Origin of the sequence: Corynebacterium canis, from assembly GCF_030408595.1 — a bacterium.
In the GTDB taxonomy this organism is placed as follows: Bacteria; Actinomycetota; Actinomycetes; order Mycobacteriales; family Mycobacteriaceae; genus Corynebacterium; species Corynebacterium canis.
The window spans coordinates 576,717-634,387 of sequence record NZ_CP047080.1 but is presented as its reverse complement, the minus strand read 5'-3'; the positions used below and the strand labels follow the sequence as shown (position 1 = coordinate 634,387).

At 60.8% G+C, this 57,671-nt stretch carries 42 protein-coding genes (2 of these 42 cut by a window edge); 18 read left to right on the top strand and 24 right to left on the bottom strand.

Annotated elements, in window-relative coordinates; genetic code table 11:
* On the bottom strand, positions 1-5,123 hold the 5' portion of the coding sequence (locus CCANI_RS02800) for a non-ribosomal peptide synthetase (RefSeq protein WP_186750153.1). 1,399 nt of this gene lie to the left of the window's left edge; the window shows 5,123 of its 6,522 coding nt (coding positions 1-5,123); it begins with the start codon at positions 5,121-5,123; the stop codon falls past the left edge of the window.
* Positions 5,124-5,177: 54 nt separating this feature from the next.
* On the opposite strand from CCANI_RS02800, the gene CCANI_RS02795 reads away from it, so the two are divergent.
* Positions 5,178-5,834 carry a GNAT family N-acetyltransferase gene (locus tag CCANI_RS02795; protein WP_146323919.1) on the top strand — a complete coding sequence of 219 codons (657 nt, stop codon included), beginning with the start codon at positions 5,178-5,180 and terminating at the stop codon, positions 5,832-5,834.
* On the top strand, positions 5,831-6,817 hold the full coding sequence (locus CCANI_RS02790) for an ABC transporter substrate-binding protein (protein ID WP_186750155.1): 987 nt from the start codon (positions 5,831-5,833) through the stop codon (positions 6,815-6,817). Before CCANI_RS02795 ends, CCANI_RS02790 begins: the two co-directional genes overlap by 4 nt.
* A 2-nt stretch (positions 6,818-6,819) precedes the next feature.
* Here CCANI_RS02790 and CCANI_RS02785 read toward each other — a convergent pair whose 3' ends face one another.
* From CCANI_RS02785 to CCANI_RS02760, 6 genes are all read right to left on the bottom strand, one after another.
* Positions 6,820-8,382, bottom strand: coding sequence for an HNH endonuclease signature motif containing protein (locus tag CCANI_RS02785; RefSeq protein WP_290211534.1), 1,563 nt, complete (start codon positions 8,380-8,382; stop codon positions 6,820-6,822).
* A gap of 468 nt (positions 8,383-8,850) precedes the next feature.
* Positions 8,851-9,654 (bottom strand): ABC transporter permease, encoded by an 804-nt coding sequence (locus tag CCANI_RS02780; RefSeq protein ID WP_146324699.1) that lies wholly within the window; start codon positions 9,652-9,654, stop codon positions 8,851-8,853.
* Positions 9,651-10,391 (bottom strand): ABC transporter permease, encoded by a 741-nt coding sequence (locus CCANI_RS02775; RefSeq protein ID WP_146324700.1) that lies wholly within the window; start codon positions 10,389-10,391, stop codon positions 9,651-9,653. The genes CCANI_RS02780 and CCANI_RS02775 overlap by 4 nt, the downstream gene beginning before the upstream one ends.
* Positions 10,388-11,362 carry an ATP-binding cassette domain-containing protein gene (locus CCANI_RS02770; protein WP_146324701.1) on the bottom strand — a complete coding sequence of 325 codons (975 nt, stop codon included), beginning with the start codon at positions 11,360-11,362 and terminating at the stop codon, positions 10,388-10,390. The genes CCANI_RS02775 and CCANI_RS02770 overlap by 4 nt, the downstream gene beginning before the upstream one ends.
* 16 nt (positions 11,363-11,378) lie before the next feature.
* Positions 11,379-12,689: a lysine N(6)-hydroxylase/L-ornithine N(5)-oxygenase family protein gene (locus CCANI_RS02765; RefSeq protein WP_146324702.1), complete on the bottom strand. Its 1,311-nt coding sequence runs from the start codon at positions 12,687-12,689 to the stop codon at positions 11,379-11,381.
* Positions 12,690-12,740: 51 nt separating this feature from the next.
* Complete coding sequence (locus tag CCANI_RS02760) at positions 12,741-16,289, bottom strand: non-ribosomal peptide synthetase (protein WP_186750290.1); 3,549 nt, start codon at positions 16,287-16,289, stop codon at positions 12,741-12,743.
* A gap of 164 nt (positions 16,290-16,453) precedes the next feature.
* On the opposite strand from CCANI_RS02760, the gene CCANI_RS02755 reads away from it, so the two are divergent.
* On the top strand, positions 16,454-17,269 hold the full coding sequence (locus CCANI_RS02755; protein WP_146324704.1) for an alpha/beta fold hydrolase: 816 nt from the start codon (positions 16,454-16,456) through the stop codon (positions 17,267-17,269).
* A 14-nt stretch (positions 17,270-17,283) separates the two neighbouring features.
* Positions 17,284-18,981 carry a (2,3-dihydroxybenzoyl)adenylate synthase gene (locus tag CCANI_RS02750; protein ID WP_146324705.1) on the top strand — a complete coding sequence of 566 codons (1,698 nt, stop codon included), beginning with the start codon at positions 17,284-17,286 and terminating at the stop codon, positions 18,979-18,981.
* Between the two features lie 443 nt (positions 18,982-19,424).
* On the opposite strand, the gene CCANI_RS02745 is transcribed toward CCANI_RS02750, so the two are convergent.
* From CCANI_RS02745 to CCANI_RS02730, 4 genes are all read right to left on the bottom strand, one after another.
* Positions 19,425-22,850 carry a DUF5979 domain-containing protein gene (locus tag CCANI_RS02745; protein ID WP_290211533.1) on the bottom strand — a complete coding sequence of 1,142 codons (3,426 nt, stop codon included), beginning with the start codon at positions 22,848-22,850 and terminating at the stop codon, positions 19,425-19,427.
* A gap of 547 nt (positions 22,851-23,397) precedes the next feature.
* Positions 23,398-24,123 carry an MTB12 C-terminal domain-containing protein gene (locus CCANI_RS02740; protein WP_146324707.1) on the bottom strand — a complete coding sequence of 242 codons (726 nt, stop codon included), beginning with the start codon at positions 24,121-24,123 and terminating at the stop codon, positions 23,398-23,400.
* Positions 24,124-24,377: 254 nt separating this feature from the next.
* Positions 24,378-24,944 carry a hypothetical protein gene (locus tag CCANI_RS02735; protein ID WP_146324708.1) on the bottom strand — a complete coding sequence of 189 codons (567 nt, stop codon included), beginning with the start codon at positions 24,942-24,944 and terminating at the stop codon, positions 24,378-24,380.
* Between the two features lie 432 nt (positions 24,945-25,376).
* Positions 25,377-26,060: a TetR/AcrR family transcriptional regulator gene (locus CCANI_RS02730; RefSeq protein WP_186750292.1), complete on the bottom strand. Its 684-nt coding sequence runs from the start codon at positions 26,058-26,060 to the stop codon at positions 25,377-25,379.
* 154 nt (positions 26,061-26,214) lie between these two features.
* Here CCANI_RS02730 and CCANI_RS02725 point away from each other — a divergent pair, with 154 nt between their 5' ends.
* The 6 genes from CCANI_RS02725 (at position 26,215) to CCANI_RS02700 (ending at position 31,076) form a co-directional block, all read left to right on the top strand.
* Complete coding sequence (locus tag CCANI_RS02725) at positions 26,215-27,105, top strand: NAD-dependent epimerase/dehydratase family protein (protein WP_146324710.1); 891 nt, start codon at positions 26,215-26,217, stop codon at positions 27,103-27,105.
* A gap of 116 nt (positions 27,106-27,221) precedes the next feature.
* Positions 27,222-28,649, top strand: coding sequence for a VWA domain-containing protein (locus CCANI_RS02720; RefSeq protein ID WP_186750294.1), 1,428 nt, complete (start codon positions 27,222-27,224; stop codon positions 28,647-28,649).
* 37 nt (positions 28,650-28,686) lie between these two features.
* Positions 28,687-29,286 (top strand): Maf family protein, encoded by a 600-nt coding sequence (locus CCANI_RS02715; RefSeq protein WP_146324712.1) that lies wholly within the window; start codon positions 28,687-28,689, stop codon positions 29,284-29,286.
* 10 nt (positions 29,287-29,296) lie between these two features.
* A complete protein-coding gene (locus CCANI_RS02710) occupies positions 29,297-29,935 on the top strand; it encodes a peptidylprolyl isomerase (protein ID WP_146324713.1) in 639 nt (212 codons plus the stop codon).
* Positions 29,932-30,309, top strand: a complete 378-nt coding sequence (locus CCANI_RS02705) for a DUF3151 domain-containing protein (protein ID WP_146324714.1) — start codon at positions 29,932-29,934, stop codon at positions 30,307-30,309. The genes CCANI_RS02710 and CCANI_RS02705 overlap by 4 nt, the downstream gene beginning before the upstream one ends.
* A gap of 17 nt (positions 30,310-30,326) precedes the next feature.
* The gene (locus tag CCANI_RS02700) at positions 30,327-31,076 is read left to right on the top strand and encodes a DUF6891 domain-containing protein (protein WP_186750296.1); all 750 of its coding nucleotides are present in this window, start codon (positions 30,327-30,329) and stop codon (positions 31,074-31,076) included.
* A 1,079-nt stretch (positions 31,077-32,155) separates the two neighbouring features.
* On the opposite strand, the gene CCANI_RS02695 is transcribed toward CCANI_RS02700, so the two are convergent.
* A complete protein-coding gene (locus CCANI_RS02695) occupies positions 32,156-33,217 on the bottom strand; it encodes a Cj0069 family protein (protein ID WP_146324716.1) in 1,062 nt (353 codons plus the stop codon).
* Between the two features lie 158 nt (positions 33,218-33,375).
* Here CCANI_RS02695 and CCANI_RS02690 point away from each other — a divergent pair, with 158 nt between their 5' ends.
* From CCANI_RS02690 to CCANI_RS02680, 3 genes are all read left to right on the top strand, one after another.
* Positions 33,376-34,263 carry a sulfurtransferase gene (locus CCANI_RS02690; RefSeq protein WP_146324717.1) on the top strand — a complete coding sequence of 296 codons (888 nt, stop codon included), beginning with the start codon at positions 33,376-33,378 and terminating at the stop codon, positions 34,261-34,263.
* A 225-nt stretch (positions 34,264-34,488) separates the two neighbouring features.
* Entirely contained in the window at positions 34,489-36,267 is a 1,779-nt protein-coding gene (locus tag CCANI_RS02685; protein ID WP_146324718.1) for an acetyl/propionyl/methylcrotonyl-CoA carboxylase subunit alpha, read from the top strand.
* 90 nt (positions 36,268-36,357) lie between these two features.
* The gene (locus CCANI_RS02680; RefSeq protein WP_146324719.1) at positions 36,358-36,708 is read left to right on the top strand and encodes a hypothetical protein; all 351 of its coding nucleotides are present in this window, start codon (positions 36,358-36,360) and stop codon (positions 36,706-36,708) included.
* Here the strand turns inward: CCANI_RS02680 and CCANI_RS02675 are convergent.
* The 3 genes from CCANI_RS02675 to prpD are packed head-to-tail and all read right to left on the bottom strand — an operon-like array spanning position 36,705 to position 40,228.
* A complete protein-coding gene (locus tag CCANI_RS02675) occupies positions 36,705-37,826 on the bottom strand; it encodes a bifunctional 2-methylcitrate synthase/citrate synthase (RefSeq protein WP_146324720.1) in 1,122 nt (373 codons plus the stop codon). The genes CCANI_RS02680 and CCANI_RS02675 overlap by 4 nt on opposite strands.
* Entirely contained in the window at positions 37,827-38,732 is a 906-nt protein-coding gene (prpB, locus tag CCANI_RS02670) for a methylisocitrate lyase (protein ID WP_186750298.1), read from the bottom strand. It lies immediately after the preceding gene.
* On the bottom strand, positions 38,729-40,228 hold the full coding sequence (gene prpD, locus CCANI_RS02665) for a 2-methylcitrate dehydratase PrpD (RefSeq protein WP_146324721.1): 1,500 nt from the start codon (positions 40,226-40,228) through the stop codon (positions 38,729-38,731). The genes prpB and prpD overlap by 4 nt, the downstream gene beginning before the upstream one ends.
* 192 nt (positions 40,229-40,420) lie before the next feature.
* On the opposite strand from prpD, the gene CCANI_RS02660 reads away from it, so the two are divergent.
* A complete protein-coding gene (locus CCANI_RS02660; RefSeq protein ID WP_146324722.1) occupies positions 40,421-41,866 on the top strand; it encodes a short-chain fatty acyl-CoA regulator family protein in 1,446 nt (481 codons plus the stop codon).
* A gap of 82 nt (positions 41,867-41,948) precedes the next feature.
* Here CCANI_RS02660 and CCANI_RS02655 read toward each other — a convergent pair whose 3' ends face one another.
* From CCANI_RS02655 to CCANI_RS02645, 3 genes are all read right to left on the bottom strand, one after another.
* Positions 41,949-45,350 carry a pyruvate carboxylase gene (locus CCANI_RS02655; RefSeq protein ID WP_146324723.1) on the bottom strand — a complete coding sequence of 1,134 codons (3,402 nt, stop codon included), beginning with the start codon at positions 45,348-45,350 and terminating at the stop codon, positions 41,949-41,951.
* Positions 45,351-45,553: 203 nt separating this feature from the next.
* The gene (locus CCANI_RS02650) at positions 45,554-46,960 is read right to left on the bottom strand and encodes an NAD(P)H-quinone dehydrogenase (protein ID WP_146324724.1); all 1,407 of its coding nucleotides are present in this window, start codon (positions 46,958-46,960) and stop codon (positions 45,554-45,556) included.
* A gap of 45 nt (positions 46,961-47,005) precedes the next feature.
* On the bottom strand, positions 47,006-48,139 hold the full coding sequence (locus tag CCANI_RS02645; protein WP_246118242.1) for an amidohydrolase: 1,134 nt from the start codon (positions 48,137-48,139) through the stop codon (positions 47,006-47,008).
* A 50-nt stretch (positions 48,140-48,189) separates the two neighbouring features.
* On the opposite strand from CCANI_RS02645, the gene CCANI_RS02640 reads away from it, so the two are divergent.
* Positions 48,190-49,710, top strand: a complete 1,521-nt coding sequence (locus CCANI_RS02640; protein WP_146324726.1) for a phospho-sugar mutase — start codon at positions 48,190-48,192, stop codon at positions 49,708-49,710.
* On the opposite strand, the gene upp is transcribed toward CCANI_RS02640, so the two are convergent.
* Complete coding sequence (upp, locus tag CCANI_RS02635) at positions 49,707-50,342, bottom strand: uracil phosphoribosyltransferase (RefSeq protein WP_146324727.1); 636 nt, start codon at positions 50,340-50,342, stop codon at positions 49,707-49,709. The two genes, CCANI_RS02640 and upp, sit on opposite strands and share 4 nt — an antisense overlap.
* Before the next feature lie 55 nt (positions 50,343-50,397).
* Here upp and CCANI_RS02630 point away from each other — a divergent pair, with 55 nt between their 5' ends.
* Genes CCANI_RS02630 through CCANI_RS02620 form a run of 3 tightly spaced genes read left to right on the top strand, consistent with a single transcriptional unit; the run spans position 50,398 to position 52,669 of the window.
* Entirely contained in the window at positions 50,398-50,661 is a 264-nt protein-coding gene (locus CCANI_RS02630; protein ID WP_146324728.1) for a hypothetical protein, read from the top strand.
* The gene (locus tag CCANI_RS02625) at positions 50,658-51,452 is read left to right on the top strand and encodes a C40 family peptidase (protein ID WP_146324729.1); all 795 of its coding nucleotides are present in this window, start codon (positions 50,658-50,660) and stop codon (positions 51,450-51,452) included. The genes CCANI_RS02630 and CCANI_RS02625 overlap by 4 nt, the downstream gene beginning before the upstream one ends.
* An 11-nt stretch (positions 51,453-51,463) precedes the next feature.
* Positions 51,464-52,669: a SatS C-terminal domain-containing protein gene (locus CCANI_RS02620; protein ID WP_146324730.1), complete on the top strand. Its 1,206-nt coding sequence runs from the start codon at positions 51,464-51,466 to the stop codon at positions 52,667-52,669.
* 625 nt (positions 52,670-53,294) lie between these two features.
* Here the strand turns inward: CCANI_RS02620 and CCANI_RS02615 are convergent.
* The 5 genes in view from CCANI_RS02615 to CCANI_RS02595 are tightly spaced (at most 39 nt apart) and all read right to left on the bottom strand, a layout consistent with a single transcriptional unit that may run on beyond the window.
* Positions 53,295-54,704 (bottom strand): adenosine deaminase, encoded by a 1,410-nt coding sequence (locus CCANI_RS02615; protein WP_146324731.1) that lies wholly within the window; start codon positions 54,702-54,704, stop codon positions 53,295-53,297.
* Positions 54,694-55,779: an inner membrane protein YhjD gene (gene yhjD, locus CCANI_RS02610; protein ID WP_146324732.1), complete on the bottom strand. Its 1,086-nt coding sequence runs from the start codon at positions 55,777-55,779 to the stop codon at positions 54,694-54,696. Before yhjD ends, CCANI_RS02615 begins: the two co-directional genes overlap by 11 nt.
* Before the next feature lie 39 nt (positions 55,780-55,818).
* Positions 55,819-56,835, bottom strand: a complete 1,017-nt coding sequence (gene trpS, locus CCANI_RS02605) for a tryptophan--tRNA ligase (protein WP_146324733.1) — start codon at positions 56,833-56,835, stop codon at positions 55,819-55,821.
* 11 nt (positions 56,836-56,846) lie between these two features.
* Entirely contained in the window at positions 56,847-57,629 is a 783-nt protein-coding gene (locus CCANI_RS02600; protein WP_146324734.1) for an LGFP repeat-containing protein, read from the bottom strand.
* Positions 57,630-57,642: 13 nt separating this feature from the next.
* A protein-coding gene (locus tag CCANI_RS02595; RefSeq protein WP_146324735.1) for an exodeoxyribonuclease III crosses the window boundary here: on the bottom strand, positions 57,643-57,671 show its end. The gene runs 862 nt beyond the window's last position; 29 of the gene's 891 nt are visible here — the last part of the coding sequence; its start codon lies off the right edge, out of view — the gene reads right to left on this strand; the stop codon is at positions 57,643-57,645.

Below are 57,671 nucleotides of genomic sequence, written 5' to 3'. Positions count from 1 at the left end.
GCGGGGTCCTCGGCTGTGGGCAGTGGCGCATGCTTAACGACGTCGCGAAGCCTCGACGCCCCAGCCGGGTTCGCCGTGCGCAACGCCTCCGCGACCTTGGAGTCCGCGCAATTGACCAGCGGTATTGATGCGGGAATCAGCCCAGCGAGGGCGGCTGCTGCCCGCTCGTGCCCCAGCACCACATCGGGGGTCGCGTCGGCCAAAATCTGGTGCAGACGGTGCTCCGGCAGGCGCAGATCAATGGGCAGGTACGCCGCGCCCAAGTCCATCACGGCGATCAGCGCTGCCACGGCATCCACGCCGCGATCGGTCGCCACCGCCACGCAGCTGCCGGGACCGATTCCCAAGTTGGACAAATACACGGCGATCGCCGTGGCCCGCGCATGCAGCGATGCGTACGTTGTGGTCTCACCGCGGCACGTCACCGCCGGCATCGCGGGGTGTTCACAGGCGGTAAGCAGCTCACACACCGTACCGGGGGCATGTTCGAATGGCTGGCCGTGGCTAAAGCGTTCGATCTCGGCCGATTCCTGCGCGCTGAGGACGCTGCGCTGATCGTCCCTGAGGTCGGGATCATGCGCCCACTTTTCCAGCAGCAGGACCAACCGACGCACCAATGTTTCCGCGGTTTCCCGATCGTACAACGCCTTCGCGTAGTTCAGCGTGCCCTGCCAGCCTGCGTCGGTATCGCGGGCGTCGAGAAGCAGATCAAATTTCGCGGAGGTATCGTGATGCTCGCGCGGGATCACCTCAATATCATCGCTGAGCGCAAATCGTTCAGGTTGGCGCGGGTGCAGGTCCACAAAGGCTTGGAACAGCGGCTGATACAGTGGCGAGCGCGCCACGCCCGCCACATCCACGATCGTCTCGTACGGCACATCGTCGTGCTCATAGGCGGCGGTAGCAATGCCGACCAGCTGCCGCAGACGCTGGCGGAACGATAGCGGATCGGACATATCGGTGCGCAACACGATCGTATTGACAAACAACCCCACGCAATCGTGCGAATCTAGGTGGCGTCGCCCCGACACCGGGGCCCCCACGGTCACGTCCGCACCCGCCCCATGATCGCGCAGGAGCGTGGACAATGCGCAGGCCAACACCATAAACCCAGTCGCGCCGACCTCCTTCGCCGTGGCCAGCAGCGCATCACGGGTGTCGGCCGAAATCGCCCAGGGCACCGTCGCGCCCCGCTGATCCGGGGATGCGCTGCGCGGACGATCGGCGAACACTGGGACCGAAGCGTCCACCCCCGCCAGCTGTTGGCGCCAAAATTCCGTGGCCGATTCATCCGGCGGTGCCGCTTGCGCGATCACCTCGCGGTAGTCGGGCCCCTGCGGCAGCGAAGTGGCCGAATCACGGTGCGCCAATCGGTGCTGGTAGGCCGCGCGCAGGTCACGCCAGATCACCTGCACCGACCACTCATCAACGCAAATATGGTGCATGACCACCAGCAGCAACCACCGGCCCTCGCCGCGCTGATACAAGGTGGCGGCTATCGGTGCGGCGGCCGCGAGATCGAATTCCCGCGCCGACCCACGCGCCACCGCCCGCTCTACAGCCGCATCGTCCCAGCTGCGGGCATCGACATAACGCACGGCCTCTTCGGCACGCGGCGGGTCTAGGACCTCCAGCCACGGCTGCCCATCAGCCCCCACTGGGTAGCGGATGCGCAGCGACTCGTGGCGTGCGATCACATCGCGCAACGCCAACGCCAGCACGCCGGGATCCACGGGCCCTTGCAATTCAACGCTTAAGGGAATGGCGTAGCTGGAATCCGCCACCCCGGAACTGTGCAAGAACCACAAGCGCCGCTGCGCCGGCGATAACGCCGCGTGTTCCGCAGCCGGTTCCGGTGTTTCCTCCCGGCGCGTGGCGGTGGCGCGCTGGCTGTCTATCCATTGGGCAAGGCCCTGGATCGTTGGGCTTTCAAAGGCCACCTTAACCGGAACATCCACGCCTGTTTCCCTGCGAACCCGGCTGATCAGGCGCGTTGCCAGCAGCGAATGCCCGCCGAGATCAAAAAACGATGCGTGCGCGTCTTCCACGCGTTCGCGCCCCAAGACATCGGCGAACACCCCGGCCACGTAGACCTCGGTGTCCCCCTGCGGCGGCCTGCCTACCGTGATCCGATCCAGATCCGGTTGCGGCAGGCGGTCCCGATCGATCTTCCCGCTGACCATCAGCGGAATTTCCGGCACCCACATCACGGCAACCGGAACCATATGATCCGGCAGCTGCATGGCCACGGTGTGCCGCACCCGATCAGAATCTTGGTCGGCTTCGGGCTCTGCCACCAGCCACGCCACGGGAACCGTGCCGCGTTGCGGATGCTCCACCACGCCCGCCGCGGCTTGCGCCACGCCGGCGACGGCTCGCAATGCGGCCGAAATCTCGCCCAGCTCCACCCGCAGGCCGCGGATTTTCACCTGTTCATCCATGCGGCCCAAAAATTCCATGTCCCCGTGCGCGTTTCTGCGCCCCAGGTCACCCGTGGCATAAACCCGCTCACCGTCCGCAAAGGGATGGGCAATAAACGCCTGTTGCGTCGCCTCCGGTCGATTCAAATACCCGTTTGCTAATTGCGGCCCGCCGATAAAGATCTGGCCCGGCGCCCCCGGCGGCACCCTGCGCAAACGCTCGTCTAACACCAGGATCGTGGTATTGCCCATGGGACGACCGATAGGCAGCGTGCCCGAGGTTTGCGAACCATCCACGCGGTGGCGCATCGCGGCCAATGTCGTTTCCGTGGGCCCGTAGAAGTTATACAGCTCCACATCGATCGTCGCCAGCAGCTTGCGGGCAACCTCGGCCGGAAACGCCTCACCGCCCACGGGTAGCCGACGCACACTTGTCCAGGACGCCACCGCCGGAGTCATCAACAAGGCTGCCAGCAGCGAGGGCACGGCGTGCACCGAGGTGACTTGGTGCTGGTGAATCAGCCCAGTCAGGTACGCAATATCTTTCAGCCCCTCGCGCCGCGGAACAATAAGCGTGGCCCCATTGGTCAGCGTGCCAAAGAACTCGCCGATGCTCACATCGAAGGAGGGCGATGCTAATTGCAATAGCCTTTCCCCAGCAACATTGTGGTCGCGGTCCAGCCACACGAGATAATCCACCACCGCGCGATGCGGCACCACCACGCCCTTGGGTAAACCGGTGGAACCAGAGGTGTAGATAACATAGGCGGGATCGTCCGGGCGCAGCGGGCGGCTACGCTCATCATCAGCGATCGGCCCCGCATCTTCCCCAGCCCGCCGCTCGATGATCCGCTCGCGAACCCAGACGGTGCGCTCCCCCGCGAGGGCCACAAGGCGCTGCTCAAGGGCGCTATCGGTGAGGATAAGCGCGGGATCGCTATCGCCAAGAAGATAAGCCAAGCGCTCATCGGGCACCGCCGGGTCAAGCGGCACATACACCCCACCGGCCATCATGATGGCGGTCGCGGCCGCGAAAAAGTCCGCCGGTGAGCTATACACCGCGGCCACCAAATCCCCCGTTTTCACGCCCGCGCGCAGAAGTTCCCTGGCAAGCTCGCGCGTGACCCGGCCGAAGTCCGTATAGCTAACATGCAACTGTTCGGAAACCACGGCGGTGGTATCGGGCCACCGGCTTATCGCGCGTTCGATCTGCTCCGGCAGCGTCGTTTCGGAAACGGGCTCTTCCGGCCCGCGTTCCAGCTCACCGATGGCGGCACTTTGCTGCTGGGTCAGCACCTCGACCGCGCCGAGCGGATCCTGCGCGCCCGCACCGCCGAGAACCTGGACCAGGGAACGCGCTAGGTTTTCCACGGCAGCATCGCCGACAACGCTGGAGCGGTAGCGAAGGATCACGGCGGGGGTATCACCTTCGTCGGCGAGCACGGCGTCGATAAGCAAATCAGCGTTCGAACTCGCCGTATTCGCCTGGAGCAGCGTCGCATGGCCCGGCAGCGGGCAACGGCGCAGGTCACCGCGGGTGGAAGCCCCCACGGTAAGCACCTCGCGGGCCGTCACCACGCTCGCAAGGCCGGACTCCACCAGGTACGCAATAATGCTCTCCAAACCGTTTTCGCCGTGCGCAAGATCGGCGATAAAGCCCGCAGCCACGCCGCGCACAAACGCCGCGCAAGGAGCGTCCTCATCCACGGCGACGCGCACCGGCAACACGGTGCCCCGATAGCCGATCGCGCCGTGCTGTCCCGCGCCCGCCGGGTCAATGATGGGACACGCCAACACAATGTCGCGGCTGCCCGTGTAGCGGGAAAGCACATAGCCCCACAACGCCAAGAAAGCCTGGAAGCGGGACGCCTGCGCCGCCTGCGCGAGGCGATCGAGATTTTCCAGCACCGCGCCGGACACGGGAAGGTGGAATTCGCGGGCATCACGCGGGTGGGCCGGCTCACCTGTCAATCCGGGCAATTCGAGCGGTTCCGGCAGGGGCAGGAGCCGGCCGCGCCAATAATCGCGTGCGCGTTCGTTATATTCCTGGGTCGCGCCGCGGCCAGCGGGGACAAACAGCATGTCCGGTCTCACGCCCGCCTCGCTCAGCGCCTGTGCCCCTTGGTCGTAGGCGGTGGCGAGGTCGGTGAGGAAGATCGTCCACGCATCATCGTCCCAGGCGATGTGGTGCGTGCAGATAACTAGGTCGCAGCCCTGCCCATCCCCGCCGTGGATAAGCATGACGCGCAGCGGCGCCTGGGCACTGAGATCGAACGGAGTATCGGATAGCCTGCGGGCCAGCACCTCGCGGCGACGATTCCGCGCCTCTGGGTCCGCGTATTCGGCCAATGTGTGCTCTTCCACCAGCGGCAGGAGGCTGGCATCGGTGCGGACGCTAAGCTCGCCTTGCTCATCAAGGTGGTACGTGCTGTGCAGCGCCGGATGTATGCGGGCGACCGCGTGGACTGCCTTTGTGAGCTTTTCGCCATTAAGATCGATATCAAGATGCAGGATTACCCCAACATTGAGGTGGGTTGCATCGAGGTTGCGCTGTTGCTCCTGCCACATGCGCCGAACAGCCGGGTTTAGCTGTATTGAGGTGGGTTTTTGCCCGTCTAATTCTGCCTGTGCGCGCAGCGCTTTGACGCGTTGTGTCAAAAGCTTATGACGAAGTTGCTCATTGTTTGTGTGCTGCAAATCCATACCTACCATTAATGTAGGCTAGGCTAACCTTCGTCAAGACCGTGGAAAGATCTCATGAGCAACGAAATGAATAACACCCCTTCTCTCCCCCGCGAAGTCCTCGATATACCCAAAAAATTCATTGACGCCGGCGCTCCCCCCATTCCCCAGCTCGCCCCGCCTTATTCCTGCGAGAGAATCGCGGAAAATTCCCCCGAGGCGGCGCTTGTAGCAGAGTGGATGAATCGCCCGCACCTAGCCACAACGTGGGAATTTGCGGAAACTGAACAGTGGTGGCGCGAACGCATCGCCGCCCAAAACGCCGGCACCTATTCCATACCGCTGCTTTTGCGTATCGACGGCGCGCCTGCCGCCTACGTTGAGCTATACCGCCCCGGGCGCGACGTAATTGGCGCCACCTACGATGCCCGCCCGGATGATATTGGCATCCACATCGGCTTTGGCGACCCAGCTCATAGCGGCCACGGGCATGCCCGGGCCACGCTGATGCACTTCTTTAGCCAATTAGCCAATGATTATCCGCAGTGCTGCCGGATCGTGTTTGACCCGGACCACCGCAATACCGCCGCCCGCGCCACGGCATTAAAGGCGGGTGCAGTTGATTGCGGCATACATAAGTTTCCGAATCGCACGTTTAACCTGCTGGTTTTATGCCGCAGCGAGGCCGACACCCCGGTGGTGAATCCGGAACGTTTGGTGGTGAACTCATGAGCGCCACACCGCAGGCTTCGCGGGCGATCAATCGGCGCGGGTTTTTAACCGCCGCGGGTCTTTTGGGTGTTAGCATGCTTGCGGGCTGCGCGAAAAGCGAACCCGCCGCCGATTCCAGCACCGTACTTATTCACCATTCGATGGGTGATACCACCATCAAGGGCGTTCCGCAGCGCATTGTCACCTTGGGTAACCAATGGACAGATGCGCTCCTAACCTTAGGCGGAAAGCCCGTTGGTTTCTTCGACAACGTGCACGACGCCGGCGGGGGTTTAGCGCCGTGGACCCGAGGCCAGCTGGAAGGCGCTACCGAGATCACGGTCGAGGACGGCAAGAAGGTTGTAGACCACGTTCGCCGCCTAAAACCCGATCTGATTTTCGCCCCGGGTTTTGCCGCTGACACGCAGACCTATGAGAGCTTTGCCGCGATCGCCCCCACCATCCCCGATGTGAGTACGGCACAGATCGGCCGCTGGCAGGATCCGCTCACCGTTGTGGGCCAAATTTTGCGGATACCGGACGCCGCTAACCGCGCAATCGCCGACCTCGAAGGCAGGCTTGCCGACGATGCGGCCGCCTTGAAGAACCTAAAGGGCAAAACGCTTTCGATGGTGTACTTCTATAAGGAAACCTCGATCGCCGTTCAGGCCGACCCTTCGGATGGCGCGAGCGAAATCTTCCTCGATTTCGGCATGGCATTCCCCGAGAATCAGGTCACGCGCGCAGGCGGGAGCGGGCGCTTTGAAATCCCCGTAGCCGATATCGCAGAGCTGGATTCCGACGCTCTGATCATTGTGCTGCAGGAGGAAAAGCTCCGCGAGACCTTTGAAGCCATCCCCGGTTTCTCCGAGCTCACCTCCGTACGCAAGGACCAGGTGCAATTCATCGACCTCGCCACCGGCACGGCGCTCAATGTACCCACCGTATTGAGCATCCCCTACGCACTCGACCACATCATGCCGCTGCTCAAGAAGGTGCGCTAAGCTTATCGACGCCGCGGCTGTGTTCGGCGGTTGCGTTTGGCTTGGCGGGCGCGTTTCTGCAGTTTCGCCAGTTGGCAGGGTGGTTTCGCCCATCGTGGCCTGGGTGGTGTGTAGTCTGTGGGTGGTTCTTGGGGCCATTGGTCATCTGGTGGGGGTTCGGGGTGTGGGGCTTCGGGCAGGGGCGGCAGCTCGGTGGGAGTATTGGCAACCAGCCTGTGGCGGGCGAGGTAGCGGGCGCGTTGCCGGTTGCGGTAGTTGATTAAGGTGGTGCCCCACCGGCCGAAATCCTCCCGGATCGGCGGCTGCTGATACTCCTCCTCGGTTTTCGTCGGCTGGCCATGGCGGGTGGTGATGCCTTCAGGGCAGCCCACCACATGGCCGGCAAGCACCCCCTGCGGAATCGTGGTAATCGTCGCACCCGTGGCAAACCGCCACGTGACATTACCGTAAGCATCGGTGGAAGCGGTGGCGTGCCGGTCGGTTTTGAAATTATGGTGATGCCGACACAAACACTGCAGATTCGACGCGGTGGTCCACCCACCGACCTCATGGTTGATCACATGATCAATCTCACAAAAAGTCGCGTCCATGGTGCAGTCCGGGAACCGGCAGGTCCCATCCCGGCCCATGATCAACAAGCGTTGCTCCTCGGTGGGATCATGCGCAGCCCGCAACACCTCCGCCACATCGCCAATATTGGTGTAGGCAATATCCCGGCCACTAATCCGCCTGCGTTGCTCCCCGGTGAGTAATCCCACCCCATGCAGCCGCTCCGGGATTACCTTCGTGGCCTCGGTGAGGGTACCTAGGCCAAACAGGTGGACCGTACACCCGGCATCCCGCTGCTCCCCACTCCCGCAAGTACGATTCGTGATGATCTCATCTTCCCGCAGGTTCAGCTTTTTCGCCCCCGCGGCCAGGCGTTGTTTAATCTCATGGGCTTCATCACTAGGTAGGGTCACATTGAGCACACTGACCCCAGCATGCGGGCTTTCCCACAATTCCACCCCACACATCGCCGTAATCCGGGCGGCCATCGCCTCCTCGGTTAACTCCTCCTCCGGCGGGGTTTCCTCCACAATTCGTAACCGGATTAAGGTATCGCGCAGCACCTGCCGGATCCGCCGCGTACTCGGCAACGGTTGATTCGCCCTCGTTGGGGTAAACAACCCCACCAACACGGTATCGATATCACGCCACACATAGCCCGGGGCATCCAAAGACACCGTCACCAGGGCAAACCAAATCGTCCGCAACCGCTCATAATTCAAATAATTATGCTCCAGCGCGTGCGCCTTCAACCCGGGAAGGCGCTCATGCAGCAGGAAACACCCACCCACAATGTTATACATCCGCGCTTCAGAATACGTGCCACTGTGCACCGCGAATTCCTTCACCAACGCGCGGATATTCAACCGGTGCACATCCAACCCATAGGTGGCCAACAACCAATTGTGTAGAAACACCCGATTGGCCTCCAACTCGGCGGCACCAATGAAATTCTGCGGATCATCCACCACAAACCCCGCCACCGGATCCACCGGATCCACCTGTTGCGTCGTCATTGCCCCGTGTCACCTCCCGAAACCCTTCCCGAACATGTACTGTATAGCCCTCATTCTACCCATCGAGCACACCCGCTACCAGCACCGCAACCACGCACAACACCTTGGACACAACCGGAAAACCACCCCCACCACACCCCTTTTGACCAGGTAAAACAACACCCGAACCCGTGGCGGGCAACACAACACTTGCCCACACCCAAACCATGGTGTAGCACACCCACCACACCCACCAGCGTCCGCCACACGCCCACACGCCCACGAACAATGCACCCGGGACCAAAAACCATCAAACAACACGCTGAAGCCCGCAGCAGAAAACACTATGAGCTTGCCCACAATCCCAAATACACCAGCAGGGGTGAATGAAACCACCCCCACCAGCGCAAAAGCCGGCAAACCACCGTAACGCTGGGCAGGTTGGGTGCCGGTCGGGGCGTCGAAAAGCGGCGGAGCTTTGGTGCCTGCTTAGGAAGTCGCGGCGTCGCGCAGCGCCCGCACCATCGCAGGGCCTACGACAACAACGCCAAGCAACACCCAGCCAAACAACCACCACGCGTAATGCGAGGACATATCCCCCTCAATCCACGCCCGAGCGGTGGCGACGGCTACCGACAACGGTTGATATTCAACAACCTCGTGAAGCCACGACGGATACGCCGACACCGGCACCAAACCGGGGTTGAAGAACATCATCAACATGACCAGGCCCGTCAAATTCTCCACCCCGGCGCGGCCCCCAGCCCGCAGCGACACCACATAGGCCACGGGGGCGAAACCCACCACAAACAGCGGGCCGACCAGCATAGCCAGCAAGAAGCTTGTGGGCGACTCAATATCCACGCCCATAATTATCCCTGCAGTGAGGACAATGATGGAGCCCACGAGGGTGCGGGCGACCTCCGCGCACAGGCGCCCCGCAACCACCGCCCACCGCGGCGTGGGCAATACCCAAAAGCGTGACAATAGCCCGTCGCGGCGCTCCTCATCGCAACTGATCGCCGCGCTCATCGACCCATATGCTGCGGAAATGACCATGGCCAGCGCAACGGTGGAGGGAAGCTGGTCCTGTCCGCCACGCAACGCCGTGGCCGTATCGCCCAAGGTGAGATCGAGCGTAAACAGCAACCCCAGCGGCAACAGCACGGTTTGCACGATCATGCCCGGCTGGCGCAGCCACGAACGCAACAAGCGGCGCGCGTGCGCCCAGGCCACCGACCAGCCGCTCGGGCCAGACTCTAACTTAAGAGCGGTTGAACGTGGATTACTCATGACCTTCTCCTTGAAGCAAACGTTGCGCACGCCGCGCCAGCAACGAACAACACCGCAACCCACGCCCACGCCGCGCCCCCGCCGTCGCGGCCGGAAATCAACTCCCGAAGCGCATCGCTGAGCACCGACACCGGCTGATTACGCACGAAACCTTGCACCCATTCGGGGAACGCCGACTCTGGGACTAGGCCGGTGGATAGCATCACCAGCAGAATCTGGGGCACGATCATCGCCTGTTGCACGCTATCGACCCTGGCCACCCTAGTACCCAACGCATCAGAAAGCATGGACAGTGCCACGCCCAATGCAACCACCAGCACGACGGCGAGCGCCAACTTCCCCACGTGCTCAAACTTGGGGCGGAACCCAAAAATCACGGCGACCAGCACCGCGGCGCACATCGATGTGAACGTCACGGTCATGCTCACCGTTGCGCGGGCGGCGACCGGCAACCACGCTGGCATAGGTAACGAGCGCAACCGCTGCCCCATGCCCGCCGCCGAAACCTCAGCAGCCATCCCCGCCGCCGAAATGGCAACGAAAATCGCCGCCTGTACCGCAACGAGCGGCAGCACATAGGTGGCGTAGCCATCGTCGGGAACCGTGTCCCGCAGCGGGGTGTAGAAGCACAAGAAAAACAGCATCGGCAAAAACACAGCGCTGCGGTAGGTGCCGGTGCGGGCAGCATCCCGTATCGACTGCCCCACCAGCGCCGACAACTGACCCGCACTACTCATTGGTTCACCGCCTTCGGGGACTTTTCTGACACCAATGCGAGGAACACATCGTCCAAGGAGGGGCGGCGAATCCCAATATCCGTCACCGCCACACCTGCGGCCTCAACGGTGGCGATAACCTCGGGCAATACCCGCGCCGGATCGGGGGCGGGAAGCACCACGCAAGAATGATCTTCATCGATGCTCACCTCCTGCCAGCTGGCCTTGCGAAGGACAGCCATGACCGTGTCCAGTTCATCGGGATCGGCGGGGCGCACTTCGCACACGCTGGGGCCGGAGCGCTTCTTTAGCTCGTCGGCGGTACCCGTTGCAATCACGCTGCCCTTTTTAATCACCGTGATCTGATCACTGAGCACATCGACTTCATCCAGATACTGGCTGGTGAGCAAAATGGTGATGCCGCGATCACGCAGTCCGCGAAGCAAATGCCACACCTCGCGGCGGCTGCGCGGATCCAATCCCGTGGTTGGCTCATCCAAAATAATCAGCGCAGGCTCCGTGACCAAGCTGCAGGCAATATCCAACCGGCGACGCATACCACCGGAATAGTCCCCGGCCCTGCGCGAGGCCGCCTCGGTGAGGCTAAAGTCCTCCAATAATTCCTGTGCCCGGTCCCGCGCCTGCGCTTTGGTCAAACCGCGCAGCCGGCCGAAAAACTCCAGGTTCTCCCTGCCAGTTAAGTGGGTATCCACAGACGCATACTGGCCGGTCAGCGAGATCAATTGGCGGACCTCGCTGGCGTCATGGACCACGTCCTTGCCACACACCGACACCGCACCCGAATCCGGGGACAATAGCGTGGACACAATCGAAACCAGCGTGGTCTTACCGGAACCGTTCGGGCCCAAAAGGCCGTGAATCGTCCCCGGCGCGACGTGCAGGTCGACGCCACACAATACATGGAAGTCGCCGTAGCTTTTGTGGAGGCCGGTGATCTGCAGCGTTGGGGTGTCAGCGGTGTGTGTGCTCATAAAATATTCGCCTTTCTCACGGAGAAACAGCCGGTTCGTCCGGGTGTGTGGAATGATGCCCGGCGCGGTGTTCAATGATGGAATTAAGGATGTCGGCTGCCCTGATCGCAACATTGGAAAGCAGCGAAGAGGATAAACCGTGGGTGCGCTCCACCCCACCATTGAGGTACACGCCTACATTAGTAGTGGTGGGCAGACGGTAATCACGCCCCACGCTCACATGATCGGTGGTGATCACCGAGGCGCTCGCCGGATCGATGAAATCGGCGATGGGGGTTTCTTCAAAGCCGGTGGCAAAAACAACCAGATCGGGCTGCATGGTTGTTTCCTCCCCCGTCATGGCGTTGCGCAGCCGCACCGTGACGCCGTGAGAATCCTCCGCGCAATGTTCCAGGCGGGTGGTTCGGTGCAGGTGCAAGCGGGTGTTGCCTGTGACCTTTTCGCCGTATTCGAGGCGGAAAAGTTCTTCGATGAGCTCAGCATCAACCGCCGAATAGTTGGTTTGGCGGTGGTAGGCCATTTGGCGTTCCCGTTCCTTCGGATCAGCGGCAAACCAATCATCAACGGCAGCGGGATCGAAAACTCGGTTGGCAAAGGGGGTGTCGTCTGAAGGGCTTATGCCGTAGCGGCCGAACACCCCATGCACGTGAGCGTGCGGCATGGTGGCATGGAAATAAAGGAGTACTTCGGCGGCGGATTGGCCCGAACCGATCACCACAACCTCACGGATTCCCTGCGGATCAATGCCTTCGAGCCGATCAAGGATATGAATGTTATGGAACACGCGCGGGCCTTCTACGATTCCCTCCGGCAAGACTGGGCGAAGCCCTGGGGCAAAAACCACCACCGGTGCATGGAGGGTTTCAGGTTCGTTCACGGCGTGCGCGTCAGGGCCAAGGTGGACCGTTGCGCGGGTGGAATCGAGGCCAATGCTACGAACTTCCCGCCCGTAACTAATGGTGGAATCCACGCGGTCTGCTGCCCAGCGCAGGTAATCGCGGAATTCCAGGCGGGAAGGGAAGAAGGTTTTCATATTGACAAAATCCACCAGCCGCCCGCTATCAAAAAGATAATTGATAAAAGTGAAGGGGCTTTGCGGGTTGCGGAATGTGGCTAGATCCTTCAACCAGGAAATCTGCATCTGGGCATCGGGCAGCATCATGCCCGGGTGCCAATCAAAAAACTCGCGCTTTTCCACAAAGTGGGCTCGGATCGGCGCTTCGGGGTGATGCTGATTATGCTCCGTAACGGCGGTGGCTAAGGCCAGGTTGGAGGGGCCGAAGCCCACCCCGATGATGTCGAATTCGGTGGGGGTGTGAATGCTCATGGTCAGCTTTCGATCACTCAGAAGGTCAGGGTTTGGTGGGGGTTTAAGCGATTAGTTAGCCCCGGGATTATCCAGCTGGGCTTTGAGTTCGTCCTCCCCCATGGCGGCGACTTCGGCGGCGATGTCCGCCACTTGCGCGGAGTAGCCGGGGTAGGGATCCAGGCGAACGATTGCGGCGGCCAGCCCGCGCGCGCTTCGGTGGCTAAACAGCTCTGTGATGCCCAATTGGGGTTGGGCGAACACCTCGCGGACTGCGCCCACCGCGCGGATGGCGGTCACAGAATCGCCGCCGCTGGCGAAGAAATCGGCATCGGGATCAAGATCGCTGATACCGGCGCTATCGGCGAGCACTTGTGCCACGAGTTCCACCACCTTTGGCTCAACCTGCGCGGCTTCGGCGTGAACTCCCGCAGCGTGCCGGGCGCTCATGTGTTCATCGATGAGCGCATGGGCTCCGCGGCGATCCAATTTGCCGTTGCTGGTCACGGGAAGCGCAGCGGCGATCGCGATAAACTCGGGCACCATATAGCTGGGCAGGAATTGCTGGCAGTGGGCAATAAGTTCGTCGTGGGTGGGCGCAGAACCATCCTCGACAAGACCGACGGCGGCAACAAGGTGCGCGCCTGGATCATTGATCACGTGCGCGACCGCCCTGTGGACAAGCGGATGCTGGCGCAGGCAGGCTTCCACTTCGCCTAGTTCCACGCGGTAGCCGCGCAATTGGACCTGGTGGTCCATGCGACCGAGGAATTCGATGGTTCCGTCGGGGAGATACCGGGCTAAGTCGCCGGTGGCAAACCATCGGATTCCGTCTTCTTCAAAGAAGCGTCGCGCGCGTTCGTCGCTAAGGCCACGGTAGCCGCGGCCCACCCCGGGCCCGCCGATTAGCAATTGGCCGATCACTCCGGTGGGCCGGTCGCGGCCGGCCGCGTCGACGATGCGGCAGTGCATATTAGGCAAGGGCACCCCGTAGGGGACCACTTTCCACTCGGGGTTGATGTCCGTGGCCTCGCAAATAGTGGAGTGAACACTGGTTTCGGTGGTGCCGCCCAGCCCGAAGAACCGGCATTCGGGAGCGCGTTGGTTCAGCCGTGCGGGAAGGTCCACGGGTACCCAGTCCCCGCCGGACATCACGGTGCGGAGGCTACCAAGATCGAAGGAGCTATCGGTAGCCAGCAGCATGTCCAGCAATGACGGCGCAACGCACAGGTGGGTAATCCCGCACCGTTCGATGGCGTGCGCCCACTGATCCGGGTTTTCGCGCACCGTTGCATCGGGGACAACAACAGTTCCGCCGGCGGCGAGCATGGAAAACATGTCTTGAACAGAGAGATCGAACTCGAGCGCGGACAGGGCAAACATAGAATCCTCGGGGCCCGTGCCCATGATGGCGTTAAGCCCATCGAGGGTATTCATCGCCGCCCGGTGGGGTATTTCCACACCCTTGGGTTTGCCGGTTGAACCGGAGGTAAAGAGCAGGTAGGCAATATCTTCGGCGCTCCCGTCCACGGGGGCGGCAAGCGGTGCGCGATGGCTGCGCGCGGCATCGATATCGATAAACCGCGGGAATTGTTCGTCCGCGAATGCCGCAGCCGATGCGGCCGTGCCGATAATGGCGCGTGCCCCAGATTCGGCGGCAATGGTGCGTCGCCGCGCAAGCGGGTGATCGGGGTTCACGGGCACATAGGTGGCCCCGGCGGCAAGCGCGCCAACCACGGCTACGATTTGGTCGCAGCCTTTCGGCATGCTGACGATGACGCAATCGCCTGGTTGCACCGCGGCGTCGATAAGCGTAGCGGCGGTGGCGAGCGCGGCGTCGGCAAGTTCCCTATACGTCCAGCTGCGGGTTGCAATTCCCCCGCTATCGTCGGCATCGATGGACACCATCGCCAGCGCGTCCGGAGTGGTCTCCGCGTGGCTAAACAGCCCATCGTGCAGCTTTGCGCCGCTGACCGGCAGCGTTGTTTCACGGGCCTTTCGGGCTTGCACCTCCGCTTTATCGGCGGCGGGCGGGAAGGGCTGCGACCACGCGTGCTCGCCCGCCACGAGTGCGCCGATGTTTCGGGTATAGGCGGCGAACATGGCATCGATGATTCCGGGGCGGAACGCTTCCTCGCGCAGGTCCCAATTCAGCAGCAAGCCCCCATCAAGTTCGGTGACTTGGGCATCAAGAAGCACTTGCGGGCCTTGGGAAATAATCCACACCGGGTCGCCGAAGCGCGCCCTGGCGCGGGCGGAAAACAGCTCGCCCAAATTCACCGCGCTGGTGTACACCACGGGCGCGAGCATCGTCGTTGCCCTGGCACGCCCAATATCGCGCAACACATCGAGTGCGCCGTAGCTCTGATGGGCAACGTTCGCGGCGAAACGGGCACTGATATCTTTCACGCGATCGTGAATGCTGCCCGGCGCGCTGAGGTCTACATCAATAAGGATGGAGGAACTGAAATCCCCAACAAGATCGTTGACTTCCTTATCCACCTGTTCCCGGTTAAAAAGCGGCAGGTTAAGCAGGAATTTCGGGCTCGTGGCAAAGGCCCCGATTGCCTCGGCGAACGCGGCGGCGAGCGCCATCGCCGGGGTGACACCAGCCGTGCGGGCGTGGGCGTAGAGCGCCTCGCGTTGGTCCGGCCCGATAAAGAAATTGCGGCGGGTTGCGGCACGCGCGCGGGCGACGGTGGCGGAATCGACCAGCGGGAGTTCAGGGGCTCCCGGCATATCGGCGGCTTTTTCCCACCACCAGAGTTTGTCGCGTTCGCGGTGCGGCGGATTGGCCACGGTGGGGTTCGCAAGGTAATCCTTGTAGCGGTAGCGCAGCGGCGCGCGTTGCTCACCGTCGAGGTACCCGGCTAATTCATCGACGATGATGCGATAACTCATGGCGTCGGCGGCGATCATGTCCACGTCGAGGTGCAGGCGGGCGCGATTGCCGGGCAAAAGGGTGTACACCACGTCGATCATCCGCCCGAGATCTTGGCTTAACCGCTGGTGGGTACCGGTTTCGCGGGTGCGCGCCAGCACCTGATCGCGGGTACCGGCGTCGACCTCCCGCAGGTCTTGGTGTTTTACAATTCCATCTGGCACAGCCGGTGACACCTGCTGGAGTCCGTCGCCCGTCGGGTTGGCGCGGAGCATCGGGTGGCGGCGCACGAGGGCAACCACCGCGGCGTCGATAAGCGCGGGGTCTTGCGCCGGCCCGTCGAGCTCAACGTACAGGTGGGCGCTCACCCCGCCGAGCGTGGGCCCGTCGCCGGTATCGTAGCCGTCCAAACCGCCGATCCAATAGGCGTGCTGCATCGGGGCAAGGGGGAACGGCTCATCGTCGTCTTCGGCTGTGATGTTCTCGGCCTGTGCTTGGTTGTTGTCTTGCGCTTGGTTGGCGGCCTGTGCCTCCTCCATGAGCTTCGCCCAGTGCCCGAGCGTGGGTGCGGCCACGAGGTCGGCGAATCCTATATCGAGCCCTTGGCTGCGCCAGCGTCCGGCGATTGTCATCATCCTGATGGAATCCAGACCGTGGGTGATCAGATCGTCCTCGGGCCCAATGTTGGTGTCCGCCGCAAGCCCGAGTTGTTCGACCACTGCCTGATGAACAATCGACATCGCCGTTCGCTGCATAGTTTTCCAACCTCTCTCAGTGTTGCCTTCCCCCAGCGCCTGCGTTCCCTGTATTGCGGTGGGGAGGGTAACAAAAGCCCTAAACAAGCCACAGTTTACGATAGGCTAACCTAACTTGTACAGAGTTTGTCGTGAGAAAGGAACAACCAATGCCCGCATCACGTGACCAATCCGCCGTCCACGTCGAAGGCAGCGGCCCCCTCGTTGTCCTGGTCATGGGCCGTGGCAGCCCCGGACGCGTCTGGCACCCGCACCAAGTCCCCGCGCTGACTGCCGCCGGCTACCGCGTCCTCACTTACGACGCCCGCGGCACCGGGGCAACCGCCAACGATCCAGGTCCGCTCACACTAGAGGTGCTTATCGACGACCTGGCACACATCGTCGCCGATCACGGCAACCGTGCGTTCGTGGTAGGCACCTCCCTCGGTGCCCGCATCGCCCTCCACCTTGCCGCGACGCACCCCGAAAAAGTCTTAGGGGTTGTTGCCGCAGCCGCGCACGCCGACCTCACGCCCATCCAAATCGCCATGAGCCAACACGCGGCAGATGTTTACGAACTTTTACTTCCCGAGCACCGGGAATTTCTCGCCGCGATGGAAGCGCTGCGCAACCTCTCCCCCAGCACGCTGGCCGACCCCCGTGCCGCCCGCGACTGGTTGGACCTGCTCAACCTTTCACTTTCTCCACCCACGCCTGGCATACGCGCACAAAACAACCTTGACCAGGTCGCGGAAACGCACGGATCGCAGCAGCTTGCCACCTACGCCACGATCACAGCACCCACCCTAGCCATCGCCTACAGCGACGATAGCGTGATCCCGCCGGCCCAAGTCGCCGAAGTCGCCGCCGCCATCCCCGGGTGCACGCTGATCACCATCCCCAACGCTGGGCACTACGGCTACCTGGAACAACCTCAGGCCTTTAACAGCGCCGTGATCGACTTCCTGAACCAGCACAGAGATTAAGGACCTTTTACACCATGAACACGCCTTCCCCGCACGCCGCGAACCAGGCCGGAATCGACGACCTGACCACGGGATTTATCCCCCGCCCCGCACATCAAACCAGCGCCTACGCAACGCTCTACGACGCTTACCCCTTGAGCGATATCGCCTACGCCCAAGGCCAGCGCAACCCCGAAAACCTGGCCATCATCGATGGCGAGCGGCGCATCAGCTACCGCACCCTGTGCCACGCCGCGGACCAATTCGCCCAGCACCTCATCACCACCGGAACCACAAGCGGCGATCGAATCCTGCTCCACCTGCCCAATAGCGCAGCCACCCTGACCGCCTTCCTCGGCTGCCTGCGCGCCGGTGCTGTTCCCATCATGGCGATTCCCGCGCACGGGCTGCGCGAACTCACCCACTTCATCACAACCGGGACGCCCACGCAGCTCTACACGGACACAAGCCTGCTGAGCCAAACCGATATCACTTCTTTGACCGCCACCAACTGCCGAGTTCACGAAACCACCGTGGACTTATGCAATAACCTGCTGGATGAAGCAAGCCACAATACCCAGCCGGTGCTCACGCACGCCGATGCCCACGCCGCCGGGCACCTCGTCGCACCGGTCCCGGACCCCAGCCTCCCAGCGCTTATGCTCGTCTCCGGCGGGACTACCGGGCTACCCAAACTCATCGCCCGCACCCACCAGGACTACCGGCTCAACGCCGCCCTTGCCGCAGCCGCCACCAAACTCCAACCCGGTGACGTTTACCTCGCAGTACTGCCGCTCTCCCACAACTTCCCCCTCTCAAGCCCCGGTGCACTCGGAATCTTCCAGGTAGGCGGGACCATCGTGTGCACCACCAACCCCAGCCCCGAAGCCTGCTTCCCCCTCATTGACACCCACCAGGTGACCATCACCTCCCTCGTGCCCGCGCTCGCCCAACTTTGGACCGCCGCCACGGCCTGGGAAAAAGCCGACCTCACCAGCCTGCGGACCCTTCAGGTCGGCGGGGCGCGGCTTGCCCCCGAAACCGCGCGCAGCATCGACACCGCCTTCAACCACAGCCTGCAACAAGTATTCGGCATGGCCGAAGGCCTCCTATGCTTCACCGACCCCGAAGACCCCGACCGCGAACGCGTGTGCACCACCCAAGGTGCACCCATGTGTGGCCACGACGAAATCCGCGTCGTCGACAACCATAACCACGACGTACCCTGCGGCGAGGACGGCGAACTACTCACACGCGGCCCCTACACCATCGCCGGATACTACCGCGCGGCCGAACACAACCGCCACGCCTTCACCGCCGACGGCTACTACCGCACCGGGGACCGAGTCCACCGCACTGAAGACGGGTATTTGGTTGTTAGCGGCCGCTTCAAAGATGTGATCATTCGCGCCGGAGAAAACGTCACCTGCTCCGAGGTGGAAGATGTGTTGCTCTCCCATCCGGCAATCTACGATGTCGGGCTTGTTGGGCTTCCCGACGACCTTCTCGGCGAACGCATCGTAGCCGCCGTGGTTCCCTCCCAAGGACACACCCCAACCCTGGCCGAGCTGCGCGGCTTTGTCATCGACGCCGGCCTCGCGGCGTTTAAAGCACCCGATGCGCTCGTCCTACGTTCCCATTTGCCCACCACGAGTGTGGGCAAACTCGACCGCAAGAAACTCCGCGAACTCCTATCCGAAGATGCCGCAAGCGTAACGGAAAGCGAACAATAGCGCGCCCAGCACGCGAGTCCGGCAGAAATCGCCTCACTGAAACCTGGAAACTGGTATTCACGGGGCTTATTTGGGTGAACCAGAATCCAACCCGCTGCACATCTGCTGCTAAACATGTGCAGATGTGCCTGAGGCAGATCCTGCACTGCCGCGTTTCCCCAGGATAATTCTGCCCGAAAGCAAGGCAGATCCTGCACAGCGAGGCAAATCGTACATGGGTGTTTGGCGCGAACTCCGGTGTGTTCCAAGCGGCCGTTACCGATGGTGCGCACCGACGACTCGGCCTGGGGCATTTTTTTGCAGCGTTCTTGCTCACTCAAACAAGGACTGTGAATAAACCCCGCCGAGGATCGACCAATTGGGTGCCAATGTATGAAGTGGCAAACAACCCGGCGCACCGAAAAACGGTGAACCGGGTTGCGTGTTACGCAATATCGAGCTGGTTAGCTGTTGTTACGTCCGCGGCGCACGAGGAAGACACCGGCCGCAACGGCCAGGCCTGCGAGCGCCACCACTCCAAGCACGGAGGCACCGGTACGTGCCAGCGATGCCGGAGCATTGCTGCTCTTTACTTGGGCGGGTGCCTGCGGGGTGGTGCTGTGTGGGGTGGTGGGGTTGGTTCCGGCGGTGGTAGTGGTGCTGGATCCGTTGTTGCTGAGGATTGCTAGCGGTACCAGTGCCCACCACCATGGTGGGTTGCCGGTATTGGTCAGGGTGACCAACTGCGGCTTATCTGCCGGGCTATCGGCCACGATGGTCAGCTCCGCGGTGCCATCATGGTGATCAACGATGGCACCGGCACGGTCGCTGGTGAAACCAGGGGTGTGCCACTGAACGAACACACCATTGCCTGGGTGACGTTCCTTGAGCGTGACTTTGGTGCCTACGGGCAGCTCTGGGAACTCTTTGTAGACCTGGCCTGCGCGGATGGTGAATTCCTTGGTGGTTTCCACGCCGTTGTCGGTCCAGATTGCAATCATGTGGAATTCGTGGTCTTTCCCGGCCGCCTCGCCGGTTAACCCGCCGAGTTTTTTGGTGATCGCGAAGTGACCCAACTCGATGTAGGAGTTCAGCAGCTTGGCTTTGGTGGAGCCACCATCAACGGTGATTTTGTCGGCGGTGGTCTTGGTGGTGGATAACTCTGGTTGGAAGCGCAGGCCGCTGACCTTGGTGGAATCAACCTTTTCGGTCACGGTACACACGGAGTTGGCCACGATGTTATCCACCGTCACAGTTTCCCCGGCCCTGACCTTGATGCTGCCCTCGTTGGTGGTCTTGTCGTTTTTCACGCACTTGAATGCGGCTTCGAATTCATGGTCTTTTAGCAGTTTCGAATCCGCCTTGATACCGAGGACGCCTTTTGAGACTTCCAGGGTGCCTTTCCATTGGGAGTAGGTGTTGGTGACTTCCATGGTGGTTTCGCCGTGGGCTACTACCAGGGTGGTGTCCAATCCGGTGGTAACCAGGTTGGAATCCACGATCTCCGCGCCGACTTCTTTGATCTCGCAGTTGTAGCCGGTGGGAATGGTCGGTGAGGTAGCGCTTGCCCCAGCGGCGACGGTGAGCACACCCTCAATGGCGGGTTGCCCAGCCTGGTCTGCAGGTGGGGTGCACACATATTTGAAGTCGAAGGTTTTGCCAGCGGCGATACCATCGGGATCAACCAGCTTCTTGGTGATGGTGAATTCCCCAACAGTGGTGTAGATGTTATCTACCTTGATCACCGGCAGCGGGGTCGCCTCGCTTGCGTTGGCAGGGATGGTTACACTGTCGCCGATTTCGGTGACTAGTGTGGTGCCAGCAACCTTGGCGTCGCGTTCGGTGACCGTACAGACGTAGTTGGTGGGGATTTCTGCTGATTCGCCGGAACCATTAGCCGGCACATCAAGGATTTCGCCGGTGATGGTGTCCTCGCCCAGCACGCACATGTAGTCGAAATCGAAGGTGTCGGGTGCCACCGCATCACCGATGACTTTCACGGTTTTTTCCACCTTGAACTTGTTGGTCTGGCGTTTGTAGGTGTTGACAAACTCAGCAACAGAGGTTTCATCATCACGCACCATGACGGTTTTGGTCAGCTGATCATCCGGCGTAAGGAACTCGTAGCCGTTGATGTCAACAGCTTCCTTGCGTTCGGTCACGGTGCATTCCGTGCCCACAGGAAGCTTAACCGGGGCCTCGATCACCAGGCCGTTGCCGCGGGCGCGGATCTGGCCGGTTTCGGCACCACAGGTGTAGTCGAACACGAATTCGTGTTCCGCGGCGTTGCCGTTTTCCCCATGGGCTTTCTTCGCGACACCGAAGGTGCCTTTCCGCACGGTGTAGGTATTGGTGAATTTCGCACCTTCATCCTGACCAATCACCACCTGCTGCGAGGCCCGAGGGGTCACCGCCAAAACATGGTTGTCGATCTGGGCGGTACCGCCTTCTTCTACCCCAAGCTCGGTAACGGTGCACTCGGTACCAGCAGGAAACGTTGTTTCGGTCTCGGCAACCCCATTGCCTGTAATCTTCAACACGCCGGTCTCACGGCCACAGACATACTCGAAGCTGAACTCCTTACCCTCTGCCTCAGCGCCAGCATCACCCGAGACAGCCTTCGCCACAGACAACTTCGCCTCATCCCCTGCTTCGTTCTTGGTGAAGATGTTGGTCACCACCATCGTTCTTGCTGCAGCATCATCAGCAACGGTGATCTCGCCACCAAGCTCAGGGGTAAAGCTATAGCCTTCAAACTTTGGTTCGTCTGGTTTTTCGGCAACAACCTTGCACTTCGTGCCAGTCGGGAATTCCGGCCCCGCCACCGGATCCCCCTTGGCCTTCAGCTTCACCTCAGCTGGCGTATTCGCCGTGACCGTCCCGTCCGCGCTGTCCCTATCGCACCGATACTGCACCGTAAACTCAGTATCATCATTCAAGCCCGCAGGATACTCACCAGTGACAACCTTTTTCACAAAAACCGGCTGAGGCGCTGAGGCCTCAGGCTCATACGTATTTGTAATCGTTACAAGATTACTACCATTGTCGCCCTGACCTTCCTTGATCGTCACCTTACCGCCAGCAGCACCTGCAGGTGAATAAGCCGTTTTAAGAGTGTATCCATCCGGGATGGAGTAACCATTCGGGGTTGGGATAGCGTATTCCACTACATGGCAGTCGTGCCCAACAGGTATGCCCGTAATCTCTTTGACAGCTCCGCTAGTGGGTACGTCAACGGATCGCCACGTCGCGAGCTCCGGCGACTGACCAGCAGGTACGCAAACATAGCCGCCCTCAATTACGTCGCCGATTAAACTCAAGTCATGGAGGCCTTGAACATCTTTTTTAATCAGTAGGCTGCCGGTCGGCCCATGGTAGTAGAAGGTGTTGGTCACCACGATCGTGCTTGACGCCTCATCCTTGGAAACAGTGATTTCTTCACCGAACCGAGGGGTAAATGTATAGTCCGTAAACGTCGGTGCCTCTAGGAATTCCGTAACAACCTTACACTTCGTACCCACCGGGAAATTCGGTCCAGTGACAGGAAAACCCGATGCCTTGAGTTTCACCTCAGTCCGCTTATTCGCTCCCACCGTGCCATCGGCGCTATCTTTGTCGCACTGATACTCTACCGTAAATTCAGTATTATCATTCAGCCCTGCGGGACGCTCACCAGAGATAGCTTTCTTGATGAAAATCGGCGCAGTGTCGGGGGTAGGTGCGGGAGTGTTGGTCGGTGAAGGTGTTGCATTTCCACCGTCGGCATTGTCCCCATCCGCGGTTGTTTCACCCGCTGCGGGAGCCGTAGCGGTGGTGGTGTTGGGGGCTGCGGATTCCGGTTCCGCGAGTGCGATTGGCGTGGCCGTCAGCATAGATAAAACAACCACCATTACCGCCATTAGGGCGGCCATTATGGTTGCTGGCCGTCGCATGATGGCGGCCAAGCGCGATTCACCCCCCTGATTCCAAAACGTGTGATGCATGAGTTTCCCTTTCCTCGCCAAGAAACCATCCCATAAAGCTTATTGGCGACTAAGTTCAATACGACAAAAGAATGAAAAGCGTTTTCAGTGCATTTATATGCATCACAGACTTTACTTACACAACGCATATGGCACACGCCTTTTTTGTTGCCACTCCCCACCCCGTTTTCCCTGTATAAATGCTACCTTTAGGCAAAATTGATCAAAGGCGAAATCGAAACGTTTGCCTTTTTGTAAAACCGTGGAACCACCACGCATTTCTCAAAACAATCCCATAAGTAATGCGTTTTCCCTACAAATACGCATTTTCCCACCCCCACCCCCGATTCACCCCCGATCAGCAGCATTCCGCCCACAAACTTGCTCTATTTAACTTTCAGTGCGTACACAGCTGCGCGCATTGCTTGCATGCTGGTTTCTATCGGGCGACTCCGACAAACCACCTGCCCGCTTATTACTTTGCGGTGCTTACGGCGCAGGTTGTTTGTGCCATTTCGGCAAGCTCACACACGCTGGCGTTGCTGAGTTTCCACTGCCCGTGCTCTCGGATAAAACTCACCGGCTGTTCTTTGCTGCCCATCCCCACCAAGGTGAGCGTCAGCGTTGCATTCATCGTTTCCCCACTGACCGCAACCGAACCTTCGGTGACCCGCCACTTGTACACCAAATTGTATTTATCTAATACTTTGCCCACTTCACGCACGGTAGGCACTGCGGCTTCACCTCCCTCAAGTCCCACCGCCACCGCATGGTCTTTAGCTTTAGGATCAAGCATCGATTGAAGGATTTCTTGCACCTCCACAGCTGTAGGTGCGTCACTTGAGCGCTGTTTTTTCTCCCCCGCTGCCGGTGTCGAGCCAATGCGCGTGGCCTGCTGCGCGTTTTCTGGCAATCCAACCATTGCGATAGTCACCCCGTAATTAAGCATGCTAAAAGCCCCCATCATGACCACGAGCGCCGAGGCTAAGGCCATCGCCCCAGTTGCGGCGATTACCACCGGCCATGCGATAGTTCGATCTTTCGGATAAGCATGTTCTTTCCTGCTACGGCGGCGTAGAAAACGGGCCCGCCGTTTTCGTGTCACAGCAGTCGCTTCCGCTTCTTCTTGCACACCTACGTCGTCAGGAACGGCGAGGTCAAAGTGCATGATTTCGGTGTCTGCGATTTCTTTTTTTGACATGATTCCCCACAGATCAGCGTAGTTTTTTAGGTTAGTCTAGCCTAAATTCATACGATACAACTACCACCCCTCAAGCAAGCATTCGCTTATACATTCGCTTCACTAGCCCCCTGCCGCCACTCCCCCGCCGAGAGATCTCCCACCAGCCACCTAGGCAAAGTATCAGCGCCCAGCAATAAACGTGCAAGCGCGCCCGCCGGAGAAATCCAGTCGGGCGCGCAATCTCGCTCTGGGGGCTTTATCCAGCTGGCCCACTACACGATGTACACCACAGCGTTGTACCCGCCGGTGCACGTCACGTGGGTGCCTTGATCCACACACCTCATTTCATAGTTGTAGCCGGTTGCTGGCGAGGGCGCCTTGAATACCACGAAACCATCGTCGAAATCATCCAGGTTGGCCAAGAAGTAGTTGTACACTTCCTGGGTAAAACCGCTGCTGGTGTTGTCATTGCCAGCATAGTAGCGGCTGTACTTCCACGAATCGGGGAACACCTGCACGGGTTTCTCATTGATTAACCGCGCGGTGGGAGGCAGGAAGCTCGGCACTACTGCGGGTGGCGGATTGTTGGGATCGAAGGTCCCTACGGTCTCGCCCGTTTGGACGGCTAGGTTGTTGCTAGGGTTTGTGGCTTGCTGGGCGGTGTCTGCCGTGGCCGTCACATTGGCCACGGACTTTGCATTACCTCCGGCGTTGGTGTTTTCGGTTCCACTGCTCCAGAAGAAATACATGCAGGCGATCGCGACAACGGCGAAAATGACTATAGCTACCGCCCAGAAGGCGCCTTTGCCTCTGGTGCTGGTCTGATATTGCTGTGACATCGGAAGGCCTCGTTTCTGCTCTTGAAGGGACTCGAGGAAATCTGTCTTTCACTTGTAAAATCGCTACGTCCATTAGATGCATTACTGCTACCGATAGTTACCAGTTATAAATAACGCGGCGTAGCTCACAGTTTCCTGAGCAAGGAGTAAGAGTCACCTAATCCGTCCTCGCAGAACCCCCACGGCATATCGCCACAACTCGATCCGCCCTTCGCCGTTCCGCACCCCTCCGCAACACCGGGCAACGAGCTGCCACGATTCCACCCACCACACCCGTTTCCAGAAAAGATCGAGCCAACAAGCATACCGGTTTATCCCTCCGAAAGTTGACCGAAAGCACCCGCAATCCACCCCAAAAACATAGATCTACTAGGATTTTATTCTCATCTGATTCCAAGCTTGCTCACGCCCCCATGTGGGGGCATTTCACGCCTATTTGAGCGCATCTAGCTCCCGCCTCAGCGCCGCCAGAGCGTTGCGCACGCCGCGTTCGTAGAACCCATCGACATCTTCCAACACGCCCACGAAGTGCCCAAAGAGTTCGAAGCTGATCATGCCGTACATGGCGGCCCAGAACGCGGCGACCGGCTCGGGGATTTCTCCCGAGGTAGCCGCCACGGGGCGTTCCAACCAACCGAGGGCGATCTGCCCTACCTCGGCAGCCGGCGCGATGGTTGCCTCCGGCGCCTGATATCCGGGCACTGGGGAGCCGTATACCAGCGAATAGAAGTGCGGATTCGCTTTCGCCCACCCGCGCACCGCCCGCGCCAGCACCATGATGTTTTCGGCTCGTTCCTCCCAGGTAGTGGGCGTTTTTAGCCCCTCCACCGCGGCCCGCACATAGGCGCTCTGGTCCTCGAATGCACGCACGATCAGCGCGGTGTATAGCTCGTCGATGCCATTGAAATATCGGTAGATCGCGGAAGGCACCATTCCCACATCCCGCGCAACCTGCCGCAGGCTGAGCGCAGCCGCGCCGCGTTCGGCAAGGTGACGCTCGGCGGCGCGCAGGATCGCCCGCTCGGTGGCCTCGCGATTTTTGGCGCGCACCCCGCCTTCCCGACCAGCAGCCTCCCGACGAACACCACCGCGGCGTTCAAGCTTCTCAGACATCATGCCGCCATTATCGCAAACCCAAATCGAGAACATTGTTCTTGATTTCCCGCCACCGGCAAGCTACCATCAAAAACGAGAACACCGTTCACACATCCACCAGTCCCACCAACTCGCACCCCACCCCACCAACCCACCAACCACAAAGGCACATCCCATGTCCGCTTTCCTGGTCCTCGGCGCCGGCCCTATTGGTCGCGCCGCAGCGGCGGCCCTCCTCGACCTTGGCCATGAGGTCTCGGTGGGCACCCGTTCCGGCACCCGCGTGCCCGGCACCACCGCGCTGACCATCGATGCCGCCGACACCCCAGCCCTGACCAGCGCGGCGCAGGGCATGGACGCGATGATCATTTGCACCAGCCCGCCGTATCACCGCTGGCCAGTTGAGTGGCCCCCAATTATCCGGTCCGCAATCTCGGCAGCCAAGGCCTCCGGCGCGCGCATCGTACTGATGAGCAATTTGTATTCCTATGGCAAACCCGCCGGGCGCATCACCGACGCGACTCCGACGGCACCCACCGAATCCAAGGGGCGAACCCGCGCGGAGCTATGGGACCTGCTGCTCGCCGCGCACCGGGCGGCTGGCATCGGCGTCACAGAGCTGCGGGCCAGCGATTATTTCGGGCCGGACGCCGGGCCGAATGTGCACCTCGGTTCGCGGTTTTTAGCCCCCGTGCGCAAGGGCAAGACCGCCAGCATTATCGGCGATCCGGATGCCCCGCATTCGTGGTCCTACCTGCCGGATATTGGGCGTTGCCTGGCCATCCTGGCCACCCGCCCGGAGCTTTCGGGCCGCCCGTGGATCGGCCCCAATTCCGGGGACGCCTCCCTGCGTGAGATCGCCCGCCGCATCAACCCGCAGGCAAAAGTGAGGCAGATCCCCGGCGCGCTGCTCGCGGTGATCGGGCTGTTTTCGCCGATGGCGCGGGAGGTCAGGGCCATCCGCTATCAATTCACCGAGCCGTTCCTTCTTAGCGATTCCGAGCTCCGCGCGGCCTTCGATTTCACCCCCACGCCGCTCGAACAAGCCCTCGAAAAGGCCTCCTGAGCTGGGCACCTGACCCCACCACCCCCAGGGATAGATCACTCCCAATTGGGTAGTACCCTTGCTATCCTATGTGCAGCATTTCCACTGCTGTTGATAACCTTCCCTGGGGGTTGACCATGCACACACGCACAGCCATGCTTCTGTGCTCCACGATCGTTTTCCTCTCCGGATGTTCCGCGTTCCAGTCGGATCCGCCCACCATGTTGGTGTTCGACGCCTCCTCCAGCATGCTGATCAATGACGCCGACGGCCTGCGCATTAACGCGGCGAAGGCGGCGGCGCGCAACCTTATCGAGTCCTTGCCCGAAGACTCCGAGCTGGGCATTGTGGCATACGGGCAAAGTGTCGGGGATAGCCCCAACGAGAAGGGCTTGAGCTGCGAGGACGTATCCCTGGTTCGCACACTTCAGCCAATCGATAACGCCGCCGTCACCTATAACACCATCGGCGGCATCACCCCCCGCGGCTGGACCCCACTAGCCAAGGCGATCGAAAAGGCCGCCAACCAGCTCCCCACCGACAGCGCAGCCAGCATCATCGTGCTTTCCGACGGCGTGGACACCTGCGACGGGGATTTCGCCGCGCTCACCAATTCCATTACCCATTCGCACCCCCAATTGCGTATCGACGCCGTGACATTCAAGGAAGACGCGCAACACCTGGAGGCCATCACCGCGGCGACCGGTGGGATTTCCGTGACGGCCGAAAACCAACAGCAGCTCACCCAGCGCCTCAAGGCCTTCCGGGACGAGGAACTCCACAAATCCCTCAATGGCAATGGCATCGACGGCATCAACCTCGGCGACAATATCGACGAGATCCAACAAAACAACCCGGATTTCCCTGACCTGACCTGCAACGAAACCACCTGCACCGTCACCTTTAAAAAGAGCGACTTTATCTTCCAGGACGGCTCCCTGCAGGCCATCGAACCCAACGACCCCACCACCATCGACGGCATTGTCATCGGCGATTCCATAGACAAAGCCATCGAGGCCTGGGGCGAACCGATGGAACAACGCGAGCTTGACGACGGCACCACCGAATACCTCTTCCCCGTCGGCGATGAAAACGCCTGGAAGGTCATAGCCAGCGACAAGAAAATCACCAGCATCACCCTCTGCCGCTGCCAGCCGCAACACGCCTTTAACGCCGCCCAGGAAACCAATGGCATCGCCGTAGGCACCACCCTCAAAGACCTCCCCTCCGGCCTCGACGCCAAAAACGCCACCACCATGGGCAACTACTACGCCGTCAACCACTCCAATGGCGTCCTTATCTTCGCCGAAAACACCGATAACGACCCCCTGAACACCAAGGTCTCCTACCTGCTGCCCTTCAACAAAGACGGCGAACTCCGGTTCAATAACCGCCAGGAAGCCGACGCCTACTTCGGCCAACCCGAAAAATACGGCGTCAATGCGGACAAAGAATTCGCCGTCTACCCCACCAACAACCCCGAACTCTTCTACGCCGTCCAATGGGCCCCCGGGCAGGAAGGGCAACAAGAAATCCTTCCGTTGAAATCAGCGTCAGATTACTAGCTGGGGTGGGGTGGCGCGGCGTCGATAAGCTAGGTGCATGCGTATCGTCCTAGCCTCAGCCTCCCCCTCCCGCCTTGCCATCCTGCAGGCGGCGGGGGTAACGCCCATTGTCCACCCCGCGGACCTCGACGAAGACGCACTATTAGCCACCGTGTGCGACGCGCCGGCCGAAACCCAAATACTCACCCTCAGCCAAGCCAAAGCCGAAACCGTAGCCGCTGAGCACCCCACAGATGTGGTCATCGGCTGCGACTCCATGCTCCACCTCGACGGCCAACTCCAGGGCAAACCCCTCACCATCGACAACACCATCGCACGCTGGAAACAACAACGCGGACGCACCGCCGAACTCGTCACCGGGCATTGCATCATCGCACCCCACAACAGCCAACGCGTACTCCAAGCCGCCACCACCACCGTCACATTCGGACAGGTCAGCGACGCCGATATCGAAGCCTACGCCCGCACCGGCGAACCCCTCCACTGCGCCGGGGCCTTTACGCTCGAAGCCCTCGGCGGGTGGTTTATCGACAGCATCCACGGCGACCCATCCAACGTAATCGGCCTCAGCCTGCCGCTCGTAAGAAAAGCCCTATATCAATTTGGGCACAACGTTTCAGAATGTTGGATCCGTTAACATATGACATATGAAATACGTGCCTTATCTTGCCGTCGTTGCGCTACTCCTCGGCGCCTGTTCAACGAATGAACCCGGCGAAACAACACCCGACGACAATAAGTGCCACTTTACCGAAACCGGATCCGCATCCCGGGAAGTTTCCCTGCCAAGCGGACCGAGCGACGGCAACGCCACCGTAAAACTCGCCACCAATCAAGGCGAAATAGCCATGAACCTCGACGGCTCCAAAGCGCCCTGCGCCGCCGCCACCATCGAACACCTTGCCGAGCAGGGGTTTTACGATAACACCCTGTGCCACCGCGTGACCACGCAAAACATCTTTATCCTGCAATGCGGGGACCCCACCGCCACCGGGTCCGGCGGGCCCGGCTTCACCTTTAAAGACGAATACCCCGTGGGCACCGACGAACAAGGCCTATACACCGCCGGCGTCATCGCCATGGCGAATTCCGGGCCCGACACCAATGGCTCCCAATTCTTCTTTACCTATAAGGACTCGCCGCTGCCGCCGAACTACACCATCGTCGGACGCGTCGCCGAAGAAAGCATGCCCATCCTGCAAAGCATCGGTGAACGCGGCGCCGCCGAAGGTGCCCGCGACGCTGCCCCCGCCCAAGCCGTCCACATCGAAAAGGCAACGCTATGAACAGCAAAGATTTCCTAGCCCCTCCCCCCGTACTACTCCCCGCCGAACTCGCGCATATCGACGCCCGGCAACACCCCGAAAGCCCCCTCGCCTGGGCCATCCTCGCCGAAGACACCAACGACGATCTAGTCCGATACGCCTTCGCCCGGACCGGATACCACCGAGGCTTAGACGCGCTACGCGCCAACGGTTGGAAAGGTTTCGGTTCCGTGCCGTGGTCGCACGAGCCGAACCAAGGCGTCCTGCGATCCATTGCGCAGCTCGCCTTGGCGGCGCAGGCGATCGGTGAACAGAATGAATACGACCGCTGCCGCGCCCTACTTTCCGATTGCGATCCCGCCTGCGTGGCCTCCTTGCTGGACGGCGTCCAATGAGCGACGGAGGTTTCCAGGTGGAAGGTGCTGGAGCGGTGGTTGGTGCCGGGCCGGTGAATGGTGCTGGGTCGGTGGATGGTGCCGGGCCGGTGGATTACAACGCCCAACCGGCGGGGCTGCGGATCCCGCCGCAGTACCTGCCAAAAGGTGTCGGCGACGCGCAAGCGCAAGAATTCCTCGACATACTTTGGAACAATCTTTTGATGGGCGGGGATCCGGATTTCGACTATTTGGTCGATTACATCTGCGACTACCCCTTCTTTAGCGAATCCGAAAAATCCCGCGAACTCGACAGCATCCCTTTGGACGCCGCCGAGGCGCTTGCCGAATTCCTGATCGCCCAGCGCCTCGCCCAACAGGAAACGTTTGGCCAGGTCCCGCCCATGCCAATCACCCTCGCCTTCGCCGAATTGGAGCGCAACGGGATTATCGCGCGGGAGAACTTCGCCTGCTGCCAGACCTGCGGGCACGACGAAATCCTCGGCCAGGTTGCGGATCCTAGCCAATGGAACGCATATGTGTTTTTCCACCAGCAGGATGCTGAATCCATATTCGAATGTGGCGCAGGCGCGCTAGCCTTCGGACTGGCCCCCGGCGGGAGGGCAGCAGGCCTCAACATGTCGGATCTGATCCGCTCCACCATTCTGCCCACCCTGGAAAAACACGGCGTCACCGCAAAATGGGATGGCGACGAGCGCACCCGAATCCTCCTCGAAAACGTCAACCTCTACTACCCCCTCGAGTCGCTCACCCCACACCCCTCCTAGGTTGGCTCCGCCCCGCGGCCGGCGTCACTTTACAGCCGGCATATCTCGCATCGGTGGGTACCCGCTTGGCCGGCTTCGCTTCGAGGCCGGCTGGGCATCCCCCATCGCTCGGGTTGCGCGCAATAGATAAAGCCCGATAGACGGCCCGAAATCCTCTACCCTTAGTGGGCTATGGGCGAATTACGTAAAAGGCCTCAGTTCAGCCGGTATATCGCCAGCAACCTATTTCCACAACCGGAGTTGAACGTTGTCTACCGATATTTTTTACATCAAAATCCGGAAATCTGTGTAAAAAATATCGCGACGGGGCCTCCGGGCGGCCCAGGATGATGAAAATTACACCAAATCGGCGTTTCGTGTGTAAAAAACTTCATGCGGAGCCCACAACCTATCCTCCAAGGCCTTGCCACCTCCCACAAGGCCCTTCCACCAGCCACCCTATGCTACTTTCCCCAATGATCCGCCACGGCACACCCCAAAATGAAGAGCATCCAGACGAAAGCTTCCGAAGTTCCACTGCTGCAAACCGGTTAACTTCAAGCGGGCAGCCCCAATAGCTATAACTCCATAACTGCCGGAGGGTTCTCGCGATTTTGCGACACGCGATGGCAACACCATGACCGCCCAGCACCCGCCAAGGCCTGGACCCACCACACATCACTCACCGATAAGCCGCCTATAATTTTATCAACTTTTATCATATGGGACACAACCTCCACAGCAGGCCCTCTAAGCCATCGGAACCCTCTACCCTTAATGGACCATGGCCGAATTATGTAAAATGCCTCAGTTCAGCCGGTATATTGCCAGCAACCTATTTCCACAACCGGAGTTGAACGTTGTCTACCGATATTTTTTACATCAAAATCCCGGAATCTGTGTAAAAAATATCGCGGCGGGACCTCCAGGCCGCCCCGGATGATGAAAATTACACCAAATCGGCGTTTCGTGTGTAAAAAACTTCATGCGGAGCCCACAACCTATCCCCCAGGGCCCTGCCACCGCCCCCAACCCGGCAACAGCGAATAACCCCCGCCCGAAAGCGGGGGTTATCCGTGTAACTTCAAGGAACCAAACCCTTAGGCGAACTTCTTTTCCACGCGGGAAATCGCCTCGTCGGCAACCATTTCCTGGATGCCCATGTCCAGTTCCGATGTGAAACCGACACAGGAGCAGTTGATTTCGCCGAGGACGTAGGTGTCGCCGCCATCTGGGGCGTCGTCAAGCATGAAGTCGGCGGTCCAGATAAGCGGAATGTTATCGCCTCCGAGCTTCTCTGCAATCACTGGGCGAACCTCAGCAAACATGTCCACGAGCTCTTGCCACTTTTCGGGCGAGTCGTAGGTGTACTTTGCGCCAGAGAACAGGGTGGCGGAGAAGTTATCGCCGCCGGCAGCCGGCTTCTTGTGCACAACGAACACCGGGTGGGGGCCCACAAGGAGGATGCGGATCTCACCTTCGACGATGCGCGGCATGAAGCGCATATCCACGAGCATGCCGTTATCGCCGATGATGTACTGGTCACAGAAGTCCATGAACTCGCCGAGCTCACGAATTTCGGTGTGGTTATCCACAGCCTCGGTGCAGCGCAGCTTGGTGTCCAACGGCAGGTCAGTGCCCTCTTCGACAGAAGCTGCGAGTTCCTTGTCTTCCAGCTGGACGCGCCAGATGCCTTCGCCGGTGGAGCCGCGGTTCTGCTTGAGCACGCGCTCTCCGTAGGAAAGGGAGCTGGGGAACGTCTTGTGGAAGGTCTCTACATCGTAGTAAGCGTAGGTATCGGATGGGACTAGATCGGTATCGGCGAGCTTGACCAGCGCATCTTTCGCGCCGTAGGACATCATCTCGTCGGGGCGAGACATGCCTACGAGGCCAGCTTCATCGGAGAGTCGAGTGAGGAGATCAAAGTACCCCTTCTCACCACCGAGAATGTTGCCTGGGTTCACACGGGAGATGTAGGCATCAAAATTCTTGGAGATGTACTCGAACAGAGCTTCGGACCATTCGGGACGGTAGTACACAACTTCCGCATGCCAACCCTTCGCCTTGATGGCATCCACGATCGGCATTGTGTCCTTGCGATGGCCATTGAATTGCTTGTCGCTGCCGCCTTCAACCTCGAACACGACAATAGCCTTATGCATAAATTCTCCTTGTATGTGGGGGATCAGACAACCAAGGTCAGAATAAGACATAAGACCACACTGCCGCTGGTGACGTAACCGACGCCACACCCACAGCCGCGACACTGGGTTACCGTAGGAATAAGCTGGATTAGGCACCACCGACGAGAGGAACCTCAATGACAGCCCCCTTTGACCCGAATCCGCAGTTCGCTGAATATGCCCACCCGGAACGGCTCGTCTCAGCTTCGTGGCTGAGCGCGCGCCTTGGCACACCCGGGTTGCGTGTCGTGGAGTCGGACGAAGACACTTTGTTGTATGACATCGGTCATATCCCGGGGGCGGTTCGCATTGATTGGCGCAGGGACCTCAATGACGCGGTTGTCCGTGACTATATTTCGGGCGAGGCGTTTGCCGAGCTCATGAGATCAAAGGGCATTTCACGGGACGATACCGTGGTGATTTATGGCGATAAGTCCAACTGGTGGGCGTCGTTTACATTGTGGGTGTTCGAACTCTTTGGCCATGAGGATGTGCGCCTGCTTAACGGCGGCCGTGATGCTTGGATGGCGGAGGAGCGCGACACCTCTTTCGTCGTGCCCGAGTACCCGCGTTCCGAGTACCCGGTGATTGAGCGTGACGACGCCCCGTTCCGCGCATTCGCCGCCGAGGTTAAGCAAAATATTGGTATTACTCCCTTGTTGGATGTTCGGACATTGGAAGAGTACACGGGTGAGCGTTCCAATATGGAGGGCTACCCCGAAGAGGGGGTGATGCGGGGCGGGCATATCCCGACGGCGATGCACATCCCGTGGAATTTGGCGGTGCATCCTAATTCGCGTTTCCGGTCTCGCGCGGAGTTGGAAGACATCTACGCGGAGGTTGCGGACGATTCGATCGTGTACTGCCGGGTGGGCGATCGGAGCGCCCACACATGGTTTGTGCTGAAGTATCTGCTGGGCCGGGAGAATATCCGTAACTATGACGGTTCGTGGGTGGAGTGGGGCAATATGGTCCGGATGCCTATCGCCGTCGGCCCCACCCCCGGTACGCTATCATCGAATTAAACATTATTCAGGCACGCAGGTCGGAGCCATAGCCACCCCTGTACAGGGGACTATCGCTACCCCCTAGCGTGCATTTTCGCTGCAATCCGGCCTTGGTTTCACAAGTTTGTGTGTAAGAATGAGTGGTGTTCTACTGCTCCTCATACCCCACGTGAGGAGCGGCACATTCGGTTACAGAGGCGGCGCCCGTCGCGTCGCGGTGCACAATCTTCAGGAGGGGTTCTCGTGACAGTCGAGACCAAGAAAATCACTAAGGTACTGGTTGCCAATCGCGGCGAAATCGCCATTCGCGTTATCCGCGCCGCTCGTGATGCGGGCATTGCAAGTGTTGCTGTCTACGCAGAACCGGACGCAGATGCACCTTTCGTCACCATGGCAGATGAGGCTTTTGCCCTCGGCGGTCAGAACTCCGCAGAATCGTACCTGGTGTTTGACAAGATTCTCGATGCTGCCAAGAAGTCCGGTGCGGATGCCATCCACCCCGGTTATGGCTTCCTTTCGGAAAACGGAGACTTTGCTGAAGCCGTGATTAACGCGGGCCTTATTTGGATTGGCCCGTCGCCGCAGTCCATTCGTGATCTTGGTGACAAAGTCACCGCACGCCACATCGCTTTGAAGGCAAATGCCCCCATGGCCCCCGGCACCAAGGAGCCGGTGAAGGATGCCGATGAGGTTGTGGAGTTTGCCAAGGAGCATGGCCTTCCCATCGCCATTAAGGCTGCCTTCGGTGGCGGCGGCCGCGGCATGAAGGTTGCCTACAAGATGGAAGAGGTCAAGGATCTTTACGAGTCCGCAACTCGCGAAGCCCTTGCCGCCTTCGGCCGTGGCGAGTGCTTCGTGGAGCGCTACCTGGACAAGGCCCGCCACGTGGAGTGCCAGGTGCTGGCCGACCAGCACGGCAATGTTGTGGTTGCCGGTACTCGTGACTGCTCCTTGCAGCGTCGTTTCCAGAAGCTGGTCGAGGAAGCCCCCGCCCCGTTCCTGACCGATGATCAGCGCAAGCGGCTGCACGAATCCGCCAAGGCGATCTGTAAGGAAGCCCACTACTACGGCGCTGGCACCGTCGAATACTTGGTCGGTTCCGACGGCCTGATCTCCTTCCTCGAGGTGAACACCCGTCTGCAGGTGGAGCACCCCGTGACCGAGGCCACGACCGGCCTCGACTTGGTGCGCGAGCAGTTCCGCATCGCCGAAGGCCGCGAATTGCACATCAAGGAAGATCCGTCGCCGCGCGGCCACGCCATCGAGTTCCGTATCAATGGTGAGGATGCGGGCACCAACTTCATGCCCGCCCCCGGCAAGATCACCAAGTACGCGGAGCCGGCCGGCCCCGGTATCCGCATGGATTCCGGCATCGTGGAAGGCTCGGTAATCGGCGGTCAGTTCGACTCGATGCTTGCCAAGCTGATCGTGTACGGAGAGAACCGCGACGAGGCCCTGCAGCGCGCCCGCCGCGCCCTCGACGAATATGTTGTCGAAGGCATGCCCACCGTCATCCCGTTCCACCGCCACATCGTTGACAACCCCGCCTTTATCGGCGACGGCACCAAGTTCGACGTGTACACCAAGTGGATCGAAGAGGCGTGGGAGAACCCGATCCCGGCTTACGTCGACCCCGCCGAGGGCGAGGAAGAGGAAGAAGCAACGCCGGCACAAAAGGTCATCGTGGAGATCGACGGCCGTCGGGTCGAGGTTGCACTCCCGGGCGACCTCGCACTGGGCGGCGGCAATGGTGCCGCAAAGAAGAAGGCCAAGAAGCGTCGTGGCAGCGCCGGCAAGAAGGCCGTTTCCGGCGACGCCGTGGCCGCTCCGATGCAGGGTACCGTGATCAAGGTCAATGTTGAGGAAGGTCAGGAGGTCGCGGAGGGCGACACCGTGGTTGTTCTCGAGGCCATGAAGATGGAGAACCCGGTCAAGGCTCACAAGGATGGCGTGGTTACCGGTCTGGCTTGCGCCGCCGGTGAGGGCGTGACCAAGGGCGCCGTGCTCATGGAATTGAAGTAATACTTCACGCGAAGTGAATGGGTCCAAGTTCCTTGGGCCCATTTTCTTTATACTTCGTTGAACGCAGGTCAACCACGTTAGACTGTGTTCATGGAAGCAATGGAACTTAACGGCGGTCGATTCTATTTACGGCCCCTGCATGATGACGATAGGATCGACGACCGACCCGCCCTCGCCCACATTACCGACGACCCCGCTGAGCTGATCGCGGTGGCCCGGGAGGGGTGGGCGTCGGAAAGCATGTTCACTTGGGCGGTATGCGAACAAACAAACGTTGAAATGCTGGCGCTGGCCGTGTTTGACGGCACGGTGAAGGTGACCCCGATTGGGGACCCACAACGAATCCTCCCCAACGACCCGGTACTGCCGCAGAAGACTGTGGCCGATGCCGTGGTTGCTGGGGAGGAGACGGTTACTCGCTGGTCGGAGAGCTTTTTTTAGTCGATCGTGGTGGGCACCTTGCGCTGCTCGACGCCGTTGTACGCGGACAGCGGGCGGATCAGGGAATTGCTCTCATTCTGCTCGATAATGTGTGCGGTCCAGCCGGTGATGCGGGACATTACGAACAGCGGGGTAAAGAATTCAACCTCGAAGCCGAGCAGGTGGTAGGCCGGGCCGGACGGGAAGTCCAGGTTCGGCTTGATGCCCGTGCGCTCGTCCATGGCGGCGGCCATTTCCTCGTACATCTTGACCCACTTGGCGCCGTCGTGCTTCTCGGCGAGTTCGCGGAAGGCGGCCTCCATGGTGGGAACGCGGGAATCGCCACGCTTGTACACGCGGTGGCCGAAGCCCATAATGAGTCGCTTGTTGTCCAACGCGTTATTGACCCATTCGCGCGCCTTTTCGGGATCGCCGATCTCCAGCATCGTGTGCATCACGGCCTCGTTGGCGCCGCCATGCAGCGGGCCCTTCAGGGCGCCGATCGCAGCGGTCACCGCAGAATAGGTGTCCGACATCGTGGAGGTGACCACCCGGGCGGTAAAGGTGGAGGCGTTAAAGGAGTGCTCGGCGTAGAGGATCATCGACTTGTCGAACGCCTCAACATCCGCGCGATCGCACACACCTTCGCCAAAGACCATATCGAGGAAGTTTTCGGAAAAGCCCTTCGTGGTGGAAGGCTCGACAAAGTCCTGGCCGCGGCGGCGCCGGATGTCCAGCGCGACGATCGTGGGCAATTTTGCCATCAATTCCAGCGAGGAACGGCGAATGTGATCCGAATCCTTGGTGTATGCCTCCGGGTCCTGGGCGCCAATATAGGAAATGGCGGAACGCAGCACGTCCATGGGGTGGCAGGACAGCGGCATCGAGCGAACCATATCAATCAAACCGCGATCAATTCGGCGCAGTGCCTTTTCCCGGATGGAGAAGCGGCGCAATTCGTCCGGGCTGGGAAGTTCCCCATTCCACATCAAGTAAGCCACTTCTTCAAACGAGCAATAGCGGGCGAGCTCCTGAACCGGGTATCCGCGGTAGGTCAGGGAGTTCGTTTCGGGGACCACTTTGGAAACGGCGGTGTAATCAACAACAACGCCATTGAGGCCCTTGTGAATTTCAGTCATTTAATTTTCCTTCCTATACGTGAAGATCTCTTGGTCGAACACATTGAATTCGGAATAGCGGAGCAATTCATACAGCCGGGAACGGTGCTGCATGCGGTCGATCCACCCGGTCTGGGTGCCGGTTTCGGCAATTTCTTCGAGCGCCGCTTCAACCTGGCCCATGGCGATGCGCAGGGTGGTTACGGGGAAGATCACCGCGTTGTAGCCGATGGATTCCAGGGTTTGGGCGGGAATCAGTTCGGATTTGCCGAACTCGGTCATATTCGCGAGCAGCGGGGTATCCACCGCCTGGCGGAACTTCTCAAAATCGGCTTCGGTTCTTAAGGCCTCGGTAAAGATCAGGTCCGCGCCGGCCTCGGCGTATGCCTTGGCGCGGTCGATAGCGGCGTCGATCCCCTCGATGCCGGCGGCGTCCGTTCTCGCACAAATGATGAAATTCTCATCGCGTCGTGCGCTCACGGCGGCGCCTAGGCGACGCACCATATCTTCGATCGGCACCACGGCCTTGCCGTCGAGGTGTCCGCAACGTTTGGGGTTAACCTGATCCTCGAGGTGGCACCCGGCAACGCCAGCATCTTCCAGCTCAGACACCGTTCGGGCGGCGCTCATCGGCTCGCCGAACCCGGTGTCCGCGTCCACGAGGACGGGCAATTCCGTGACCCGAGCGATCTGCCGGGAACGGCCCGCGACCTCCGTGAGGGTGGTCAGGCCGATATCCGGCAGCGCCAAATCTGCGGCAACGACCGCACCGGATACGTACACACCTTCGAAACCTGCCTCGGCTATCGCGCGGGCAACCAGCGGGGAAAACGCCCCGGGGAGCCGCTGAATCTTGCCCGAGTTAAGGCCCGCACGAAATGCTTTTCTGCGCTCGCGCGCATCACCCGACGAGAACATGTTTGTCATAGCAGCCCCTGCGGGGTGTTCGGCGCTTGGTTGAGCACCTCTTCGGAAAGTTCAATATTGAGTTCCCCGAGGTCATCAAGGGTTTCAATATTGGTCACTGCGGCGAGGAAGCGATCTTGTTCCGCCGGTGCCACGATCCCCTCGGCCAACGTGCGGAACTTCTCTTCGTACTGCGGGCGAGCGAACGGGCGTGCGCCGAGGGGGTGGGCGTCGGCAATCGCGAGTTCGTCGGAGATTACGGTGCCATCCTTGAGGCGCACCTCGGCGCGGCAGCCGAACGCCTTTTCGTTGGGATCTTCGGCATGGTAGCGGCGGGTCCACTCCGGGTCCTCGACGGTACGAATCTTGTGCCACAATTCAATGGTTTCGGGGCGGTGCGCACGTTCGGAAGCATACGAGCGCTCGTGATGCCACGAACCGTCTTCAAGGGCGACGGCGAAAATGTACATAATCGAGTGGTCGAGCGTTTCGCGCGTCGCATCGGGATCGAATTTCTGGGGGTCGTTCGAACCGGTGCCAATGACGTAATGCGTGTGATGGCTGGTGTGCAAAATGATCTCTTCAATTTGCGTGAGATCACCAATCTTGTCGCGCATGCGTCGCGCCAAATCAATCGGGGCTTGAGATTGATATTCGGCGGAATGCTCCTTGGTAAAGGTGTCAAGGATCGCGCGCTTTTCCTCGCCTTCCGCAGGCAATGGAATCGTATACTTGTGGTCGGGGCCGGACAGCAGCCAAGCGATCACGCCGTCTTCGCCCTCCCAGATCGGGGACGGCGCGCCCTCGCCACGCATCGCGCGGTCCACGGCCTCGATGCCCATCTTCCCGGCGAACGCCGGTGCGAACGCCTTCCAAGAGGAGATCGCGCCCTTGCGGGACTGGCGGGTGGCGGTGGTGGTGTGCAGCGCCTGGCCAACCGCCTGATAGATCACGTCCACCGGCAGTTTCAGCATGGTGCCAAGGCCGGCCGCTACCGACGGGCCAAGGTGCGCCACGTGGTCGATCTTGTGTTCGTGCAGGCACATGCCGCGAACAAGGTCAACCTGAATCTCGTAAGCGGTGGCAAGGCCACGGATCAAATCGGTGCCGGAAGCCTTCACATGCTGCGCCACGGCCACCAGCGCCGGGATATTGTCGCCTGGGTGCGAGTATTCCGCAGCCAAAAACGTATCGTGGAAATCCAGCTCGCGGACCGCCACGCCATTTGCAAACGCCGCCCATTCGGCCGAGTAGTTTCCGCTAATACCGAAAACTTTTGCGCCATTGGCTGATACTGGATGGGCCTCAGCCTGACGGCGCGCAACCGTGACGGGGCGTCGTAAAACAGACGCCGCAGACACCGCGGCGTTATCGATGATGCGGTTGCAAATCATCTCCTTTGTATCCGCGGGTACCGCTACCGGGTCCGCAGCTACTTTCGCAATTTTGTACGCCAGGTGTTCGGCGATGGGGAAATCCTCCGCCGAGCGGTGCGTACGAACAATGTGTTGCTCCATTCAGTCTGCTCCTCACAAAGGTGCTCAACCCCCCAATTTGGAGGGTGATATCGGACGAACAAAACTGACCGTATAAGCTTTTTGAAGTGTGCAAAGGCTTGTGTGAGATGCAAAAATATGCGTCCATATTCGGCGATTTTGCGGAATTTGCGTAACTCGCTGGTCGTCGAAAAAACGGAAAGGAAAGCGGCCATGGAAAAGCTCTATGCGGGGGCAAGGATTCGGACGCTGCGGCGCACGCTTGGGCTGACCCAGACGGCAATGGCGAAGCAAGCGAACCTCTCGACCAGTTACCTCAACCAACTTGAAAACGATCAACGCCCGCTCACGGCCACGGTTTTAATGTCGTTTACCAAGGCTTTTTCCCTCGATTCGACATACTTCTCCCCGGACGTCAACGCGCGTTTCGTGGCCGATCTGCAGGAGGCATTTACCTCGGCGGGCCTGACGAATATCCGCATCGATGAATTGCATGACCTAGCGAACCGCTACCCCGAACTTGCGCGGGGCGTCGTCCATCTTGCGCATTCGCTTGCCGATGCTGCCGCCACAAGCCAAGCTTCCACAGACTTTGCAGGAATCCCCTCCGTACCCCTGCAAACTACCCCTGAGTATGTTCCTAAGGCTTGGAACACGAACGCCTTTGAAAACGTCCGGGACTTTTTCTACGAGCGCCGAAACCACATTCCCGAGCTCGATGAACTCGCCGAAGAGTTCGCCAGCACGCTCGGCGGACCCGGGCTGCGGGTGACCAGGCTGACGGCGGCGTTGGACACGCACCACCAAGTGTCTGTTCGATACAAGGCGCATCAGGATGGTCCGCGGCGTATTTACACAAACCGGCAGGTGCGCCTGCGTTACGACCTCACCGAGGCCCAGCAATGCTTCGAACTTGCACTTCAATGGTGCTTTTTGGAGCACAGCGAACTTTTGCAAAACTTATCGGCGGACCCCTCCCTCTCCCCCGAAGCGCAGGCATTGGCCAGGGTCGGGCTGGCGCAATATTTCGCCGCCGCCGTGGTCATGCCGTATACCGAGTTTTTAAATATGGCGCATCAGACCGCCTACGATATCGATCGCATTCGCGCGCACTTTGGCACGGGATTCGAAACTACTTGCCACCGGCTTTCAACGCTTCAGCGCAATAAGCAACAAGGCGTGCCGTTCTTTTTTATCCGCACCGACAGGGCGGGAAATATCTCCAAACGCCAATCCGCCACGTCGTTTCACTTTTCCCGCTCCGGCGGCGCGTGCCCTAAGTGGGTTGTGCACCGCGCGTTCGAAACGCCCGGCCAAATCGTCCGCCAGCTCGCCCAAATGCCGGACGGTCGAACATATCTTTGGATCGCTCGCACGGTTACGGGCCCATCGCGCGGCTTTGGCACCAGCCCCACGCAATTCGCCATCGGTCTCGGCTGCGACCTAGAGCAGGCGCGCAACCTTGTCTATTCCCAGGGGCTCACGATTTCTCCCGACGCCGCGACCCCGATCGGCGCCGGTTGTCGGATTTGCCCCCGCGCCACCTGCCACCAACGAGCCTTCCCCGCCACCGGCTACGCGCTGGAGATAGATGAAAACATCTCCCCCGATATCCCGTACCGTCCGCACATAGATTCGGAACAGGATCCTATGTCATAGCCGCCCCAGCCGCGGCGAACCCCCGCACCCCCAGCCGGCGGGAAAGCACCCTCCCCGCCCGCCGGCCCGGGAGCCCTACAACCTACTTGATCACCAGCAGCAGGTCACCGCCTTCGACCTTTGTCGGCTGCGTAAGCACCACGCGTTCGACGGTCCCGGATACCGGGGCGGTAATGGTGGCTTCCATCTTCATGGCTTCGATGATCGCCACGGGCTGCCCGGTTTCCACAACGGCCCCGACTTCGGCGGTGACGGAAACAACGCCGGCGAACGGCGCCGCCACATGGCCGGCCACGCTGGTATCTGCCTTTTCGGCGGAAGCGGTGACGGATTCCACCGATTGGTCGCGCACCCGCATGGGCCGGATCTGCCCGTTCACGTTACAGATCAGCGTGCGCATGCCCTTTTCATCGGGCTCGGAGATAGCGTCCAAACGCACCAGCATATGGGTGGAATCGCCGAGGTCAATAAAGGTTTCTTTGCCTTCGACCAGACCGTAGAAGAATTCGCGGTCAGTCAGCACGGAAGTATGGCCGAACCTGCGCCGGTGTTCCACGAATTCGGCGGCGGGCTTGGGGAACATCAGCCGGTTGAGCGCCCCGCGCCGCGCGCTTGCCACCCCGGATTTCAGGGCTTCTTCTTCCTCTTCCGGCACCGTGACGCTGGGCTTCATCGCGGGCCGGCCTTCCAAGGCCCGGGTGCGCAGCGGTTCGGGCCAACCCCCGGGCGGCGTGCCCAATTCGCCGTTGAGGAAGGCGATCACGGAGTCGGGGATATCGTATTTCTGCGGGTCGGCGGCGAAGTCGGCGGGGTCCACCCCGGCACCGACGAGGTGCAGCGCAAGGTCGCCGACCACCTTGGAGGAAGGCGTGACCTTGGTGGGCCGCCCCAGCATGTCATTGACGGCTGCGTAGTAGTCTTCGATGAGTTCGAAGCGATCCGCCAGGCCGAGCGCCACGGCCTGCGCGCGCAGGTTGGATAGCTGCCCGCCGGGGATTTCGTGCCGGTAGACGCGCCCGGTCGGCCCGGGTGTACCGGACTCAAAGGGGGCGTACATTTGGCGCACGGCTTCCCAATAGGGTTCCATATCGCTGACGGCGTCGAGGGAGATGCCGGTGTCGCGCGGGGTATTGGCAAAGGCCGCCACGATCGCGGATAGCGAAGGCTGGGAGGTGGTCCCGGAGAGCGGCGCGGAGGCACCATCCACGGCGTCGGCACCGGCGTTGGCGGCGGCGAGGTAGGTTGCCAATTGGCCGCCGGCGGTGTCGTGGGTGTGCACGTGGACGGGGAGATCGAATTCCTTCCGCAGCGCCGTGACCAGTTTCCCAGCGGCGGCGGGCCGCAGCAGCCCGGCCATGTCTTTGATGGCCAGGATATGCGCCCCGGATTCGACGATTTGTTCGGCGAGATTGAGGTAGTAGTCCAGCGTGTAAAGCTTTTCGCCCGGGTCGGCGAGGTTTCCGGAATACGCCATGGCTACCTCGGCGACACTGGTACCGGTTTCGAGCACAGCTTCGATTGCCGGACGCATCTGACTCACGTCGTTGAGGGCGTCAAAGATGCGGAAGATATCCACGCCGCTGCGGGCCGCTTCCTGCACGAAGGCACGGCACACGGAATCGGGGTACGGGGTGTAGCCCACGGCGTTGCGACCGCGCAGCAGCATTTGGATATTGATGTTCGGCATTGCGCGCCGCAATTCGTCCAAACGTTCCCATGGATCTTCGTGCAGGAAGCGCAGCGCCACATCGTAGGTTGCCCCACCCCACGCCTCGACGGAGAGCAGCTCGGGGGTGAGGTGGGACACGTGGCGCGCGGCGTCGACAAGCGCCGAGGAGCGCACGCGGGTGGCAAGCAGCGATTGGTGTGCGTCGCGGAAAGTAGTGTCCGTCACGGCAAGGGCGGTTTGGCGCCGCAGCGCTTCCGCAAATCGTTTCGGACCAAGGTCGCGCAGCTTATCGCGGGAGCCACGGCGCAGTGGCGGCAACTCAGGCAGCTTATCGACGGCCGCCCCTACCGCAGGCGGTGCGCCATGCGGGCGGTTCACGGTCACATCGGCGAGGTAGTCGAGGATCCGCCCCGACTCATCATCGGCGGGTGAGGCGGAGAGCAACCAGGGGTGGTCGGCGATAAAGGAGGTGGAAACCCGCTGGCCAGTAAAGTCCGGCTCGCGGAGCAGGGCGCGCAGGAAGCCGATATTGGTGGCCACGCCGGAGACGTAGAATTCGGCCAAGGCGCGTTGGGCGCGGATCACCGCACCCTTGAAATCGGCGCCGCGGCAGGTCATCTTTACCAGCATGGAATCGAAGTGCGCGGTGATCTCGCCGCCGAGCTGCGCGGCACCATCCAATCGAACACCTGCGCCACCCGGGCTGCGGTATGCGGTGACCACGCCGGTATCGGGGCGGAAGCCATTGCCGGGATCCTCGGTGGTGATGCGGCATTGCAGCGCGGCGCCCTCGGTGTGGATCTTGTCCTGGGTGAGCCCGAGCTCGGCGAGGGTGGCGCCGGCGGCGAGCCGCATCTGTGCCTTGACCAGGTCCACGCCGGTGACCTCTTCGGTGACCGTGTGTTCGACTTGGATGCGGGGGTTCATCTCAATAAACACGTGGTTGCCGTTTTCATCGACAAGGAATTCCACGGTGCCCGCGCCGGTGTATCCGATCTCTTTGCAGAACTTCACTGCATCGTTACAGATACGCTCGCGCAATGCCGGGTCCAGGTGCTGAGCGGGGGCGATTTCCACTACTTTTTGGTGGCGCCGCTGCACCGAGCAATCACGTTCGAATAGGTGGATTACCTCGCCGGTATTATCACCGAGGATCTGCACCTCGATGTGCTGCGGGTTCATTACCGCGCGCTCGATATATACGCGGGCGTCGCCAAAGGCGCTGAGCGCTTCGCGGGAGGCCTCGGCAGCCAGGTGCGGCAGGTCTTCCGGGGTGGGGATAAAGCGCATGCCGCGCCCGCCGCCACCGGCCACGGCCTTGACAAACAGCGGGTAGGTTTGGCCCTCGGCATACTTGACCAGCTCTTCCACATTGGCGCTGGGTTCGGAATCCTCCAGGGTGGGCAATCCGGCCTGGCGCGCCGCGGTCACGGCCGCGGACTTATCGCCGGTGAGTTCGAGGACCTCCGGGGATGGGCCGATAAAGGTGATCCCATGCTCTGCGCATTCGCGGGCAAAGTGGGCGTTTTCGGAAAGGAAGCCGTAGCCGGGGTAAATGGCGTCCGCACCTGCCTCTTGGGCGGCACGCAGGATCTCATCGATATCCAAATACGCCTTTACCGGGGAACCTTCCGCGCCAATTCGGTGCGCCTCGGAGGCCATGGAGCGGTGGAATGAATTTCGGTCTTCTTGTGGAAAGACAGCAACGGTCTTCGCGCCAATTTCGTAGGCGGCGCGGAATGCACGAACTGCGATCTCGCCGCGGTTAGCAACAAGTATCTTCGCAAAGGTTGCAAGTTTAGGTTTTTTGGTCACGGCTCTGCCTTTACAATGGGTGAATACGTGAGTTCGGTCACTAGAATATCAATTCTATGCCACAAATCTCGCGAACTTAGACAAAGTGACCCACTGCGTGAATTTTTCACTTCCACACCCCAAAAATTCACAACTTTCACCCCCTGCATTGGTTTTCGCACAACTGCCCCCGGCCGCGAAATGCAGGGGGCAGCGAACCGGGGTTAACCGAGGTCGTCGTGCTGAACCAATTGCCGTGCGGCCTCCGTAATAGAACCGGAAAGCGTCGGATACACCGCAAAGGTATTGGCCAAATCCTCCACGGTGAGATTATTGTTAATGGCCACCGCAATGGGGAGGATCAATTCGGAAGCCGTCGGCGCGACCACCACACCGCCGATAACCAAGCCGGAATTGCGGCGGCAGAATAGCTTGACAAAGCCGTGGCGCAGGGAACGCATCTTGGCGCGCGCATTGGTGGCCAATGGCAACACCGCAACGCGGGCGGAAACCTCGCCGGATTCCACCTGGGCGTGCGTAACCCCCACGGCGGCGATCTCGGGGCGCGTAAACACGGCGGTGGCCACGGTCTTTAACCGGATCGGAGTCACACCCTCGCCGAGCGCATGGTACATGGCGATGCGGCCCTGCATGGCGGCGACGGAAGCCAGCGGGAACACATTGGTGCAATCGCCCGCGGCATACACGCCGGCCACCGAGGTGCGCGAGACGCGATCCACCTTGATATGGCCGGACGGGGTCAGTTCCACCCCGACCTTTTCCAAGCCCAGGTTTTCGGTGTTGGGGACGGAACCCACCGTCATCAATGCGTGGGAGCCGTGGATCTCGCGGCCGTCGGTAGTCCGCACGACGACGCCGTCCTCGGTGCGCGTCACGGCATCCACACGCGCGTGCTTTTCCAGAGCGACGCCGCGTTCCGCGAGCACCGTTTCCAGCACGTCCGCCGCGTCCGCATCGTCGTGCGGCAGGATGCGATCGCGGGAGGCCACCATGGTCACCTTAACGCCCAATTCTGCGAACGCGGATACGAATTCCGCGCCGGTCACGCCGGAACCCACCACCACGAGGTGTTCGGGCAATTCCTTGATGTCATATACCTGGCGCCAGTTTAAAATCCGGTCGCCATCGGGTTCGCAATTGGGCAGCACGCGCGGGGAGGCGCCGGTGGCCAACAACACAAGGTCGCATTCGAGGGTTTCTTCGTGCCCGTCATTATGGGTGACGCGCACATAGTGGGTGGTTTGTTTCGCCTTGTAATCATCAAACACCGCGCGGCCATTGATCACCTTTACCCCGGCGCGATCCATTTGGCCCCACACGTCGGCGGATTGGGCGCGGGCGAGTTCTTTCACGCGAGCGTTCACGGCGTCGAGATGCAGGTGCGCCTCCCCCACGGAAGCGTCCAAACCCATATCGTCGGCGCGGCGCAAGTCCGTTTTGATGGAAGTCGCGGAGATAAAAGATTTCGAGGGCACGCAGTCATAGATCACCGCCGAACCGCCCAGCCCCTGGTCTTCCACCAACGTAATATCGGCACCGTATTTGGCGCCTGCGAGTGCAGCCTCGTAGCCAGCGGGCCCACCGCCGATAATGACGATTCGTTGAGTCAAAGCGAGTCCTTTATTTGGTGTGCATTCGGGAAAGTCAAAGATGGCTCACAGTCTATCCGCATGCAGCACCGAAGCAAACAGCTTGACCCCCACGTCAATACAGTTTTCATCAACAATCAAGTCGGCCTGGTGCAAGTCATACTCCACGTTTGTTTTGCACCCGAGACGCGCCATGCAACCAGGGATTTCCTGCAGATACCAGGAGAAATCCTCACCCCCCGAGGATTGCAGCGCCTCCACCACACGGAATGGCGAATGATCGATTAACAAATGGGTGGCAATGGGGTCATTTACCACCGGCGGAATACCCCGCGTGTAGTCAATATCGTAACTACACCCGGTGGGGGCAAGGATGTGTCCTATCAGCTCCTCCAGGAGGGGTTGGATGGATAGCCACACGTCCACCGAGGCGGTGCGCAACGTCCCCGAAACCGAACCCATTTGCGGAATGGCGTTCGCCGCATTCCCGGCATGGATGCTGCCGAACACAAGTACGGTTCCAGTGCGGGGGTCCACGCGGCGGGAAAGCAATGCGGGCAGCTGGGTAACCAGCGAAGACAAGGCGAACACAACATCGTTTGTCAGCTGCGGGCGGGAGGTGTGCCCGCCGGGGCCGTATACGTTTACGGTCAGGATATCCGCGGCGGAGGTGATGGCCCCGGCGCGGACCCCGATGGTCCCGGTCTCCAGGGCGGGTTCGCAGTGCACGGCATAGATTTTTTCAATGCCTTTAATGCCGCCCCAGGCAATCACGTCCGGCGCGCCGCCGTACATCACCTCCTCCGCCGGCTGGAAGATCACCCGCACGTCCACCGGCTCCGGGTATTCCGATAGCGCGCAAGCTATGGCCAGCGCAATGGTGGTGTGCACGTCGTGTCCGCAGGCGTGCATCACGCCGGGGTTCTGCGAGCTGAAGGGTAGTCCGGTTTCCTCTTCGATAGGCAGGGCGTCGATATCCCCGCGGAAGGCGATGCGCGGCGTGCCAATATCTACCATCAACCCCGTTGTGGGGAACAGGTGCGGCTCCAGCCCGTAGCCACGCAAAATGCCTGCAATATAGGCGGTGGTACCGTGTTCTTGGTGTGATAATTCGGGGTAAGCATGCAGGTAACGACGCCACGAGAGCACTTCATCCCGATTCTTATCTAGCCACCGGTCGATGTGCGAGCGGATGTTCACATTATTCCTTTCCCTGGCGAGCCTGCTTGGACCCATCCTATTATCAGGCCATGACCCAGTTAACGTTCGGCACCGCTGGTTTACGCGCCCCGGTCGGCCCCGGCCCCGGTCAGATGAACGTGAAGCAGGTTGCCCGCACCACCGCCGGCGTGGCGACGTGGCTTGCGCAACGTTCCGCCCGATTGCACCTTCAGCACGCGCCGCTGGAGTCCGTGGCGCTCCACAAAGACGACGGCCCGCTGCAGGTAGTCGTGGGTTTCGACGCCCGCTATGGCTCTCACACCTTTGCCACCACCGCGGCGGAGGTCCTCGCCGGCGCCGGGGTTGAAGTGCTTTTGCTACCTACCCCCACACCTACCCCATTGATCCCGTGGCTTATCCGCGACCGCAAGTGTGACGCGGGCATTCAGATCACGGCGTCGCAAAACCCTGCGACGGACAATGGCTACAAAGTTTACGATTCCGACGGCCGCCAAATCACCACCGAAGACGCACACGCTATCGAAGCCGCGATCGCCGAGGTGGGGCAGGTTCCGCGGGTGACCGTACGGCCGGGCGCGGACCAGCTGCGGCGCTACCTCGACGAGGTGGTGGACCTGGTGAATCCGGCTGCGGATCTGCTGCGGATCAATAATGAACGCGCCGCCTGCCGAGTCGTATACACGGCCATGCATGGCGTCGGCGGCCGCGCGCTGCACCACGCGCTGCAGGCCAGCGGATTCGCACTGAGTTTCCCCGTGGAGGAGCAGCAGCATCCGGACCCCACCTTCCCCACCGTGCGCTTCCCCAATCCGGAGGAGCCGGAGGCCGTGGAAATGCTGCTGGCCACCGCGGCGGAGGTGGAGGCGGACGTGCTGGTCGCCCTCGACCCGGATGCGGACAGGTGTGCGGTCGGCTACCGGCGCGGCACCGAGTACATCATGCTGCGTGGCGACGAACTGGGTCCCCTGCTTGCCCACCGCCTCGTGCCGCCCGGCGGCGTCGTGGCCACCACCGTGGTTTCCTCCCAATTGCTCAAGAAAATGGCGGAGCGCCGGGGTTGGGGTTATTGCGAAACTTTGACCGGTTTCAAGAACCTGTCCCGCGCGCATCCCGATCTTGTGTTCGCCTACGAGGAAGCGGTGGGTACCTCGCCCGCCCCGCAGCTGGTGCCGGATAAAGACGGCATCGCCACCGCCTTGATCGCCTGCGCCTGGGCCGCCGAGCTCAAGGCATTGGGGCGCACCCTGGGCGACGAATTGGACTCCCTGCACCGCGAATTCGGCGTTCACCTGGGCACACAGGTGCCGGTGCGCACCACCGCTCCACAGGCGTTTGTCGACGCCCTGCTCAACTCCCCGCCCACGGAACTCGCCGGCTTGCCCGCCACGCTCACCATGTTGCCCGCCGGTCAAGGGCTCGTATTTACGTGCGAATGGGAAGAGGGAACGCTGCGGTTGATCGCACGCGCTTCCGGAACGGAACGCAAGGCCAAACTGTATCTGGAAGTGGTAAGCCCATCGCGGCGGGCAGCGGAACGCGCCCTCGCGGAACTACGCAAGGACGCGGAGGAACTGGCTGCGAGCCACTAGAGGTCGATATTGCGGGGGCCGTAAAGGCGGTCGCCCGCATCCCCCAAACCGGGCACGATATAGGCGTCCTCGTTGAGGGCGGGGTCGATGGTGGCGGTGACCAACCTCACGGGATAGCCGGAATCGGCGAGCGCATCCACGCCCGGCTGGGCGGACACCATGCACACGGCGGTGATGTCCGTGGCGCCCCGCTCGTGCAACAGCCGAACCGCATGTAGGAGCGAACCGCCGGTGGCGAGCATGGGGTCCACCACGAACACCGGCTGGCCGGTCAGGTCGGGCGGCAGCGCCTCAAGGTACGGGACCGGCTGGTGGGTTTTCTCATCGCGGGCGAGCCCGATAAACCCCACCTGAGCATCGGGGATCATTTTCAGAGCGGGGTCGATCATGCCCAACCCGGCGCGGATCACGGGCACGATGATCGGCGGGTTTTTAAGCCGCGTACCCTGCGCCACGCCCACCGGGGTCTGCACGTCAAAGTGTTCGACGGGCAGATCGCGGGAGGCTTCGTAGATCAGCATGGTGCCAAGGTCTGCAAGCGCGGCCCGAAACACCGTGTTATCGCTGCGGGAATCCCGCATGATGGTTAAGCGAGACGCCGCGAGCGGATGATTAACAAGGGTGATCTGCATACCCCCAATCGTAGCCCTCAGGGAACCGGGGGCCGCTTGTGAGCGTCCAAGAAATATGGAACTGCAGCCAGAACACGTTCGCTCCCTAGTCTCCGAACTCTTGTATGGCGCCGGCAGCGCCGCAGCTGGCCACCACACCCCGGATCCCGCCCTCGGTGAATTCTCCACGGCCCTGGCAGCGGCGATCGAGGCCTGCTCCCGGCGCAGCCTCCACCTGGGCCGCCACGCGGAAAGCATTGCCAACCGGGCCGCAAACTATGTGCTGGAGGTGGAGGACACGGACCACCACCTCGCATACCAGCTTGGGAAGCTCGCATGATCGAAGGAATCCTTGCGGACCTGCAGAGGCGCATCCCCCACCTAGACATCCAGCAGGTGCAGCTCCCGGATATCGCTGCGGCGCTGCCCTTAGCCCAGGCGCTCGGGGTGGAATTACCGCTGATCGGCGCGCACCAACAACTCGCGGCGGACGTGGCCGCCATCGATCGCCTGGTGCAATCCCTGCCGAATTTTGAGGCGAAGTTTACGGAGCTCGCCGGGCAGGTGCTCAACCATGTGGGCTCCCTGCTCCCCCGCCTGGCCACCTTCGAACCGGCGGCCATCGCGGAACTGGCCAGGCTGCCCGCGATGGTGGCGGGCGTAGCCGAGGGGATTATGCCGGATTTGGGGCCCGCCACCCGCGAGTTGGAAACCATCGCGGCCACCACCGCAGGGCTCGAACTCACCGTCGATCATAAGGAGGACGGCGCGGGAGGCGGGGCGTCGACAAGCGGGGAACAGGCAGTCGCGGCGGCCCGCAGCGCAATCGGCACGCCATACGTGTGGGGCGGCACTACCCCCGGCGTCGGACTCGACTGCTCAGGGCTCACGCAATGGGCATGGCAACAGGCGGGCGTGGAACTGCCGCGGCTCGCCGAAGCGCAAACCGTAGGGCGGCAAGTCAGCGAGGCGGAGCTGCAACCCGGCGACCTTGTGGTGTGGGACGGGCACGTGGCCATGTATTCCGGAAACGGAAACATGATCGAAGCCGGAGACCCCGTTTCCGAAACCCCGCTGCGAACCACCAATATGGGTATGGCCTTTCAAGGGTTCTTCCGGCCGACCGGGTAGAATCACGCCTCATGGCACAACAAGGCATCGTACCCGTCTCCGTCGAGCTCACCGAAGGCACGTTTTACACGCTTTGGGCACCCCGCTGGAAGGAACACGGGCAGGAATGGCAAGCGTTTCTCGGCTACGGGGACAACGTATATTTGTTCAAATCCCCGGCGGAAGTCTTGGCCTTTATTGAATCCGGCGAACAGCACGACCTAGCCACGCACCCGCAGTGGGGTCGCTTCAACGCCGGCGACGCGGCGCGCGTGGTGCCAGCAGAACGCGACCAGGTTTCCCTAGTGGAAATCCCGCACTACCTGGCCGGGCGGCCGTCCTACCAAAACGTGGGCAATGTCGCACGTGGGTTCGCGCTGGCCAAGAGCCTAGGGTCCGTATGTTCGCTCACCCATGTGGAATCCTTCTTCGCCGGGCACTCCATCCTGAGCAACGCCGAACGCGGGCACGACCACTTCAGCGGCGACCGTGGCTTGTCCGAATGGTCCGCAATCGGGCGCGTTGTGCTGATTAACTGGGACAAGGTTGTGGACGAACTAGACACCATCGTGCACACCTCCGACGTAACGGTAGGCGACGCGGAAGAGCGCATCACCGCCGCCCAAGAAGCCGCGAAAGAAGCCGCGCGAGCAGAGGCCGAAGCCGCAGAAGAAGCGGCCGACCCCTACGACACCTCCGTGTGGGCAGCCGCCGGCATCGACCCCATCAAAATAGCTATCGACGGCCGCACCCTGTACACCCTCCGCACTTACCTGGGCGAGCAGCCCATCTTCCTGGGCAAATACGGCCAGATTGTTACCTTTAACAACCGCAAGGCCATGGTCCGCTGGTTGGCCGAACATTCGGACCACGACCTGGCCAGCGTATCCACCTGGAACACCATCATGGACGGCGTGAACGGCGGCGACCTGGAGATCACCGTGCACCCCGATAACACCTATGTGTTTACCGGGCTGCGGCAAGATATCGGGCGCGGGCCGGAAGAGGTGTCCACCGACCAGCTCCGGCAAGCGTACGAACTCTTGGCCGATTCCGCCGACTGGGCGGATGATGACTCCGTGAACTCCGTACTCGTGGCAAACCCCGCGCTGCAGGAATACATCTCCTACATGCTCGGCTCCGCCACCGGCTACATCCCCTCCGCACCCTTCACCGCCGAAGTCGACGGTTGGAAACAACTCGAAGACACCCTGATCGCGCGCTTTACTAAGTACTGATTAGCGGCGCGGGGCCAGCTCAAGAGGCTGGTTCGAGGAAGTTCGACCCGTATTGCCCGGGAATGCTCTCCCGGCAGCTTCCGCCGATAGGTTGTGTGCGGTTCCGGATAGGTTGTGCACAGCCGTTGACCTGCGATCGTCCTGAATTTCTTCATTGGGGCGCCTAACGAAGAATAAAAAGACCATTTGCAGCGTTTTTGGGCCAGATTCGTCCGGAATTTCTTCGTTGGACCCCCGAATGAAGAATAGAAAGACCAGCCCAGGTCAGCGGTTGCGCGCAACCCATCGGCACGCCCGTTGGTTGCACACAGCCTATCGGTGACCTTGGCGGTGGCACACAACCTATTGCCGGTGGGGTGACTTGGGGGCCGAAATCGGCCGACGAATTTCCACGCTCAGGCAGATTCGACACGGCGGGGTGCTAGGGACGGAGTTTCCGCAGGAACGTGAAACGGCCGCGTTAGATCTGCCTGAGGCACATTTAACAGGGCCAATATTTCGAAAAGTTTCTAACTTTGCGCGGGAGCCGCAACCCACACAGCACTAGCGATCACTGAGCAACCCAGGCACTAAGTACTGATTAACGAAGCGAGTTGGGGTGCGCCCGCGCCCGCGCTCCACGGACCTAGGGCTTCTTCTTGTCGGGCTTGCCGCCACCGAGTTCGCCGCCACCAAGCTCGCCGCCACCGAGCTCACCGCGGCCGGGCTCATCGTCGCCGAGGTCAAAGCCGAGGTCTTTGAGGTTGATGCCCAGATCCTCCAGCATGCCGATATCAAAGTTCAGGTCTTGGATGCCCGCGCCGAGGGCTTCCTGCAATTCGTTGACATCGTTCACGTCGTAGTCGCCGAAGTTTCCGTAGTCGCCGAATTCATAGTCGTCATCGTCCTCATCAACATAAATGAGGCCGCTGCTTCGCATTTCCTCGGAGCGTTCACTCATAAGCTCGCTGAAACCGTGCAGGATTTGGGTGTTCATGATTCTGGCCCGCACTTCTGATGGCGCGAAGGCGTTATTCATCGCGGCTACGGTGATTTCATATAGGTGCGGCAAATCGTAGTTAAAGTGCTCCACCAATTCCATCATTTCCATGGTCATGGTGGTGTCAGACATTAAGCGGTTATCGGTATTCACCGTGCAGCAGAATCCCATGCTCTGCAGGATCGGGAACGGATGATCGGAGATGTCGCCCACTACCCCGGTTTGCACATTTGACGTGGGGCAGAGTTCAAGCGGGATACCGCGGTCGCGCACATAGGATGACATGGGCCCAGTCTGGATTCCATTAATCGCCGCAGTAAAATCCTCGAACATGCGTGCGCCGTGGCCGATGCGCAGGGTTCCCTCTCGAACCGCCTCTTCGAGCGATTCACGGCCCGCCGCCTCACCGGCGTGAATGGTAAACGGAACGAAATTTTCGCGCAGAATCCGGAACGCTTCCGCATGCTTGGATGGCGGGAAACCGTCTTCGGCGCCCGCGATATCGAAGCCAACCACGAGGCTATCCTTGCCGTAGTTATCCACTGTGAGCTGTGCGATTTCGGCGGTGCGGTCAGCGTGACGCATGCCGCAAAGGATCAGACGGGCCTCAATCAACGCCCCGAAATCTCGAGCTTCCTCCATGCCTTCCTTGAGCCCTTGGGTCACCGCATCAACAACTTCTTGGAGGGTCAGCCCGGCCTCCAAATGTTGCTCGGGCGCAAACCGCAATTCGGCGTAGACCACTTGGTCCCGCGCCAAGTCAACCACGGCTTCTCGGGCCACGCGGGTCAGGGCTGGGGCCGTTTGCATCACGGCGCACGTATGGGCGAATGTTTCGAGATATTTGGGAAGTGATCCGGAGCTCGCCGCCGAAAAGAACCACTTCTTTAGCTCTCCTGGGTCGTTGGTTGGCAGCCGATCGTACCCACATTCTTTAGCGAGTTCGATGATAGTTTTGGGCCGCAGGCCGCCGTCAAGATGGTCATGCAACACCACCTTGGGCAACCGGAAAACGGTGTCGAACGAAAGCGGGGGGAATCCTGGGTTAATCTGCATGCCCGCCAGTGTAACGCCGGAACAGGCGACCAGCCACCGCCGCGCCGATGGCTCCGGCCGCCGCAATCACGGCGATACTGCGGGAAGATGGGGCCACGCGAATCTCCTGACGAACCCGAATCACCGCAGGATCCGGGGCGGGCGGCTTGACCAAAGCGAGGGATTCCTCGGTGGTCGCGGCCCATGCGGAGCAATACAGCAAAATGCGCCACACGAAGTACAGCAGCACCATCACACCGATCACGGGACCGAAGGTCGCGCCTGCGGGATTAGTCAACGCGTTCGAGAAGAAGAGCGAGGCCACCTGCTTAAACACTTCGAACGCCACGGCGCCAATCAGCGCGGCCCGCACCGCGGAACGCTTGGGCACCTTTACGCGGGGCATAAACTTGATCAGCCAGAAAAACACTATAAAGTTCGCCAACGTACCCAACAATGCGGCGACCAACCACAGCACCACGAACACGCCGGGCACATCGGTAAGCGCCATCAAGTCCAGCACGCGATACGCCAGGCTCGAGGAGCCCACGGCGGTCACGCTGATTGCAATCACTAAGGAAACAAACAACCCGACCAAACCAAGCAGGTCCTTCAGCTTGTTCCATACCAAACTGCCCGCGTTCGGGTTGATGCGCCACATCTTGGACACCCCATAACGGAGGTTATGCATCCAACCTAAACCCGACCACAACGCGGTGATCGCGCCGACGCCGGCGACCGCGCCGCGCTGGCTAATCGCGGTGTCGATAATCGTATTAATCGGCTCGGCCAAATCCCCGGAAACCTGCGCAGCTATCTGGTCCTGAATCTCCAGCACAGTTTCCGGCCGGCTGGCCAACACAAAGGCAATGCCCGCGAACACCAACATCAGGATCGGGAACATGGACAGCACCGAGAAATACGTAATTCCCGCCGCATATTGGTTTCCGCCCATGTCGTTGTAGCGGTCGTTCATCCGCATCAAATGGTCGAACCAAGGCCAGCGTTCGCGGTAGCGATCCACGAATCCGGGCTGATCCTCGCTGACGCGTTCAATGCCGTGCTCGTCTACTCGGGTTCGTGGGGTAGCTGTCATCCTGGTGTCGCCTTCCTCCTGCGGGGGTGCACTACTGCGCTACGTGCGGGCAAGGAAACCTACGCGGTCGTACACGTCTGCGAGTGTTCGCGATGCCACCTCGCGTGCCCGCTGCGCACCCTTGGCCAAGATGCGTTCCAATTCGCCGCGATCGGCCATGAGTTCGTCGTAGCGGGCGCGCAGCGGCGTGGTAAACGCCTCCAACGCGTCTGCGGTGTCCTTCTTCAAGGCACCATACCCTTGACCTTCGTACCCGCGCACCAACTCGGCGATCGGCGTGCCCGTCAGGGAGGATTGGATCACCAATAGGTTGGACACGCCCGGCTTGTTGTCCTTGTCGTAGCGGATCTCGGCGTCGTTATCCGTCACCGCGCTCTTGATCCGCTTGGTAGACACCTTCGGATCATCCAATAGGTTAATCAAACCCTTCGGATTCTCGCCCGACTTGCTCATTTTCACGGTCGGATCCTGCAGGTCAAAGATCTTCGCCGCGCCCTCCGGGATAAACGCCTCCGGCACCGGGAAGGTCTTCTTATAGCGCGTATTAAAGCGCTCCGCGAGGTTGCGGGTCAGTTCCAGGTGCTGCCGCTGATCCTCCCCCACCGGCACCAGCTGCGGGCGGTACAGCAGGATATCCGCGGCCATCAGCATCGGGTACGTAAACAACCCGGCGGACGTGCGCTCCGCCCCCCGCTTCGCGGATTTGTCCTTGAACTGGGTCATGCGGGAGGCCTCACCGAACCCGGTCAGGCAGGTAAGCACCCACGCCAATTCCGCGTGCTCGGACACGTGCGATTGCACGAACAAGGCAGATTTTTCGGGGTCGATCCCCAGCGCGATAAGCTGGGCGGCACCGGCAACGGTGCGCTGGCGCAATTCCTTCGGATCCTGCTCCACGGTGATGGCGTGCAGGTCCGGAATGAAATAGAAAGCATCAAATTCGTCCTGCAGATTAATCCACTGCTTGAGCGCACCCAAGTAATTGCCTAGGTGGTAGGAATCCGCCGTCGGCTGAATACCGGACAGGACGCGTTGCTTCTTTTCGGGAATTGTCATGGTCACATAGCTTACCCCGCGGCCGCCAGCGAAGCCTCACTCACCAGTCCCGTTTGTGAATTGGACAAAATTGCTAGGTCATCTTTGAATAGCACGGCCCGGTCAAACTCCCCGGAAGTTTCGCTGGCCACATTAATAATATCCGAGCGCGGGAAACCGTATTTGCTCTCCGCGCCGCCGCGCTGCGTCCAGTGTTCGTGGATCCGCCCGCCGATGTAATGGATGCCGCTGTCTTGCGCGGAATACAACCAGGTCGCCTGTTGGAATCCCTGCCGCGCACCGTTGCCCACCTTTTCCACGTTTGTTGTGGGCAGGCCAAGCAACCCGGATTCGCCGCCGAGAAGCAGGTATTTGATAAAGAATTCGTTGTACATAGCGTGTGCCCCCGTGCTGGCGGACCAGTACATCATGCCGCGTTCGTATACTTGCTTGGCACCCCCGTGGCCTGCCTCCACGATGCCGGTGAGCGGCCGCCCGAGCTTGCTGTTTTCGCCGCCGAGGCGTTTGTACTCTTTTTCGATCCCCTCGGGGTGCGCGGATAGCGGTTCGTGCTGCGCTTGGGTGGCCTGTTGCTTGGCCATTCCGGCGACTACCTGCTGGAGTTCTTCTTCGCTGGGCAGGGAGGTGTCCAGCGGCGTGGGCTGGGATGTTGGCGCCGCCAGCACCTCTTTGTACGAGTATTCGGGGCCGTGATCAGCGCTCGGGGCTGCCAGCAACGCATTCACCGTCACGAGCGAACCGACGCCGAGGATGGCAACGATAAAGGCTAGTGGTAAAGCTTTTGAGTGATTCACCCCGACCAGTCTACTAGCGGTATTGCACGATGACAGGAGCGT

Coding starts and splice junctions, on each gene's coding strand:
- CCANI_RS02620 (WP_146324730.1), top strand. CDS start 51,464: ATGGCACAACAAGGCATCGTACCCGTCTCCGTCGAGCTCACCGAAGGC.
- CCANI_RS02755 (WP_146324704.1), top strand. CDS start 16,454: ATGCCCGCATCACGTGACCAATCCGCCGTCCACGTCGAAGGCAGCGGC.
- CCANI_RS02710 (WP_146324713.1), top strand. CDS start 29,297: ATGAAATACGTGCCTTATCTTGCCGTCGTTGCGCTACTCCTCGGCGCC.
- CCANI_RS02780 (WP_146324699.1), bottom strand. CDS start 9,654: ATGAGTAATCCACGTTCAACCGCTCTTAAGTTAGAGTCTGGCCCGAGC.
- CCANI_RS02765 (WP_146324702.1), bottom strand. CDS start 12,689: ATGAGCATTCACACCCCCACCGAATTCGACATCATCGGGGTGGGCTTC.
- CCANI_RS02770 (WP_146324701.1), bottom strand. CDS start 11,362: ATGAGCACACACACCGCTGACACCCCAACGCTGCAGATCACCGGCCTC.
- CCANI_RS02705 (WP_146324714.1), top strand. CDS start 29,932: ATGAACAGCAAAGATTTCCTAGCCCCTCCCCCCGTACTACTCCCCGCC.
- CCANI_RS02630 (WP_146324728.1), top strand. CDS start 50,398: ATGGAACTGCAGCCAGAACACGTTCGCTCCCTAGTCTCCGAACTCTTG.
- CCANI_RS02745 (WP_290211533.1), bottom strand. CDS start 22,850: ATGGTGGTTGTTTTATCTATGCTGACGGCCACGCCAATCGCACTCGCG.
- CCANI_RS02680 (WP_146324719.1), top strand. CDS start 36,358: ATGGAAGCAATGGAACTTAACGGCGGTCGATTCTATTTACGGCCCCTG.
- upp (WP_146324727.1), bottom strand. CDS start 50,342: ATGCAGATCACCCTTGTTAATCATCCGCTCGCGGCGTCTCGCTTAACC.
- CCANI_RS02760 (WP_186750290.1), bottom strand. CDS start 16,289: ATGTCGATTGTTCATCAGGCAGTGGTCGAACAACTCGGGCTTGCGGCG.
- yhjD (WP_146324732.1), bottom strand. CDS start 55,779: ATGACAGCTACCCCACGAACCCGAGTAGACGAGCACGGCATTGAACGC.
- CCANI_RS02675 (WP_146324720.1), bottom strand. CDS start 37,826: ATGACTGAAATTCACAAGGGCCTCAATGGCGTTGTTGTTGATTACACC.
- CCANI_RS02615 (WP_146324731.1), bottom strand. CDS start 54,704: ATGCAGATTAACCCAGGATTCCCCCCGCTTTCGTTCGACACCGTTTTC.
- CCANI_RS02640 (WP_146324726.1), top strand. CDS start 48,190: ATGACCCAGTTAACGTTCGGCACCGCTGGTTTACGCGCCCCGGTCGGC.
- prpD (WP_146324721.1), bottom strand. CDS start 40,228: ATGGAGCAACACATTGTTCGTACGCACCGCTCGGCGGAGGATTTCCCC.
- CCANI_RS02795 (WP_146323919.1), top strand. CDS start 5,178: ATGAGCAACGAAATGAATAACACCCCTTCTCTCCCCCGCGAAGTCCTC.
- CCANI_RS02740 (WP_146324707.1), bottom strand. CDS start 24,123: ATGTCAAAAAAAGAAATCGCAGACACCGAAATCATGCACTTTGACCTC.
- trpS (WP_146324733.1), bottom strand. CDS start 56,835: ATGACAATTCCCGAAAAGAAGCAACGCGTCCTGTCCGGTATTCAGCCG.
- CCANI_RS02725 (WP_146324710.1), top strand. CDS start 26,215: ATGTCCGCTTTCCTGGTCCTCGGCGCCGGCCCTATTGGTCGCGCCGCA.
- CCANI_RS02720 (WP_186750294.1), top strand. CDS start 27,222: ATGCACACACGCACAGCCATGCTTCTGTGCTCCACGATCGTTTTCCTC.
- CCANI_RS02750 (WP_146324705.1), top strand. CDS start 17,284: ATGAACACGCCTTCCCCGCACGCCGCGAACCAGGCCGGAATCGACGAC.
- CCANI_RS02690 (WP_146324717.1), top strand. CDS start 33,376: ATGACAGCCCCCTTTGACCCGAATCCGCAGTTCGCTGAATATGCCCAC.
- CCANI_RS02785 (WP_290211534.1), bottom strand. CDS start 8,382: ATGACGACGCAACAGGTGGATCCGGTGGATCCGGTGGCGGGGTTTGTG.
- CCANI_RS02775 (WP_146324700.1), bottom strand. CDS start 10,391: ATGAGTAGTGCGGGTCAGTTGTCGGCGCTGGTGGGGCAGTCGATACGG.
- CCANI_RS02730 (WP_186750292.1), bottom strand. CDS start 26,060: ATGATGTCTGAGAAGCTTGAACGCCGCGGTGGTGTTCGTCGGGAGGCT.
- CCANI_RS02695 (WP_146324716.1), bottom strand. CDS start 33,217: ATGCATAAGGCTATTGTCGTGTTCGAGGTTGAAGGCGGCAGCGACAAG.
- CCANI_RS02715 (WP_146324712.1), top strand. CDS start 28,687: ATGCGTATCGTCCTAGCCTCAGCCTCCCCCTCCCGCCTTGCCATCCTG.
- CCANI_RS02790 (WP_186750155.1), top strand. CDS start 5,831: ATGAGCGCCACACCGCAGGCTTCGCGGGCGATCAATCGGCGCGGGTTT.
- CCANI_RS02660 (WP_146324722.1), top strand. CDS start 40,421: ATGGAAAAGCTCTATGCGGGGGCAAGGATTCGGACGCTGCGGCGCACG.
- CCANI_RS02735 (WP_146324708.1), bottom strand. CDS start 24,944: ATGTCACAGCAATATCAGACCAGCACCAGAGGCAAAGGCGCCTTCTGG.
- CCANI_RS02625 (WP_146324729.1), top strand. CDS start 50,658: ATGATCGAAGGAATCCTTGCGGACCTGCAGAGGCGCATCCCCCACCTA.
- prpB (WP_186750298.1), bottom strand. CDS start 38,732: ATGACAAACATGTTCTCGTCGGGTGATGCGCGCGAGCGCAGAAAAGCA.